This is a genomic window from Allorhodopirellula heiligendammensis (genome assembly GCF_007860105.1).
GTDB lineage: Bacteria > Planctomycetota > Planctomycetia > Pirellulales > Pirellulaceae > Rhodopirellula > Rhodopirellula heiligendammensis.
Genome location: NZ_SJPU01000002.1, coordinates 1,205,641 through 1,263,311, shown reverse-complemented (window position 1 = coordinate 1,263,311; position 57,671 = coordinate 1,205,641). Strand labels below are relative to the sequence as shown.

Sequence of the window (57,671 nt, the reverse complement as noted above, 5' to 3'; positions counted from 1 at the left end):
CAGCCGGGGTGCGTGATCCCGTCTGGCATCAGCGCATGTGGGAGTCGAGAACTTGCCTGGACGCCGATGCGGCGGCCGCAGAACTCGTCACGGCAGTCTGCCGGCGACTGCGTCAAGATGGACACGTCGCCGGAATGCCCGACGCGGCCGAGTCGCTACGAATGATGCGAGACCTAGCGAGGTTGAGAGGGTTGCGTGTTGCCGGTCGAGGTGAGCTAGTCGAAGCGATTCAGACGTGTTTGGTTCAAGGAGATCTGATGGGTCGGGGCCGAGCTGTCGCCAAGGCAGCGGGCGAGATCTTGATTGGTGATCGGATCGGCACAGTTACGCCCGCCGCTCCCCGCTGTGGATTGGCCGTTGATATCGATCGGCAACTTGATGCATTGAAACTGCCTGGTCGCGACTCGTTCGGAGGGCAGTCGCGATCCACCCGGCGTGCAGCGAGCGGCGCGCCCGCCCGCGTCGATGAAGATGCCAAGGAGATCCAGCTCGACGTGCTGCGGCGGCCTCGCGATCGCGCACGCGCCGTCGTCTTACGTCAACTCAATGCGGCAGGAATACCATACGCCGAGCGCATCGATGAAGTCGAGCGGGGACATCGCGAGAACTTGATCGAGCGTTGGCGAGTTGGCTGGCAACAGGGCACCGCCGCGACCATTGAATCGGTTTCACGCTACGGTGTCTCCCTGCGTCAAGTGGTTGAGGGCCTAGTGCGCACGGCGGGGCGAATCCCTGGTCAGGATTTCAGTGACACCGATGACTTACCTGCTACCATTTTGGGTCGGCTGCGAATTGCCACCGAGTGTGGTTTGGTAGGATTGACACGGCGGACGCTGACGCAAATCAGCGATTCGTTTCGAGCAGCCGCTGGATTATCCGAGCTCGTGACAGCCGTGACCATCATCACTCGCATTCGTGCGGGGCACCTACCCGGCTTACCACCGGACATCGCCGCCGCTTATCCCCCTTGGGTGGAAGTGTTCATTTGGCCTCACTCGGTCGATACCATCACTGCATGTTTGGAAGCTGGATTGGAGCGTCTGGCGGGCATGAGCGGCTCACAAGCTCCGCAAGATGTCACCGCTATCGTGGACCTAATCGACTGGATGACGGGTGATTTGCAGGCCGCGGTGATGTCGGATCTTAGCGAGCCGGCCTCTGAGTCCGGCCGAGTTCGGCTGACGCAGTGGTGTCGTCAGACGATGCGTAGCGGCAGCGACCGCATGCGAGGTGCCGGCGCAGCAGCATTATGCATGTTAGATGAACAGAGTGACGCTGCGTTCGTGGCGCTCACGCGAGGTTGGCTAGACTCGGCTACAGATCGCGAAGGCCGAACACGTCTCAAGGACTCGCTCGCCGGAGCGACTCAAGTCCTGCTTCCGCGGATGCAGAGCGACCCTCTGTGGTTGGGTGGCATTGGCGACGGCATCGAGCACATGTCCGACGAGGTATTTTTGTCACGGCTGCCTTCCCTGCGAGGCGCATTCGCTGAGTTTTCACCTGCGGATCGACAGCGATTGTTGAGCGTCTGTTTGTCCGAACTAGACGAACGCGACACCCAATTGAACGCCAGCGGCTCGACACTACCGTTCGACCAACAGGGTGATCCCGCTACGATTGCAGACGAATTAGTGCTGCTACGGCAAGCAGATCTGGCAGGACGGGATGCGATAGAGAAACGCTACCCCGCAATAGACCAATGGCTAGCGAAGGCCTCGACCTCCAACAGTAAAACACCACACACTGCACAGGAGCCAGCGAGTGATGACACCAAAGCTAGGTCAACTCAAAGAGCTGCCAGCGACTTTACGACAGCGGATCGATGGCGATTGGTGTTTGGTTTGCCGCCGGATTCCAATTCCGCTACGGTCTCACGCTGCGCCACGTCCCTCGACCAACTCTACGGGCGTGGCCGCGGTGAAGGGGCACGGGCGGGATTGTCCGGTAGACCGCCTGGTAGGGGTGGCGGGAGCGAGGCTCCTCAACCGACGACGGCGCAGTGGGCGGATGATTTAGAGGCATTATTCGGTAGTGATTTGTGCCAAGAAGTACTCGGCGCGGCAGCGGGTGCGGGCCGATTGGCCGCTATCGAGTTGCTCGATCCCGAAACCGTGACGCCTTCGATTGAGTTGCTCGAACAAGTCTTGTCGCTTGCCGGAGCGATGCCGGAATCGAAAATTGCGACGTTGCGACGATTGGCCCGCCGCATCACCGAGGACTTGGCCATGCAGTTGGCGGTGCGACTCCAGCCGGCACTGCATGGACTGTCATCGCCTCGGCCGACCCGGCGAAAAAACCGCAATCTCAATCTAGCTCGCACGATCCGCGATAATTTAGCGAATTGTCATCGTCGGCCCGATGGCCGAGCCACCATTGTCGCTGAGCGATTGATGTTTCGTTCGCCCGCGAAGCGGCAGATGGATTGGCACGTGACGTTTGTCGTGGACGTCTCTGGATCAATGTCGGCGTCGGTGATTTACAGCGCTCTGGTCGCCGCCGTGCTCGATGCCTTGCCCGCTCTGTCAGTGAAGTTCTTAGCATTCAGCACGGAAGTGCTCGACTTCAGCGAACAGGTCACCGATCCCCTGTCGCTGCTCATGGAAGTTCAAGTCGGCGGCGGAACCAACATTGGGCTGGGGTTGCGAGCGGCGCGGGCGGGCATTTCGGTTCCCGCGCGCAGCATCGTGATTCTCGTTTCAGACTTTGAAGAAGGTGTTTCGGTCGGAAGTATGATTGCGGAGGTTCGGGCCTTAGTCGATTCCGGAGTGGCCTGCCTGGGCTTGGCTGCTCTGGATGATCTCGGTGTAGCGAGATACCACCAAGGTTTTGCTGCCATGATGGCGGGAGCTGGCATGCCAGTTGCCGCAGTCAGTCCCGAAAATCTGGCACGCTGGGTGGGAGATCAGATTCGCAGAGCACAGACGACGTCATGACGACTCCGCGCCCTACCATCACCGCAGAAATGCTCGCCGCCATTATCGATGCGGCCCCAAGTCGCGTACGAAAACGTTTGGATCGCGAGCCGAATGCCGCCAGCACCTGGCAGTGGAATCGCGACGGACTCTGCTGGGTGATTTCCGCTGGCGAAGAGACGGTTCGCTTGACAGGAAACAGTAACCACGAAATCACGCAACCGAAGGACATCACGTGTTCTTGCCTTCTGACGCCGAAATGTTTCCATGTGCTCGCATGTGTCACGCTGCTGCCGCTGGCCAGTGGCAATGACAGCTCACCGTCGAATGACGAAGACCAAACCGCAGGCGAAACAGCCTTGCCGGACGAGCAAATCGAGATTACCGCCGCGATGCGACAAACCGCTATCGAGAGCATGCACGCCATCGATGGTGTGATGGTCAGCGGTGCGCGGGCCAGTGGCGTCATCATCCAGTCATCGCTGCTGCGTGCCGCGCACCAAGCTCGCGCCGAAGGACTCATTCATTTGTCGGCTGCGTTGATTCGCATCGCGGAAGGCATCCAGCGGCTTCGCCGTTCTGACGACCACACCGATTGCGAACTCCTACGTAGCGATACCGTTACAGCGATTGACGCAGCGAACGAGTTATTGGGTGAACAAACAATCTTGTCCGCGAAGCTCGGTTTCTTACGCCGCCAATTTTCACCGACAGGCGTGAAAAGATTGGCGGGCATCCTTGCCGAACCGATCCTAACGCTCAGTGGATTCGCTGGTGTAGTGACGCACTTGACCGGTGACGATGGACAAATCTATCAAGTTGTAGAAACACGCCCGGGCGATGTTGCTCTGATCGGCCAAGCGTACCGAGGCGGAATCGAACTGGGTGGAACAACGGCTTCGGCGCAAATCCTCAGTCGATCCCATATGGATGTGCAGAACATGAGCTGTTCACCCGATGGTCGGTTAGGAAAAGGCAGCAAGACACGTTGGGTGATCGAGCCGTCGCGTGGGTCTGCTGCACCTAGAAACCCACCGCTATCAGCGCGTTGGACGGCACCACTGCGTGACCAGGTCGCCGCGGTATTCGATCTCGCCCACGAGCCTGATTGGAAACGCAGAGGCGGTTGGGACTTGGTTTGCATCCAAGGCAAAATCCTCGGTGCCCATGGTTTGGGAGTTGCCTTTGAACTCGATGAAAGTGATATCCGATTGACCTTGGGGATCTCGATCGATCATGCCGCCCTACCGTTTCGAGAGAACCTGCAGATGCTCGCGAGATGCCCTGGGCTGAAGGTAGAAATGTTGGGTCGTGTGCGGCTCGAACGGGCCGGGTGGATCGATGGACTGAGTCTCCGTACATTCTCAGACGATCTCGTGCTCCCGGATTCCTGGGCGGGACGTTGTCACTTGGGACTCGATCGACTTCAACGCCAGTATTTTCGACATGCCACGAGGTTTGCGAGCGAGGTCGACGACGCCCATCAGCAGGCGCCGTCTGCGACAATCGCTGGCGCAGCATCTCAGGTTAATTTGTTTCCAGGTCTGGATCGTCGCTGCACTTCTTTGGTGATCGGTGGTCGTGGCTCTATCGGACCTATCGCATCGACGACCCATCGCCGCGACCATGCCCGATTAATTTCACGAGGACAAATCGCCGCCGCTGATATACTCGACGCTGTGGCGATGGCCTGTTCCGAAGCGCCAGCGGTGCGGCGGCGCGAGGGCGAGATCCAATACACCGATCAATTTCGTCGGCCGCTCGTGTTGGCCGCCGCTGAGCAGTATCTTCGCGCAGCACGCGGGTTCTACGAGCGAGAAAAGTGGATGCGTGTCGTCGGCTGAGGACTTTGCAGTGGGCTCCGCCCCGGATCGATTGGGGGCCTAGTTGAGCTACGCGTTAACAATGCCACTGATATCGATTTGGTACATCTGGCGGCCACCGGAATGCGCTGAGTCGATCACCACGGATCGACCATCGTTGCTACTTCGGGGATGCGTATCACAACGCCACTCCCCAGTGAACTGAGGTGGTGCTGGGAATTTACCCAACGACACTCTGCGGTTAGTTGGAACGTGATAGAGATAGGGATTCTGCTCGCGGTTTTTACCGAGCGGATACGTGTCATTGAGAATCCATTCGTTGTCGGTATGGGGCACGTAGGTGTTATGACCGTTGGTGGCCATCACACCTTCGCCCACAACCTGGATGTCCTGCGTCTGATCTTTCAAAAGATAGAACGCCGCCGGCTTTCCCACCGGCTTCGTCCACGCGCATACGTGCTTGGGATCGCGCCAGATAAAGTGCGACGTATGTCCTGAGGGGTCGAGGATGTATCGTTCCGAACCGTCCATGTTGACAGTGAACATTCTCGTCGAAAACCCACCCACCGGACGCGCGTTGTCACCCTCGCCCTCGTTGTTTCGCCAGCGATGCAAGACGATAAAACGGGTGCCGTCTGGGCTGACCAGCAGGTGATTGAAGTAATTCCATTTGTCCGCCAATGACTGACCGTTGTAGTCGATTTTTGCGGCGTCAGCGAGCGAGAAGATCAACTCCGTTTTGCCCGTTTCAATCTCCATTCTCCAGACGCCTGATTCTTCAGGAGCCCGTTGGCGAGCACTCGGATCAGGCAAGCCAACGTAGCCGTAGCCGGGTCGCATGCGTTGGATTCGAGCGAAATCCGCAGTAATTGCGTACTTGCCATCCGGACTGAGGGCATAGATGGGGCGCGGCAGAGTACGTAGTTTTTTGGTTTTCACATCCAGCAGTCGGCACACATGCTGGTTCTCCTGCCGATCGTTCCACATAACTTCCGAGGCGGATCCCGGACGCCACTGCAGCATGCAGCCTTGCTGCCAGCCCCAAGCATGACTGCTGCCTAGCGGTATCCACCGCTCGTCGGCCTGCGTGTCGACCATGCCCACACCGATCACGTCATCCGCGGTAGGGGTGCGTCCAGAAAAGTTCACTTCATTCGCCAGGACGAAGCGGTCGGCGGGGTCAAATTCGAGCTTGTCGTAGTACCCGAACCAGTGGTCCGGCCCACCATGGGTCAATTGTTTAGTGGGTGGCAATTCGAGCAACGAATCGGCCCCACCCACCGATCCGAAGGCGGCTAGGGACGCGGCAGCGGACAGCCCACTCATTGCTTGACGGCGGGTCAGTTTGGATGCCGCTGAAATCGGCATGTCGAATGAGTGGGATGTGATGACGTCACCTGGAAAAACATGATGGAAAGAACGGTGTTTGATAATGGCGAGGATGGTTAGAATACCATACGGCAGCGCCGCTCGTGTCTCGACCTCACTCCCTTCTAAGCATCCCGTATGGCCGTCCGTCTCAGTGTTCTCGTGCTCCGTCCTCCCGGCGGTGGATCGACGTGGCATGCCCACAGCGACGATTTACTCGGTCATCTACTCGGTCGGCCAGGGCTTGACGTGACTCTGCTCGAACGCCTGCCCGACGCCGCGGAGGATTCCACCGAGTCGCTCGCGTTGGAATCGATCGGAGGGCATATCGCGTGCCTCGCATGGCAGGATCCGGCCGAGGTGATGGCGGACTTGGACCGTGCCGGTCGGCCCATGCTTCGTCGCCCACATGCAGGTGATCCTCAGGATGAGGTCTCCGCGAAGCCACCATCGGTATCGGCAACTTCGCAGGAGTCGATACGGCAGGGGCGGATGTATTTCTTCGACATGCGTCGCCAGGACGGAGTGCCAGCAGTCCTCGGTGCATTGCAAGGGCTGTTGCGGACCCTCCAGGTGCCCACATTTCAAATCGGCTCGCCATCCGAATCGGCGCCGCCCCGACTCAACTCCTCCGCCACCCTTGATCCTGCGCCACGTCCCGCTCCACCCGCGCCTGTCTCTCCCCCAACTCTAAAATCTCGCCCCGAAACACGTGTAGCCCCATCCCAATCCGACGCACTTGATCGCCTCGTTGACGAACTCGACGCATTCGACAGCTAGGCCCCCCAGTCACAGCCCCGGTGGTGCGAGCTGAACTTGGTCAACAGATGTTGTTTTCGCCGCCTGCGGTAACACCAGGCTGAGCCGAGTGCCGTGACGCACCGAGCAACGTCGCAAGCCCGGTCGCTTACGTGTCTCGGCACACGAATTCAACAGCACGTCCAGAGTTGCAGATTGCTCGGAACACATAACCTGCGGGGAAAACACCACGAACGTCTTACCGACTTCCGCTACTCCGCAGCCTGGATTTGGTATGTCGTAAGAACCGAGCAATCATCATCATGACGCGCGTTACTCCCGCACGCCGGTCAATCACTTGTAAAAGTTCATTGGTCTGCCACCTGAACGCTTTTGTTTTCCATTCTCGAAATTTTGTAGTGCTCGCACCGTGAACCAACCCCACGACACTGACGACGTCGCAAACACGTCGCAATCGCCGGACAGTGAAACCCTTGCTGTTGATGCCAACGATGGGGCTGACGTCAACGGCGGCAATGCTCCAACCGACGAAGGGCCGGGTTGTCTGCCGGCGATTGTCGCGGGCACGTTATTACTCGGCATCGCTGCTGCGGTGATCTGTGGGGTGACGACCTGGATCCTGTTTCAAAAGCGTTCTGAAATTGCTGTGCGCACGCTGCAGGGTTTTGTCCCTATGATTGAGCAGAGCTTGCTTGAACCCCACGACAAGGCCAAGGTGATCGAACAATTTGAAGGACTGATCAAAGAGATCGGTGCCCCCGATTACCCACCCACTCAAGCCGCAGCGATCATGCAACGGGTCGTGCGGTTGCCAATCACGCACTGGGGCGAACTCGATGCGATCGAAATGTACATCCAAGAGAACTTCGAAGATCCTGACAAGCAGCAAGCAATCACGGAACTGTCGCGCGTTCGCAGTGCAATTCAAACCAATCAGGCGACGGTGTTTGATATCATCGACGTGGTGGAGCCTGTTGTCATTGTCGACGAGAAAACAGGCACCCGCACGCTGAAATCCAAAATAGTGCCACAGGATGTTCGCGGGGTTATCTTGCGAGCGAAAATACTGGCGGATCGTGCTAAAATCGAAGACAAACGATTCCCTCGTATCGAAATGTCCACAATTCTGCGTCAGGAAATCAAAACTGCCAAAACCGAGGGCGGGTTCTAGCGGCCTGTTGAGTTCGTTGCATTCACTGTCCGAGTGCACAAATACCAACCCGAAACGCAAGCGAGGTACGTGCTGAACTGCCTCACCGGCGCGCCGGGTTTGTAAACCACCAGGCAGCTAGGCACTCATTTGCCCCCAGCCCCGTTTTGGAGCCCCGCTCACGTGGAGGTCGCTGTGAATACTTTTCCGCAATATGGTCTGATGCCTCGTTGGCCCGAGAATGGCGAAGGCTTCATCCACCCTGAAGACATTTCCATTGTCAGTCGGCTAATCCCGAGCGAACGTGTCTTGCGGCGTGAGTCGTTTGATGGTCAGTACTATCACTACCACTACGGCGAATTCAGATTTCGGTTGCTGCCATGCATGTGGCTGCCCATCGCCGGCGAAGGGCTCGATATCGGCGACGATGTCGAAGCCATCGGCGTGGGAATGGAGCGGGACCTGTTTGTGGGTGTGATCACCGGCATGTATTACGTTCGCCGCAAGGGGCGTATTTTGTATCGACTGCGGCGTGGAGCACAAATGCAGAAACGGCTCTACCTGCATGAGCATCTACGCCTACTGTCCACCAAACAACACGTTCGGCCCGGTGAGATCGAGCACCCCACCCCGACCTGGAACGGCGCCGGCGAGCGAATCACAGACTGGTAGCCAGAGTTTCCCGATCGCAGCGACCTGGCAAACTGGGGACTCTGTACGCCGCCCTGTTTTTTTATGAATGTTTATCCCAGCGACCTGCCGATACCACTTCATGCAGCATCGGATGTGCCGCATGGAATATTAACGGCAACCGCGTCGACACTCGGCGCCGTCGCACTCAGGCCAGGGAAACGGCCTCTTTCCGTTCCCTTGGTGCCACGATACATTTCGTATCCGAGCGAGATAGTGGCACCTCAATCTCTATGCCTGAGGTCGCTGACTATGAATGTTGAAGCACTACACACCGCGTTTGGAATTGCCTTTACCTTCGTGTGGTTGATCGTTGGTCAGATCATCGTGGATGGGAATTGATTTCCTCGCCCGCGATTGCACCACACCGCCTCCGACTAATCCGAGTAGGATGACGCGTGACGAAATCCCCTCCCGAGTCGTCCCCGCCCGAGTCGCTATCGTCACAAACCGGGCTCCAACTCGTGTTAATGCGGCACGCTAAGAGTGATTGGGCGGACGAAGATCTGTCGGATCATGATCGCCCATTGAACAAGCGAGGTTTGCGAGACGCTCCAAGGATGGCACGTTGGATTGCCGAGTCGGGACTGCTGCCCACTCACATCCTCTGTTCCTCGGCAACTCGCACCCAGCAAACAGCGATGTTGATGCAGTCGTACTGGGACAATACGAAGCTCGAGACCGCCCACCTCCACGTGATTCCCGAATTGTATCTGGCCCCTGGTGATGCCATCCTTGAGATCGTCTGTAACGATTTCGCCAACTCGATCGAGAATTCGGGGAACCAGCCAAGAACAGTGTTGGTGCTAGCACACAACCCGGGCATCAGTTACGCCGCATCGGCGTTGCTAGAACATGCGATCGGGCTGAGCACCGCTGCGATGGTCGCGTTTCGGTGCGACATTCCACGCTGGTCGGTACCGCTGACTGCAGAAAACACACGATATTTGGCCGAAATGAAGCCCAAGGGGCTCGATCGCGATGCCCGGCCCCAAACATGAATTTGGTGTGGGTTTGTTTGGCGCTGATCGCACACTTTGGTTTGCGGCTGTCGGCGTATAACCGCCTGAATTCGCTGGGGTGGCCTCGGAGGGCGATCAAACGCATTGAAAAGCTCATGTTTCTCGAAACATGGGTTACGCCTGCGGTGATAGGAATTGTGTGGGCCCGGTCGTTTCGTTCAATGGCGGAGGGCAGCTTTGTTTGGGACGACCTACCATTGGCGGTGCTTGCCTATGGCGTACTGTGTTTAATATTGGGGGGAATGCTGTTCGTACTGTGGCTCCTGTGGCGCCCGATTTTTGGCGTTCAGCACGCAATGGTCACTCGCGTAAACCGCGTCGAGCGAGCCTCACGCGAGGATATCGAGCAATTTGCCAGAACACCCAAATGCCGCCGGGCCGCGCGTATTCCCGGTAATCAGTTTCTCGATCTTGCCATCGAAAACATCGACATTCCGCTCGCTCGGCTGCCACGTGAACTGGATGGTTACCGAATCGCCCATCTGTCGGACATTCACCTCACCGGCGATCTCGATCCCGCCTACATGGCGAGGGTGATCAATCGAGCGTTGGAGTTTCGACCAGAGATGTTCGCATTGACCGGCGATATCGTCGATGCACAGGAATGTGTGGCGTGGCTGGCTGAGATGTTTTCAGCGGCGAGGGCCAATGATGGCAGCTTTTTTATCTTGGGAAACCACGACACACGCGTTGCAGAACCCTCGGAAGTGCGACGGCAGATGGCAGCAGGTGGCTGGACGGATGTAGGTGGTTGCTGCCGAAGGACTCGGCTACGCGGCATCGACGTCACCCTCTGCGGAAATGAATGGCCGTGGTTTGAGCGCCCGTCGCCCACCGAGATCATCGCCATCGAGGAGGCGATGGATGCGCAGCTGAAAATCTGTTTGAGCCACAGCCCTGATCAATATGACTGGGCACGGCGGCATCAATTCGACCTGCTGCTGTGTGGCCACACCCATGGTGGACAGGGTCGGCTGCCGCTGGCCGGACCGATCCTCAGCCCGAGTTGGCATGGTACGCGATGGGCCTCCGGTGATTTCTACCGTGCACCGACGACAATGCACGTCTCACGTGGTCTCGGAGGGGTGCATTTATTGCGCATTCACTGCCGCCCAGAATTGTCGCTGTTGACGCTCAGGGCGACCTGAACGAATGCCTTCCATGCTCGATGGCCCCGCGCCCATCGTCCCGGGAGCTCATCGCTCCATTAGCCCGTCGTCCCGTGAGCCCAACCCCCGAACACCGGCATCCTGGACGACATGCCCGCTCCCACGGATGCGCAGCGGTCGGTAACTTACTCAGCGATTCTGCCCGCTTTCAAACTCTGCGCAATGGCGGTCGTGAGGTCCGCGAAGGTTTCTGCAGTAAAGTTCTGTTGCCCGGCGGTGCGCTGCATCGCCTCGTTCATCTCAAAGGTAACGCCCGGCGGCAACCTCACTGAGGCAAAGGCATCCTTGGCAGGAATGCCAAAGACGCTGAATTTGTCAGCATCGACGTCCATCACGCGGTCTTCGTGCATATTTGGTGGCAATAGCTCCATCTTTCGATCAACAATGTGCAGCTGCGAGGGTCGCGGCGCACTACGAGGTGACGGATCGAGCAGCCAAACGAGCGTTCCCACATTGCCGTTTTCAGGGAAGACCCAGATGTAGTGCCGCACCACCATCTCACGATGTTCCCCGTCACGAAGGAACACAGCGGGAGCGTCAATAAGAATGCTATTGTCCGTCCTCGCCACCTGCTCCACGCGAGCGAGAGAGGCGACATTACTATCCAAAACGCCGCGCCCGATGAGAGAGAGCCCCCCACCAAGATCGCTTTGGGTGTCCGACGTGACCACGGTGTTCTTACCATCGATGAGCATTGAAAAACCAATCGCGACTCGATCGAGTTCAAATTCGCCTGCTGCATTTTGGTTGGTATTCGCCAACATGACGAGGTTGAAGAGCTCGGCGTAATGGCGAACGGTCTCCGACACGGCAGTCGCATCGCCACTGGTAAGCTGGACTTCAACGAAGGACAGCAGGTTGGACCATCCCGTCGGCGGCCCCTCCACAAACCTGGCTCCTGCCGGGATCAGGTCCAGCGGCTTGCGCTGAAAGTTGACGCGCCGCTCTCCCGGCGTCTCCAGCTGCTCGGCGGGTGCCGCTCCAGTAAATCCAGGCAGGCAAATCGCTTGGAGCAAGATCACCAACGCGAGGGACCGGGGAACGATCCGCGACAAGAACCCGTGTGTACCAACGATGGCAGTCAATCGCATGGGGCAGAGTCAAGAACAGAGGAAGAGATCGGTGACTGAAAAACGTGTTGTACCAAACCGAGATAAAACGACTCGATAGATTAGTACCACTGCATCGCGTAGTCTTCAAACCGCTTAATCGCGAGCTCGCCTGCGGCGGGATCACGCACGTAACGTGTCCACTTGGATTGTTTGGCAGCGAGTTTTCGATATAGCAGCGTCTTGGCGTACTGGTAACGGTGCCAGCTCCACGGGGTGTCGCGCGCATACGATTCGATTTCCCGCTGCCGGTTCGCCAGCATCGCACGCACGCCCTCTCGGATCGTCTCGTCAGAATGATCGACCAAATCAAAAAGCGGAAAAATACCTTCATCATCTATCGGCTTGACGGCGATCATGACAGACGGTTTCAGATAGCCCCCCGCGACCCGATTGGTGTTATAGCGGTGGGCAACGTAATCGACCGGAAACAGGCAATACAGCACGACGGCCAATGAAAGGGCAATCAGTTGGGACTGGATCAGCCACCGCACCGAGTGTCGCCGCAAAATTTTGACAATCACCAGTGCAAATCCCACCAGTACGAGTGTAATGCCGAAAAAACCAATCGTCCGCATCCGGGTCATCCCGTTGTAGCCAACGTAAATTGATAAGCGGTTATAAACCGCGACGGCGAGCAACAAGTTCGTTCCCGACCAAATCCAGGCGAGTAATCTCAACCGCTCAATGCGAGGATCACGAAACATCGCGTCATGAAAGATCATCGACAGCGTGACGGTGGCCAATGCGAGCGCGACCGTTAACCATGCAGCCCCCTGGTGCGCGTAACCGGCGTAGTAGAACCCTGCCGGAAACTCACGTCGCCATAACGTCGTGAACTCAAAGGCAAGATAAATGACAAACAATCCTATTAAGGCGACCAACATATTGCGAAAAGGCGCATACATCGAATTCGCCTCCCCAGCGTCCGCTGGTTGGGGCAGCGTGACAAACTCGTCCGTGCTGGCGTCACCGAGCAAGCGTTGGATCAGGTCGCCCTGCCCGGGCGTGAGCGGGCGCAGCAACCCCATCCCGACAAAGAACGCAAGTACGCAGAACGGAAGTTCCCAGAGAGAGACTTCCGAGAAAAAGTCCATCACCCGCGTGAAAGTCGTATAAAGCGAGTTGGAAACCCGTTCTACCAAATCGGGATTCGCCAAGATAAAGATGCCGCCGAACAAGCCGACTGCGAGCACTGGAAATAGCACGGACAGCCACACCGACCGCGAGGGCGTGAGCCGAGCGGAAAGCGAGACGCTCTGCAACTGAGGCAGACGCTGGGCGCCCAAGAACGGTGCAAACATGGTCGTCGTGATGAGCCGCAACAGGGTCGGTAACCATCCTGAGAGTGCAAGCACGAGCGCCACCAAGGCAAAAACTGCGGACAACGTGAGCTCAGCGGATCCTTCCCAGCCCAACCGAATCACCGCCAGCAACAACAATGTTCCGGCAACGCCCACCCCACTCCAGAACGGCGTTGGCGTCAGCTCGCTTGCCGGCCGCCAGCGCAACAGATGCGCGACGGCGACAGCGACCAGAGCCACCGCAAAGAACGCGGCGACGGCGAAGAAACCGCGACCTCGAAAAATCAATAGGTCAGCGGCGACAGTCCACACGACCACCATGGATACTTCGGCCGCGAGTGCCCACAGACGATCGATGCCAGCGGGCACCGCCTCCGGGGTGGGATTGGTGAACTCGCCGGCCTCGGAAACGTTCGCATCGTGAGACATTGATAGGGGTCACCAAAAGACGAGAAGATACCACACAAGGATGCTTCTTATCCTACACCGAACCGGCGGGCGAAAATGGGCGGGCCAGCCCGTGAGTCCGGGCGTGCTGGCGGCTGAGCTAGCCTGGCGGCCCGTACCCAGCCGGCACTCAGCTTGTCAAGCTCCACTTAATTGACAGCCCCACAGGAACTTTCAGGGATGTTTCGACCTGGGGGGCGACGGCTGGGCTTGTGGCGATTTTTGGGCTTCCATATCATGCCGCATTGACTTTCCCGCCTGTTGTTGTGGTTTTTGCCCCAACCGCGACCCATTTTTGCGTCTCACCGGTGCCCGGATCCCCTGCTTTGTTACCACCCTTGGACACCCTTTCTATCGAAAACTCCAACGAATTCCTACTCGGCACGCCCGTGGGAATGGTCTCGGAGTGGATCGCGATGCTGCCATCGTGGAACACGGTAATTGCGCAGACGATCCTGCTCGCTCAGGACGCCGCATCAGGTGGGGCGAAGACTCCAGGGCCGCAAAATATTTGGGAAGCGTTTTTTTCCTCGCCACTTCCACTGATCGCTGGGCTGGCGATGATCTGGTATGTGACGTGGTTTCTACCGGAAAAGCGAAAACGTCAAAACGAAGCCAGTCTGCTGGCGTCACTGACGAAGAATGATCGTGTCGTCACCATTGGCGGACTGCACGGGACCGTCGTCTCTGCGGTCGCAGATAGTGATGTGATCACACTGAAAATCGACGAGGCGGGAACGACCCGCGTCAAAGTCAACCGATCGGCCATCGCGGCGATCACCGAACACGCCAAAGGCAAACCGCTCGGAAAAGACGGCCAGCCCGGCACCGAAAATAAGCCCGGTAAAGACTCCCGTGGCGAATCCCCGTCTAAAAACGCGTCCGGCGAGGAGTCGTCGGACTAACCGTTTTCTCGTTCTCAATCACCGTCTTTCGAAAAATCACGATGGATCTTCTTTCCTCTCGCCTCGACTGTGTCGTTTCCTCCGCAATTGCTTGCGCGCGGGATTGCTCGGCCAGCCTCACGGCAATGTTCGCACAAACGGATTCCGCTGTGGCGGGCGAATTCTCCCAAGGCATGAATACCGAAAGGTGGGTGGCATTGCTCGTCGCGGCGGCTGTTCTCATCCTGCCCTTTGTCGTGGGCGGTCGCCTGGCCAAGTCGCTCAAAATGCCAGGCTACGGCACGCGATTTGGTTTCATCTTGGTTGCCATCCTCGGCAGCGGCGTGACGCTGTGGAACCGCATGCCCGGACTCGGTGTTGACCTCCAAGGCGGTACGATTCTGGTCTACGAGATCGACCCGCAAAAGCAGGCCGAACTGAAGGAAAACAACTCACCCATCACCAGCCAAGACCTGGTTGAGCCGCTCACGCAGCGAATCAATCCGTCGGGCACGCAAGAAATCGTCATTCGCCCCTACGGTGAATCGCAAATCGAAATCATCGTCCCCGCTGTCGACGATCGCGAAGTTGCCCGGATCAAAAAGCTGATCGAGGAAGCGGGGGTACTGCGGTTCGCAATTTTGGCCAACGACCTCGACCATGCGGCCATCATTTCCCAAGCGATTGAGCAATCCGAACTGGACGACCCCGTCGCCGCCACCGCCGTTCAAGTCGGCGATATTGACGATGGCCTCTACGGACGCTGGGTCAAACTGGGGCGTGAATCGAAAACGATCGATGGCGTCCGCGCGATGCGAATGTCCACTCGCGGCATGACCATTCGCAATCCGAATACGGGCGAAATGCTCCAAATCCCTAGCAATTTGCCAGGCGCAGACAACGAGCCCGAAGAGGTCAGGATCGCGAAATGGCTCCAGACTCAGCCTTTTTCTGAAATCGAAGTGCTGATGATCATCAACCCGTTGCTGGACATCCAAGGCGGCGACCTGTCGTATTCGGCAAGTACGTTTGATGAGCACGGTGGCCCGGCGGTCGCATTCAACTTGACGGACCTGGGCTCGGGTCGATTCCGCGCCCTGACGCAGAACAACTCGCCCGAAGGCACGCACAAGCGACAACTGGGCATTATTCTCGACGACACGCTGTTGTCCGCCCCCAACATTTTGCAGGCGATTTCGAAGGAAGGCCGGATCACCGGTAACTTCACTCGCGAAGAAGTTGATGGACTCGTGCAGATCCTGAAGGCCGGTCAACTGCCGACCACTGTGACCAAACAACCTATCGCCGAAAACCAAATTGATGCCACCCTCGGTGCTGATACCATCGAAAAAGGCGTGTTTGCCATCGAATTGTCATTCGGATTGGTGCTGATTTTCATCCTGTTCTACTACCGTTTTTCGGGCATCGTGGCGTGCATCGCATTGGTGATGAACCTGATGCTGATCCTGGCCACGATGGTCTTCATCAACCAACCCATGACGCTGCCAGGACTCGCTGGCTTGGTGCTCACCGTCGGCATGTCGGTGGACGCGAACGTGTTGATTTTTGAGCGTATTCGCGAAGAATTGAAGAAGGGCGCCAAGGACAGGATGGCCATCCGCAATGGTTTCGCGCGAGCGACAACCACCATCGTCGACGCCAACTTGACCACGCTGATCACAGCATTCGTGCTGTACGCAATCGGCACGGACCAGATTCGCGGATTCGCCGTCACGTTGATTCTCGGTATCGTGTTCTCGATGTTCACCGCGATTTATGTTTCGCGAACGATCTTCGATTTGGCCGAACGACGCGGTTGGCTGTCCCTCTCGATGTCCGACACGGTAAACTCATTACGTGCAGCGATATCGGGTGGTGGCGAAATCAATTTCATGAGCATTGGCCGCGTGATGCTGATCGTTTCTGCGATCTTCGTGACGGCCGGGTTCCTGGCTCTCTATGAACGTGGACGCGGCATTCTTGACATCGACTTCGCAGGTGGATCCTCGGTGCAATTCCGCGTGGACGCCCCGACCGAAACCGACGAGGTCCGGCAAATCATGACCGAAGCCTTTGCCGACAACGGAGACGAGCAGATTCAGTTCACCGTCAACGGTGTCAGCATGGAAGGTGCCACAGACAACACGGTCTTCAAGGTCGATTCCTCTGTCGACGATGTCGATCTACTCAAACGAGCGATCGTTGAAGGCTTTGCCAAGCATCAAACCGTGGGGCTGTCGACGTACAAAATCGATATCACCCCAGCAGACCTCGGCACAGACTCACCTAGTGAAGCAGATCAACCTGCTGCCGAGAGCACCGGCGCCGCCTCGACACCCAGCGCCGCTGACCAATCGCGTTTTCAACGCGTTGACAATGGCGTCATGTTGACGGCATTCCAAGCAGACGACGAGTCGGCCGACGATACCGCAGCGACCGCACAGACTACTGCCGAGCCGGCCGAACCCGCAGCCGAAACCACTGGTGACGATACCGCCGAAGCTGCTGCCACGTCGACAGGCCCGGAAATGCGTGATGTGGAAATGCGAGGCTACGCTTACAGCACCTCCGATATTTCATTGGGTATCGAAGGCAGCTCGAAGGATGCTGGGATCAATGAGGACGGCCTGATGGAAGCGCTTAACCAAGCTGCCAAGGCTGCCAAAGTCCCGCTGAATGAACGCGGCGTGAGACTGCACCCCATCGGCGAAAACACCGAAGAATGGTCCAATGGATCGGCCTTACCCTACGCCAACTGGCGAGTCCAATTGCCCCTCTCGGGAGACAAGGCGATCGCAGTTATGAAGCAACTCGAGGAAAACCTCGGCAGTGACCCCGTCTGGATCAGCAGCAGCAGTGTTGGTGCCCGTGTCGCGGGAGACATGGTCGGTCGAGCTCTCGGAGCACTCTTCGCTTCGCTGTTGTGCATCATCGGCTACATCTGGTTCCGCTTTCAACGAGTGGTCTACGGCGTGGCCGCCGTCGTCGCCCTATTGCACGACGTGATCATCACACTCGGCGCGATTGCCGTCAGCTTCTGGCTGGCCAATTACCTTGGCTTCCTGCTCATCGATCCGTTTAAAATTTCACTAACAGTGGTCGCGGCACTGCTTACGATCGTGGGCTACTCGCTCAACGATACGATTGTCGTGTTTGACCGCATTCGTGAAACGAAGGGCAAAGCACCACGGCTGACCAAGGAGATGGTCAACTCCAGCATCAATGACACCCTCAGCCGCACGTTGCTGACCTCGTTGACAACGCTGATCGTGGTCGTCTTGCTCTACGCGATGGGCGGGGAAGGCATTCATGCGTTTGCGTTCGCCCTCGTCGTCGGTGTGCTCGTCGGTACCTATAGCTCCATCTTTATCGCCAGCCCTGTGCTGCTGTACCTGGTCAATCGCCAGGACAAAAAGGAAGCGATTGCGAAGACATGAGCTATCCACGCGTAGCCAGCCTTAAGAGTAGCGAGGCTTTCCGACGCCATTTATCAGAATCCGCCATCGAAATACCGTTCGCCGACGACGTCGCCGACGGTCCTGATTCACCGCTAGCCCAACCTTTGCAGGTCCACGGGCAGCGAATCGGAAATCGATTTTGTATCCTGCCGATGGAGGGCTGGGACGGGACGAAGGATGGCAAGCCGACTGAATTAACACGTCGGCGCTGGCAAAACTTCGGCCTCAGCGGAGCCAAGCTGATCTGGGGTGGTGAAGCGGTTGCTGTGAGGCGGGACGGACGAGCCAATCCGAATCAACTGATGATCAACGAGGCCAACCTCGGCGAGATCGCAGACCTGAGAAAATTGCTCGTTGACACTCACGCGGAACAATTTGAGTCCACCGATGACTTGATGGTGGGAATTCAACTCACACATTCAGGGCGTTACGCACGTCCCAATGAGAAAACGAAGCCAGAACCCCGAGTCCCCCAGCGCAATCGCGTGCTCGATCGCCGCGTGGGTGTCACCGACGACTCTGCAATTCTTTCCGATGACGAACTCAGCCGCTTGGTCGATGATTTTATTGTTGCCGCAGTAGCAGCCGAACGGGCGGGATTCACGTTTGTCGATGTCAAGCACTGCCATGGATATCTCGGCCACGAACTACTGGCGGCCGTTCAACGACCAGGTAAGTACGGCGGCAGTTTTGACAATCGCACGCGGTTTTTGCGTGACGTTGTCGCTGGTATCGATGCTGCCACCACGAATATGCACATCGGAGTACGGCTGAGCGTTTTCGATTTCATGCCGTACTGCCCAGGCGATGATCGAGTCGGCATCCCAGAACCGGAGAGCGAGACCACCAAAATCTTTGGTGCCACCCCCGACGGGACGGCCATCGATTTGGCGGAGCCCTCCCAGCTGATCAAGCTGATGCAGGAGATCGGCATTCGCATGGTGTGCACGACCGCCGGCAGCCCCTATTACAATCCGCACATCCAACGTCCCGCATTTTTTCCGCCGAGCGATGGCTATCAACCGCCCGAAGATCCACTGGCGGGTGTCGCCAGGCAGATCGCAGCGGTTGCCGAGCTCAAGCGACAACACCCTGAAATGATCTTCATCGGATCGGGCTACACCTATTTGCAAGACTACCTACCACAGGTAGCCCAAGCGGTTATCGAGCAAAAGATGGCTGATTCCATCGGGCTCGGCCGGATGGTGCTGTCGTACCCCGAATTGCCTGCCGATGTGATTGCCGGTGAGGATTGGCAGCGAAAGAAGGTCTGCCGTACCTTCAGTGACTGCACCACAGCTCCTCGCAAAGGCATCGTGAGCGGTTGCTACCCGCTCGATCCGTTCTACAAGAAACGCCCCGAACGAGAACTGCTCAAAGCAGCCAAGGCGAAACTTAATTCTTAGCGACGGCAGAGCGATTGGACCGCTGCCTGATGAGCAAGCCCCGGTCGCGGTCACTCACCGTGAGGTATCGCCCGCTTGGCTGGCAAACAAAAAATTCCTCCTGGACAACCAGGAGGAATTTTCGCTTGCCGAATTTACTACCAGCAATCGCTTGCTGACGATCTTTGGACGCTTACGGAACTGAGACGGTTTCTCCGCAGTCGATCGTTCCCATTGCGCCCCACACGCCATAGGGACTTTCAATCCCTGCAGCTAAGAAAGGTGCACCATTCATCGACGCGGGCAGTGAGTTACTGTCACCGGTATCAATCGACTCAGTAATGAACTTCACGGCACCATCACCCATCAAGGCATGTGCTCCACCGCTGTGATAGCTGGTCACAGTCATCATCCCATCGTAGGAATCGTTCATACGCAGGCACGAAGTCGTGTTGGGTGGCCCGGCGGTACCAACGGCTGTTTCGTGAAAGTGACCATCCGCCCAACGCTGACCGCGGGGCCAAAGCGCCGCTGCAGTCGTGTAGAATTGCGGTCGCTCAGGATCGATGTGATTCCCAGCCTTGCAAGTCGCTGGTGTCGTCGCCCTGTGCGCCCAATCTCCTTCTGGCAAACGTACAATTCCGCTCAAAACACTGCGTTTTCCGTTATACGTACACATCTCACCCATGATCACGGTGTTGCTCAGACCGTCCAGCACATCGCGAAAGCCATTTTGGCGGTAGGTACAGAACATACCCCGTTGACCACCACGGTCACCCCAACTTCCATCCTTCGGACGCCCCGTACTGCGGATTCCGTCACCGTAGGATTTACCATAGTTGGTGTATCCAGACCCTGTCACGGGGAGTTCTGGATCGCTGGGACAACGAAACATTTGCACATTCGCGCGCCACGGCGGGTACGCGGGGTTGTCCGTTCCCGGGCCAGTTCCAAATGGAGGATAGGTAACTCCATTATCGAGCAATGGATTGGCGATTTGCTGCCACAGTGCTTGCTGCTCCAGAAATGGCAGCGTTCCCACCAATACTTGGTTGACGCGGCGACCGTTCGCGCTGGTGCCGTCCCAGCCTGCGGGCAGGGTGTTGTAACTGGAATGATAGTTATGGAGACCTAGCCCCAATTGCTTGAAATTATTGCTACAGCTCATTCGCCGAGCTGCCTCTCGAGCCGCCTGGACCGCTGGCAACAGCAATCCCACCAACACGCCGATGATCGCAATCACCACCAGCAACTCAACGAGCGTGAAACCACGATCACGCTTCTTCCTCGGATACCAAGTCATAAGGCCACCAAAATACAGTGTAAAACAGAATAGAAAGATCAGAAATTAGAAAAGAATTGATCGGCAATTCACTTCGCCGTCTTCTTCTCCGGAGCGTTTGGATCCGCATTCGCTTCATCGGAGTAGAAGGACGGATCTAGGCTTGCGTCCTGCGGCCGTTCGCCCTCATCATTAATCGTGGCTGGCGAATTGGACGCCCCACAACCTGTTGAAAGAGAAACAAAACCAAGTAGCAAACATACTAGTAAGCAGGTTGATCGCATGAACACGAACCAATAGATGGGGGGGGATAAGTAGGCAAGAAAAATGCCATAGTAGTCGTCATAAGGTGAAGTTAAGGGATTCTACTGGAGCCGTCAATTAATTTTTCTTGAAATTTCGAGTCTTAACGCTGAAATGCACCGATGCCGGAGGGGGACGCCGCCCGCAAACTCCTGCTCCCCGCTTGCCTGCGGAGAACCTCCGCATTTGCACTCGGGCTGCGCTGTGGGAATGCCACTCGGCGACACCGATGGTGTGCTCAGCGAAGCCGACACCGTACTAGCCTGTTGAAATCGCTGCCTTCGCTGCCCGAATGCACAAACGACTAACCTGAAATAGAAGCCAGGGACGAACGGGATTGCCTCGCTGACGCGCCGGGTTAGCAATAGGCAGCTGGGCGCAAATACCACTGCTAAACTGCCCACATTGCCACAACTGTCGATGGCATTTTCACCACCCGGACCGAAAGACCCCACGAGACACACGCGAAAGAATCGCGACGCCGAGGAAACATTCCCGCCCGAGCGCTCAAGCCAGAAGCAGCAGAAATGCCTGGCGCGCAGTTATCGATCCGATAGAAACGCCCGACGTAACGCCGAGCGACTAACTCGAAATCCTACCCTCGTGGCGGTGAACGCAGGACGGCGATCTAGAATCCTGCGGTGGGATGGAGCGTGATTCCTAGAAGCCTGCGAGACGGAGCTCTCAACAGGCCCAGACGCGGCTCTGGACGTGCGTCACAAAACCCTCCTCGATCGAGGCCGAAACATCGGCCTCGATTTCCCCGCTGCCTGGCGATGTCACCGGCACTCGGGCGCAGTCAGTCAATGCAGACTGAACTGGGACGCTCGAAATACCTTAGGACACCTTGGCTTTGGTACGGGCCTCTCGCAGCCCACGGCTGAGGATATCACGCAGCATCGGCGAGTAGTCTTCGTACTTGTTCTGATCGGGAGCACCGTTACTGAACTGGTAGATCGCGTCGCGGGGCTTGACGCCCAACGCAATCAACGTGCTGCATACGGTGGCATAGTCGCCATTACGTACGATCATACTCGGCCGACCTGGGCCGACTGGCGCCCGGGCAAATACCTTACTGGCCACCGCCAAAAACTTGACCGGCGAATCGAGTGTTTGCAACGTCAGCAGGCGTCGAGCGAGTTGCACTCGCGGATCATCGGGGTCGTTCAGGTTGCGGGCACCGATGATGTTCAGTCCTTCCTGCAACTCAACGACCTCTTGTCGCTCGTCAGCATGGATCGCATAACCAGCCTTGGCGTCCGCAATGATAATATTGCAGCCTTCATAGCGGTTTTTTGCAAACTCGGCATGGGCCTTTTCAAGTGCCTTGCGAGAGGAAGTGCACCGCAGCAGGTCCATCGCAAGTTGGCCACGCGAACGCTGCCCAAACAAGGGGGTCGCGGTCGCACGGTTGGTCAAGCCGACGAACAGGCCATTTTGATTGACACCCAACCAGGTGCCGCCGCCTTTTTGATCGATTCCACAGAGCACACGCGGTTTACCCGACTGAATCGACGGAGTTTGACTCGGTCGATCAACATACTCCTCGCGATTGGCCGCGACGAGAATTGGACTTTCGGGGACCAAACGGTACTGAACAGCTAGTAAGCACATCAGGGAGACATCCAACTTTCAAAGATCAGTGATTTCCAGTCTCACGCACGCGATCACCCTCGCTCGGAAGATCGATATCCTGCGAAAGAGAGCCTGGTGTGATTCACGTGCGACACAATGTAACTACGCGCCAATCGGCGACACACCCCACTATTGGGTGGTTTGCGAGTGTTTTATTGTGGGAAATGGAAGAGTTTGCCGATTGGGGGCTCGAATCTCATTCATTTCCCACTCCAGGCGTGGCCGTGATTACCTTGACGCTCCCCTGGCGAGGTTTCTATACTCTCGCCCGCACCGCAGCGCTATGAGGGCGCATGCATCAATGGAATCTTTCTCTAACGGCTTGGACCGACCCCCCATGAATAGCGAGCGACGCCATGAACTTCAGGAGAATGAATTAGCCTCGGCCATTGATCGCATTAACACGAAGATCGAACCGTATTCCAAACCCATTGCCGTCGGCGTTGCCGTGGCGTTCGTGGGACTGCTTGGTTGGGGTTTTTACTCGAGCCTGCAAGCGGAGCACCGCAGCGATGCCACCTACCAACTGATCGAGGGCTCGGTTCGGGGTGACAGCGAAACGCTGGCCACCGTGGCAGCCACCTATCCTAAGACGCCCATGGCGGCCTGGGCGCGACTGTACCAAGGCAGCCAAAAGATGGGAGCGGGCATCAACGCCCTCTTTACCAGCCGTGATGAAGCCGAGGAACTGCTCAATGAAGCCAGCTCCGCCTACGAGGAAGCTCTTGCGCTCAGCGAAGAAACGCTTATCCAGTCTCGTGCCAACTACGGCCTAGCACGGATCGCTGAATCGCTCGGCAAGACCGATGACGCCATCGCTCACTACGAAGCCACGATGGAGGCGGGTGAGTCCGCCGAAATGATCACTGAAGCTCAGCAGCGAATCAAATTGCTCTCCAAGCCCGCCGCCAAGTCCTTCATGACATGGTTTGACGCACAAGATTTCACGCCAGCTGACCCGAGCCTGCCCCCCGCCCTGCCATCGGACCAGATGCTCCCGGACCTGCCTGATTTGGATTTCCCCGAAATTGAAACCTCGAGCCAACCCGGTCCAGAAGAGGCTGCCGAAGAGGCCATGGATGAGGCGGCGGCTGTCCAAACCGAGAGTGCCGCGCAAGTAGAAAGCGAAAAAGCTGAGGCACCGGAACAAGACGCCAACGCAGCTGAGCCGGCTGACGAACCCGCTGAGGAAGAAGCGGCCAGCGAGCAGCCTGCGGAGGAACAGCCCACCCTGGAGGCACCCGCCGGTAACGAGTCCGGCGACACGCCTGCTGCGGAGCCCATGGCCGACGAAACCAGCACCCCCGCTGCGGATGACTCTCCCGCAGACGAGCCCGCTACCGACGAGCCCCCGGCAGACCCCGCCGACAAACCCGCCGCTGCCGACGATTCGGCTGCAGCCGATGAAACCGGCTCAGCAGAGGAAGAAGCAGACGAGGCGGTCGACCTGGTAGCACCGCAGAACTCTTGAGCGAGCCCTCTGGCCCCGAGCAGGCATCCTCCGGCGGCGACCCCACGTCGCCGCACGGTCGCATGCCCGATCAGCCCTTGGCGACGGACAACCATGTCGTGCGGGAATTTGTCGTCCCTGATTCTGCCGACGGATTGCGCATCGACCTCTTTTTGACGCAGGTTTGCGACGGGTTTAGCCGTTCTCAGATCCGCCTGGCTGTGCAAGATGACGGTGGCGAGATCAACGGCCGAGTCGTGCGACCGAGCTTCAAAGTCCGCAGTGGACAGCGGGTCCGCTTCCGACTCCCCGAGCCAGCCAGCGACGATACGGTTCCCGAGAATATCCCGCTGGACATTCTTTACGAGGACGACGGCTTAGTCGTGATTAACAAGCCCGCGGGAATGGTGGTCCATCCCGCCCGCGGGAACTGGACCGGCACGCTCACCAGCGCCTTGGCATTCCGGTTTCAATCGCTTTCGGATGTCGGCGGGCCCACCCGTCCCGGAATTGTGCATCGGCTCGATCGCGACACCAGCGGCGTCATTGCGGTGGCAAAAAACAACGCCGTCCACCTGCATTTGGCGGCGCAGTGGCACGACCGCAAGGTCACCAAAACCTATTTCGCCATCACCGCCGGTCGGCTCGATCGGGATCGTGACTGGATCCATGCGCCGATTGGCCGACACCCCTATCAGCGGGACAAGCAGGCGATTCGCGAGAATCATGAGTCCAGCAAGCCCGCGTCCACGTTCTATGAAGTAATGACTCGACACGGGCGCGTCACGCAGGTCAAGGTGTCACCCAAAACGGGCCGGACACACCAAATTCGCGTGCACTTAGCTCATATTGGCTGCCCGATTCTCTGCGATCGGCTGTATGCCGGTCACGCGGTGCTGACCCGCTCAGCCTTGGCACGCGCCGCAGGACAGCCACTGGCCGCCGATCAGCCACCAGACGCGTTGGAGGGCTCCACTACCGCCGATCCAGACGAGATCATCCTCGACCGTCAAGCGTTGCACGCTCATCAACTCACTCTATTCAACCCACAGACGCAATCCGAGATGACCTTCACTGCCCCCCTCCCAGCTGATTTACGGCGAGTAATCGAGTTACTCAGCTGAACCTCCGTTCGTACTGACGAGCGAGTTGGACTATACTTCACTGCGAAAACAGAAAGACCATGGCGGATTGCGAACCCTTTCGACGCATTTGCATCTGTATCTCTTTCTAGGGAATAGCGAATCAAGGTGACAAGGAAGCCGCCACAATCGGCCCATAGCCATGCCAGCGACCACGCGTTTCGAACCCACGCCCACGATCACCTATCTCGGCGCTCAATCTCAGACGAGCGACCCGAAGCTGGTCAATCGCTATGACGAACTCACTCGCGATCGCAAAGTTTCGTGGACGGGGCACTATCGCTTGCTGCGGATGCTCGGTCGCGGCGGCCAGGGAGAAGTCTATCTAACAGAGTATCGCGGTACGGATGGTTTCACCGTCCCTGTGGCGATGAAAATCTTTTCCCCCGAACGCTTCCAGGACGCTCGCGCCTACGATGAAGCGATGCAGCGTGTGGCATCGATCGCCGCTCGGGTGGCAATGATTCAGCACGATAATTTGCTCGATGTGCAAAACTTTTTCGAGCGAGACCGCATCCGTGTCATGCTGATGGAATGGATCGATGGCTACGACTTGCGACAATTGGTGATGCCTCCCTGCCTCGAGCTGCTTCGTGACTACGTCCACCCCAAACGCTGGCGATACATAAACGACGTGATCATGACCGAGGGTGTCGAGCAATCGCGATTCAAGGCAGGTGTCGCGGTAGCGATTGTCCGTGAGTGTTTGGCAGCGTTGGCCGCACTGCACCGGGAAGGTATTGTTCATGGGGACGTCAAACCCGCCAATATCATGCTCAAACGTAGCGGGCATGCGAAATTAATCGACATGGGATCCTCGATCGATTACCGCAACCCTCCCAATGACCGGGAATGCACACCCATCTATGCCGCCCCAGAAGTGCTTGAGAATCGGCCGGCAACCCCTCGCAGTGACTTAGCGAGCCTGGGCTATGTCCTGATCGAGCTGCTCGCTGGGGTCAACCCATGCTCGGGCATGACCAGCTTGGCTGAATTCCTGAAAGCGAAATGGGAGCTGCCCAAGAATCTCGATCGCATCCTTCCCGAGGAAGTCCTCCGCAATCAGTTGCTGATGAATTTCCTGCGTGGCCTGATTGCTCCTGACCCCAGCCTGAGGTTTCTCAGTGCCGAGGTGGCCGAGCATGTCGAGCAGGGTGGTGCTGCGGCGTTCCATCGCCAGTTGATCCTCAGTAACATGTCGACTGAGTACGACAACGACATCCGTCTTTGGCTCGAAGAACTACGGCATCTCGAAAACGACTGATTTTCATGGATAACGATCACCTGCACGTCGCACTCGCCGCCGCCCGTGCTGCTGCAGAGGAGCTGATGTCGCGATACCAGAATCGCGTGGTGAGCGAGAAGGCACCCAAAGATCTCGTCACCGATGCTGATCTAGCTGCGCAAAACGCAATTCGGGCGATCCTGGAGAGCTCTTACCCGAGCTATTCGTTTGTCGGCGAGGAGGAAGGTGAAAATGAGCCACCTGCCGACACCCGGGCTGGCGACCTCGACGCGGCTCCCTGCTGGGTCGTCGACCCCCTCGATGGCACAGTCAACTATGTTCATGGCTTACAGGGATTCGCCGTATCGATCGGCCTCTACGCGCGTGGGAAAATGAGACTGGGTGTGATCTACGATCCCATCAGCCAGGATTGCTTCACCGCGATCGATGGCCAGGGCGCCCGCTGTAACGATCGGTTGATGAAAACCAGCGATACCTCGACGCTTGATCAGAGTCTGGTGGCATGCAGTTTTCGCGCCGGAGTAACACGCGATTCACCGGAGATTGACCGGTTTCTGCGGGTGCTCGAACGCTGCCAGTCGCTCCGCCGCCTAGGGTCCTGCGCCTTGAACATGTGTTATGTCGCCGACGGTAGGCTCGACGCCTATTGGGCCACCAATGTCTCTGCTTGGGACTCCGCCGCCGGGACGGTGATTGCCCGCGAGGCGGGTGCCGTGCTGACTGGTTACGATGGCGGGGCGTTCGATGACTGGGCGCCGAAATTCGCCGTCTCCGCCAATCCCGCACTCCACACTGCACTCACCGAACAACTTCGCTGAGCACCACAGGACGAGTAGCCAACGCGGCTGCGCGGGCCGTTTACCGGAAACCATTTGCAGTAATGCTGCAAGTTTCTTCATGGCACGCGGTTGCTCCCGCCCTCCCTGCCGGATTATTCCGAGCATCTCTGGCATGAGGCCCACCTTCACACGGGACCAGAAGACTCCCGTGGAACCCTACTAGGGAACCGCAACCCACCGCAGAGGAGGCCGCGTCGCAATGCCCTTGGCTGGTGACGCCCGCCCACCAGCTCGTCGGATGGAAATGGCACCGTAATCGCTTCGTGCTGGGGCAAGCAAGCACGCACGCCACGCGCGGGGAAGCTTGGATTTCGATCTGACATCCCAACCCGCGCTGTGACCCTGCATGCCCGACGGACCGCAACGCGACCCACGACTGCTTCGATGATAGCGGTTCGTCAACGCCCAACGATATCTCACTTCCCACACGGAGCCAGGCATCCGCATGAGTGCAATGACGAATCCCCGATCCCGCCCGTCGGCCCCGGCAGCACCGCTGCTGGAGAATGTGACAGCGTCCTCGTTCCCCACCCGCCATCCTTCATGGCTCCGTTGCGACGAACTCGCCCAGCCCCTGGCCGAGATCCGACACCAACTTCAGCAGACGGAATCCCTCGACATTGAGCAAGTGCGTGCACGCACCAAGTGGCGGTTGCGGCATGAGATTAACTTCATGGGCAGCGAACGCTTCCGTTCGCTGCGCGAAGGGAAGCGAATCTTCGCTCTGCCCCTCGGCCTCGCCGATCGACATTCGGCACCCGGGAGTGCTCAAGGTCGCCCCACCGGCAGCGAACTACCAATCCACCTGGGGCGCCTTTGCGAAGCCGCGTTACTAGAACCGGACCAAGAGGAGCAGCTGTTTGAAAGGATGAACTACCTGCGTCAGCAGGCAGCGATACACCGCACCATCCTCAATCCGGAACGTCCCTCGCGGTCGCGTCTTGAATTGATCGACCTCTACTTGGCACTCGCTCAGTGGCACCGCGATCGGATTCTCGAGGCCAATCTGCGTCTGGTCTTTTCCATTGTCAAGAAGTTTGTCACCCCGAACCATTCGTTCGATGAGCTATTGAGCGATGGGATCATCGCGCTGATTCGCAGCGTCGAAAAGTTTGACTTCGAACGTGGATTCCGATTCAGCACCTATGCGACTCAGGTCGTGCGTCGAAATGCGTACCGCACCGTCGTGCTGCTGCAGCAGGAACGCGAGCGGATGATCGGCGGCGCGCAGGACATGGAACTGAACATCAGCAATGAAGACCGATGTTCGGCCATCAGCGAAAAGCGGTGGCATGAACTGCGCAGTCGGCTCGGCGGGATGCTGGGCAACCTGGATCGCCGTGAAAAATTTATCATTCGCTCACGGTTCTCGCTTGGTTCCCATCGCCGGGTGCATACCTTGCAATCTCTCGCCAATCGGCTGGGGGTATCCAAAGAACGCGTCCGTCAACTCGAGCGACGGGCGATGGACAAATTGAGGTTGATGGCACGCACCAATGATCTCGCCGAACTGGAACGCTAGTGCGAATCCAGATAATTCCTCGCTTGCCCCGGGCGGCTACACTCCGCAAGCGCACGCTGGCAACCACCCTCGTTGTCCCCTTTGATACCTGCATCACCAGGCATCCGAATCGTGGTTGCGACGAAAACGATGCCAAAATGCCGGGATGGTTCGCGCGTTGATTGGTGTATAACCTGAGGGACACCATCCACCTCCAAACTCTCCAGTCCCCGCGACCTCCACCGCATGTCTGCAAAACTGCCTAAAAAAGCGATCTGCAAGTGGGACCGGAACACGCTCGAAAACGCTCTTCCGCTGTTGGCCGAGCAGGTCGCTCACGCCACTTTGATCTGCCGCAAGTGCGGTCGCGCCGCACATGAAAAGCGGCTACTGTGCAAACCGGTTCGGTTGGAATCGCTGCGGATGGGAAAGGATGGCGACGACTCATGACGCTATCACTTCGGAGCATGCCGCAATTATGCTTGCTCCCGATCGCACTGGCCCTGTGCGTCGTGGCAGGGTGTCGACCGACGGAAGTCACATCGCCCTCGGACACCGCCGTGCCACCGCCCAATGTCGATGCGGAAATCCGGCTGCGAGATGTCTTTCGCCGCTATCAGGTGGCGTCGTACTACGACGACAATGGCAAGGTGATTCTGCAGGCTCCGGGGGCAAACGCCTTCCAGTCCAATGAAGTCGAGACCGCACCGCTGAGTGTTCATTTCGACCCGCATGAACTTGCCGTCGAGGCGTACACGGCGAGGATCCGCGTGTTGGCCCATCCCGACCGCACCGATCATGATGTCGAACATATTGATATGACCGCGTGGTTCGATGAACCTCAGAGTTCGCACTTCGACGGGCAGGTCCTCCAGCACGCGTGGCGATCGCCGGTAACCGATCGATTGCCTCTACCTCGGGTACTCGACGATGAGGTGCTCCGCGCTCGCCTGTCCGCCGGCCTTGCGGGCCCGCCCCCACAGTTGGAATGGCTGCTCGCCGATCATCCCATGCAAAAGCTCTTCACTGCCGAAACGGAGTTTGAGTGGCTTCGTCCAGCTTCCATTGATAATACTGAGTTACAGCGGATTTCGGTCACGTCTCGGTCCGAGCGATTCGTCTTTTGGATCGATGCCAATACAAGTCTGATTCGCCGCGTCGAACTGCCTCTCCCAGATTTCGGGGTGAGCGGCGCAGGAATCGATCGCAGCCATTGGACCCTCCGCCTCGAGTTGCAATCGGCTACCTTCCAGCCCCCGTCAGCGGCCCCAGCATCAACGTTCCCGCTTCCGCCCCGCCAACCGAAACTCGTTCGGGCATTCGTCCCGCTGCCACCACCGCCACCTTCGGAGCTGATTGGGCGGAGCGTATCGCTGCGGCCACTGGCGACGGCCATTTCACGCCAGCAGGGAGCACTCTGGCAGGGGAACGATTACCTGCTCGTGGCCGCTCCACCGGACAATCCGCCCGATCGCGCGGCTTGGCTGCAGTCCTGGATGCAAGCCATACCGGTTTTAGCTTCGCCACAGTTCCGCCATACTCGCGTATTCTTCGTCTCATCCCAGCGGGACGTTCATGATGCGCTGCGTGGGCTGCCCGCCTCAGCGGCAAGCCTTGTCGCCCCAAGTCTCGTCGACAAGCTCGTTCGACAACTTCGTCTCGACGCAGGCGCCATGGCTCTCTTACAAGCCGACACCGGTCGGGGTGAAAACGGGCAAGTCTTGCTGAGCGAAACGGCCACGAACGCAAGCACTCTGTCCAATGTGTTCGCGGTCATTCGGGACGCCCAAGCTGGAATTGACGTTGCCGACCGCATTCAGCAAAACTACGACGCCATTGTTCGTGACTATGATGAGCAACTTCGCAAACAACAACTGAACTAACCCGGCGAGATGCGTTTGACCACGTGGCTGCGTTTGCCCTGCACGCGGATCCCTCCCCAGACGCCTGTTGTTGACAAATCCGCCCGATATACTATTTCGCTCCAATCAATCCCCTTTTCAATTGCACCGCACCATGTCCACCTATCTTGTCACCGGTTGCGCTGGATTTATCGCCAATGAAGTGGCCTCGCAGCTCATTGCGGGGGGACACCAAGTTGTCGGCATCGATAATGTCAACGATTACTACGATGTACGATTGAAGGAACATCGGCTGGAACGGTTGCAGAGCCACGGCCCCGAGCAATTCGAATTCATCCGCGGGGACATCGAAGATAACTCGACGCTGCAGGGTATCTTTGAGCGGCACCAATTCGACGGAGTATTGAATCTCGCGGCCCGCGCGGGGGTGCGGTACAGCATGGAGAACCCCCATGTCTACATGACGACCAACGCGATGGGTAGCCTGAATCTCCTTGATCAGATGCAGCGACACGGGGTCAAGAAGTACGTGCTCGCCTCGACCTCGTCGCTGTACGCCGGCCAACCCATGCCGTTTGTCGAAACACTGCCCGTCAACACGCCGATTTCGCCCTACGCCGCTAGCAAAAAGGCTGCTGAGGCGATGGCTTATGCCTACCATCACCTTTACGATATCGACGTTTCGGTCTGTCGTTACTTCACCGTTTACGGTCCTGCTGGGCGACCCGACATGTGTATTTTCCGGTTCATCAAGTGGATCGACGAAGGCACTCCGATTGAGTTGTTTGGTGACGGTGAGCAATCACGCGATTTCACGTACGTGTCCGACATCGCGTCTGGGACGATCGCCGCCCTCCAACCTGTCGGTTATGAAGTCGTTAATCTCGGTGGAGGAGGAACCCCCGTTTCGCTCAACACCATCATCGAGATGCTCGAAGCACGATTGGGCAAAAAAGCGAAGATTGAGAATAAGACCTTCCACAAGGCCGACATCAAAATCACGTCCGCCGATATCAGCAAGGCCCGCGATCTACTCGGCTGGACACCTAAGGTTGAACTCGCCGAAGGTATCGATGCCTCCGTCGCTTGGTATCGCGACAACCACCCCTGGTCCAGTCAACTACTTCTCCCCTAATCAGTAGCCGAGTCTCTCCGAGACTCGGTTCACCCGTTATTTGTTTGATTGTCTGACCCGACGGCGTGCGAGACTCCGGTGCGTGCCTCGGAGAGACACGCCTACTCACCAAGCATCAGCAGAACCACGCCGGCTAAGATCCCGAGCACGCATACGATTTTACGCCGCAGGTTCAGCTCCCCACGCATGCGACTGCCCGCGATCAGTGTCACGATCACACTGCCACGCCGTAGCGGCGAGATTACCGACAGGAGTGCGTGGGGGTCGGACAAGGCCGTGAAGTAAGCCAAGTCGGCCGCTAACAGCAGAGGGCTGATCAATAAAATTGATGGCCGAAACTGAAACCTGACCTTCGCCTTCGGGCCGCCACTGTCTCGTTCGCGATACCAACGGATTGCCATGGGCAGCATCACGGGTACGAGATAGATGGTGAACCACGCCTGTACCGTTGCCGGAGAATACGCAAACTCCTGTAACAGGATTTTGTCGTACACCGAACTGAACGCGCCCAAAATCGTGGCTGCGATCATCCACCACACGGCGCGATCACTGCGAAAGCGAATCCCCTCCTGCGCGCCCACGACGGACAGAGCCCAAAATGATCCGAGCACCATCGCGATGCCCAGCCACTGCATCGGCGCCGGTCGTTCGCCGAGAAAGGTGATCGCGATGAACAATGTCCATAGCGGGCTCGTCGATCGAATCGGCGCGGCAATCGAGAGCGGGAGTTCTTTCAAGGCGTGAAACGCGAGCGTCCACGAGGCACCGACGAGTACCGATTTCGCCGCGAGAGCCACGTGTCCCCAACCGTCAATCGTGTCGACACGCAGCCAACTCGGCCAGTCCGCCTGGGGCACCATCCATTGCAGGCTCAGCAGGGCCGACCAGATCGCTGCACCGACGCATACACTCAACAGTAATACGATCGGCACCGCGTTGCCGCGGACGGCAACCTTCTTGGCGACGTCGTAGAACCCCAGCAGCGACGCAGAAATCAGCGTCAACCCCATCCATGTCATGGCTGCGGACTATTCAATTCTGACAACGCTCGGCGGGTGTGCGTAGTTGGGAGGAGTGGCCCAGCCGAGCAAGCGGATCTCGGACGGGGCAGCTGCCCCAATCCTACGCCGCGGCAACTAAATCGCAATCACTCCGATTCCTGCAATTGCGAGATCGAGGCTAAATCTTCCAGTGTCGACGTATCGCCGACCAATTCACGGCCCGCAGCGACATCACGGAGCAGACGACGCATGATCTTGCCGCTACGAGTTTTTGGCAGCGCGGCGGTCACACGGATATCATCTGGCTGCGCCAAAGCACCGATCTGTTTACGCACGTGCATTTTGAGTTCCTTCAAGAACTCGTCGTCGGTATCGCGTCCCGTCGTGGTGATAAAGGCAGCGATCGCTTGGCCCTTGAGGTCATCAGGCCGGCCTACCACAGCGGCCTCGCACACATGGGGGTGCGACACCAATGCACTCTCGACTTCGATCGTGCTCAGGCGATGGCCGGAAACGTTGATCACATCATCGATCCGGCCCATGATCCAGTAATAACCGTCGCGGTCGCAGCGTGCATTATCGCCCGTCAGATACTGACCGGGCACGTCACTGAAGTACTGCTCGACAAATCGTTCAGGATCTCCCCAGATACCACGGAGCATGCCGGGCCAGGGCTCGGAAATACAGAGCTTCCCGCCATGCTCACTATCGACTTCGTTCCCGAGCTCGTCCACGATATTCGGAATCACGCCCGGCAGTGGCTTCGTGCATGACCCGGGTTTGGTCGGGGTGATGCCCGGCAGTGGGCTCATCATGATGCCGCCCGTTTCGGTCTGCCACCATGTGTCGACAATGGGACACCGCCCTCCACCGATCTTGCTGTGGTACCACATCCAAGCTTCGGGATTGATGCCCTCGCCGACGCTCCCCAACAGCCGCAGGCTCGACAAATCGTGTTTATCGACATGCTCGTCGCCCCATTTGATGAAGGCGCGGACCGCGGTGGGAGCTGTGTACAGAACGGTGACCTTGTGCCGCTCGACAAGATCCCAAAACCGATCTTCGGCCGGATGGTTGGGGGCGCCTTCATACATCATGCAGGTCGCGCCCGCGGTCATCGGCCCGTACACAATGTAAGAGTGCCCCGTGATCCAGCCACAATCCGCCGTGCACCAATAGATGTCGTCGTCGCGGTAGTCAAACACCCACTCGAACGTCCGCCGGGCCCACAGATTGTAGCCCGCCGTGGTATGCAGAATCCCCTTGGGTTTGCCTGTACTGCCGGAGGTGTACAGAATGAACAGCGGTGTTTCGCTATCGAGCGGCACGGCGGCGAGTTCGCCGGGCTGCGTGTCGACAACATCATGCCACCACACGTCACGCCCCTCGGTCATCGGCACCTCACCGCCGGTACGGCGGAGCACCAAGCACTTCTCCACGCTCGTCGACTTGGCGAGGGCTTCGTCTACGGTCTCTTTCAGTGGCAGAACCTTGCCGCGTCGATACAGCCCATCAGAAGTGATCATCAATTTCGCGGACGCGTCATTGTTTCGATCGGCGATCGACTCGGCACTGAAGCCAGCGAAGATGACCGAGTGAATCGCACCGATCCGGGCACAGGCGAGCATCGCGATGGCCAACTCCGGAGTCATCGGCATGTAGATGCTGACGACGTCACCCTGGCCTACGCCGAGTTGCGCGAACGCCTCGGCGCACTTAGCCACTTCGATCTGGAGATCGCGGTACGTAAGCTTCCGCTGATCGCCGGGTTCGCCCTCCCAGATGATCGCGAGCTTGTCACCGCGACCGGCCGCGACGTGGGCATCTACACAGTTGTAGCACGCGTTGGTTTTACCACCGACAAACCACTTCGCGTGGGGCGCCTCCCATTGGCAAACGTCACCAAACGGCTCGAACCAATGCAGGTGCTCCAGCGCCTCTTTCCGCCAAAAATCATCCCGCGTATCCCGCGCCGCGGCGACCATGTCTTCGTACTGCTGCACACTTGAGATTCGGGCGTTTTTCGTGAACTCGGCAGATGGCGGAAATAGACGGCGTTCGTGAAGAACGTGATCGATCGAGCCGCTTTGAGAAGTGTCGGCAGAATGGGAAGTCATCGGCAGGCAGGTAGGCTGAGGGGAGGAAAACATGTGGGGGCGCGTAGTTTAACACAGCCAGCCGATAGCGTGCGAGAGCAGCCCAATTTACGCCACTAGGGACGTGGGACAGGTTTCCCGCACGACAGGGATGTGGCAGGGAAATCGTGAATCTCAATAAGTGGACGCGACACAAAAAAAGTGATTGACCGTGCCGCAGATCGGGTGTACCATACCAGCAACACACCACTTATGGGGGTTTTGCAAGCGATGTTTTTTTCCATTGACAGTGCCAACGGGGTCCCGATCTACGAGCAGCTGATCCGCCAGGTCAAACTGGCGGTTGCCGATGGCGTGCTCAACGGCGGCCAGATGGTGCCGAGCGTGCGGCACTTGGCCAGTGAGTTGGCGATCAACCCCAACACGATCCAGCGTGCCTATCAGCAATTGCAAGCCGACCAGGTGCTCGAGGTCGTCCGTGGACGAGGGTTGGCGGTGCGGCGAGATGCACTCGATCGCTGCACGAAAGCACGCAACACGTTGGTGGCCGGTGCGTTGGAGCGACTGCTCACCGACGCGCTCTCCGGCGGAATGTCGCCCGATGAGTTGCGGACACTCTTTGAACAGGAACTGCAGCGGCAGTCCCAAGCCGAACAGGCCTCTAGCCTGTCGCCCCCGAATTAACTTGCTGGAATCCTGCCTTACTCAGTTCACCTTCTCATCACCAACACAGGGATCGCCATCATGAACACGTTCTCCCCGGAATCGGCTCTCTCGTTGAAGAGTGTCCACAAGCGTTTCAAACAGACCGTGGCTCTACACGACGTCAGTCTCCATGTCCCGAAGGGTGTCGTCTTTGCGCTGCTGGGCGAGAACGGTGCGGGCAAATCAACATTAATTAAAATCCTCACGGGCTTCGTATCAGCGGACTATGGTCACGCCTCGGTACTCGGTCACGACTGTGAAATCGAATCGATGAAGATTCGCCGCTCGATCGGATACGTGTCCGATACGCCAGCACTCTACGACTGGATGACGCCCTCTGAGATTGGCTGGTTCACCTCCGCCTTCTACGCCGACGGATTTTTAACTCGCTACCAAACGCTGCTAACGGAGTTGAACGTCCCTGCGGCTACCAAGATCAAAGATCTGAGTAAAGGCCAGCGGGCGAAGGTGGCATTGGCGTTGGCGATCGGACACGATCCCGAGCTTCTGATCCTCGATGAACCCACCAGTGGCCTGGACCCGATGGTGCGGCGTCAGTTTCTGGAATCAATGGTCGATCGAGCCGCCGTGGGCAGGACCGTCCTGCTGTCGAGTCATCAGATCAATGAAGTCGAGCGGGTCGCTGACTGGGTCGCGATTCTCCATCACGGCCAGCTAAAAGTCGTCGCGCCGCTGGAGGAACTGAAAACCAACGTGCGGATCGTTACGGCGACCGTGGATTCGGTCGGTAGTGTCGTGCCCGTTCCGCGTGGCGACGTGCTGACGGAGACGCAGACGGGTCGCCAGATTCGCTGGATCGTCAGAGGCTTGCCTGATGACTGGCAGGACGACTACCCACCGTCCAGCGGTGCGACCAAGTTGTCCGCTGAGCGTGCCACGTTGGAAGAGATTTTCATAGCGGTCTGCGACGATCGAGCGACGCGACCCGTGATCGCAAACGATCACGCCGAGACCGGCTCAATGGAGGCGGCATCATGAACGTGGCACTGCGTCACTTGGTGTGGAAAGACGCGCGGTCGATCGCGTCGTTGGTAGCCGTCATTTTGGCAGGAACGCTAACGTTCCAACTACTTCTGTGGGCCTTGATCCTGATGTTTGGCGAACAGTCCAACGTCAATCTAGCCGTGCCACTCTGGATCCTGATGCCGAATCTGATGGCCATTGGCGCCCCGCCGATGCTCGTCGGTAGCGAAGAGGAATCTGGGACGCTGGGCTGGCTCCGAACGCTACCGTTACCGTGGCCGCTCATAGTGGTCTCGAAGAGCCTCGTCGCGGTTGCAGCAGTGATCCTCTCGTGGCTATTGAGCTCGTTGCTGCTATGGATGACCGTCTCGATGTGGGACGCGCAACTGCCGATCACTGTCGAGCCGATGCTAACGGGTGATGGAATACTCGCTCTCGCCTTCTTCAGCTTCCAGCTGTTGTTTGCAGGCTTTTTCCTGGCATACTCGTGCCAGTCTCCGATCCTCAGTCTGATCCTCGTGCTTCCGACGATGATCGGTTTGATGACTGCAGTCGACGCCATGGGCAGGCTGCTGAGCGTCTATCCCGACCCCAGTGGTCTGTGGGGAGCGATGCGTATCATGACGATCGTGGCGTACGTGGTCGCCCTCGTGGCAGCCCAGTTTCTACCAGCGTGCTGGCGTCTGGCTTTTCACCGATCAACCAGGGACTTGAATCCGCCATCGAGGCGCCCTTCGCGGCGAACTCAACCGTACACGTCCACGGTGCTGCTCAGTGCAGCTTCGCGACCGGGAACGTGGCGAGCATTGCTATGGCAGGCATGGCGACAACAATCACGACCGCTGATGGGATTGTCGATCATTGCTGGCTTCTGCATCCTTCGGATTTCGACCCAGACTTGGAACTCGCCATCGGTATCGGATAGTTTTGCGAACTTCGCCACCGCAGCGATGCTGACGCTGACATGCACGTGGATGGGATGTCTGGGCTTCTACTCCGACTCCATCTCGCGACGACATTTTTTCTTTGCTGACCGCGGCTTTCCGACGCGTGAAGTGTGGTGCTCACGATTGGTGTTACCGATCCTGGCCGTGACGTTAGCCACCTTTGGCGTGTTCATGGTGACGAATGAGGATCGATCGATTTCAGGCTTCTGCATCCTGGGATTTGCGTGTGGGGTGTTATCGTCAATGTGGATGACTCGCAGTGCCTTGGCGTTTCTGATCAGCCCGGCGTTGCTGGTCGGAATTCTCTTAGCGACCACGGCTCTCTTCGAGCCGTACGGGCAATACTTCGGCTATGTCGCGGTCGCTGCCTTACCACTGCTAATCGCATCGTGGCGACTGATGGACGTTTGGTTAAAGCACACCCAAGGCTGGATGACTCAGCTCCGGGTTGCCGGTTTTGTGTTGCTCGGAATCCTGCTGGTCCCCGTGACCTTTTTCACAGCTCGGTACAGCATGATGCCGGAGCCCTTGCCTCAGTGGCGTACCACGATGCTCGCTCAACCCATGCCGAAAGCATTTGGCGAGATTAGTCCCAATCGTGAACCAACCGTCGCACAGTATCTAAAACCTTGGTTGGCAACTCACCCGTTGCCGATCAAAGTGGAGGGCGGGTTGGTTGACCGAGCAAATCTGCTTCGGCAACAAACCGAACGAGCGTTAGTTTCACATCGCTACGATACGCAGGGCATGGTTGATGCGGCTCGATCGGCGCAGCGGATGCTGGAGTGGGCGAAAGCAGCGCGGCTCGCGTTGCTCAAGGGCGAAATGAATCCGGCGAATTTACTGAAGTATGCAGGAAGCGACGAACAGGTCGCCATCAGCCAGTTGTATAACCTTGTAATGAGCGATGTTCATCCGGTCCCCTCAGAAGCAGCAGCACCCATTCGTGACGCACTCAACGCGATGGCGTCGGAAGATCTCCGCGAGGAATCCTGGCGTGTTGCCCTAGCGATGGAGTGGCGTCTGTACCAATCCCGCCGGGGTTCCAAATGGTTGGCAGGCGAGTCGGTCGATGTCGGATACTGGTTCCCTCGCCTCGAAAAAATACGTGCCGATCGCAACGTCGACTGGGCGGTTCACTCCTTGCTGGATACGCCAATGCCAGAGGTTTCTGATCCCCACACTTGGTCCGCCGATCCGCGGCTCTACAGTCACTCCAACACGCCCATCGACTTCGACGTTGGCTACGGCCCCAAATACAAATCCGATATTGAGGAAGAACTCAAACGACGCGGTTTCTGATCGTGTCGCCCGTTAAAACTGGGCGGATGCGCTCACCGGGCCGCCTCGATCGCCTCGTCAAAGTTGAGCTCGAGCTCGAGCTGGGTGTCCCGATCGTCGTAGCCCAACTCGCGGTGCAACAGGCTGGGCTGGATATCGGTGCTGTTTTGATACTTATCGTGCTCGCACGCTTCGAATTGACCGGAGAGCTCTTGATATGAAATCTGACAGACCTGCATCCCTGGATAGATTCGCACCGGTTGAATGCAGTGCAACTCCAGGGTCCAGGTTCCGCAGTAGCCCGCCTGGCCCAATGAACCGCCGGGATTGAGAATCAATCCCAACCGGCCCAGCGACGAGCGGGAGTGTAGCATGGGTACCAGGTTATACGTCTGTGTGTGCTCAATGGTACGACCGAGATAGAGGACACCGGGATGCAAATTCAATCCCTCCGCTGGAATCTCGATGCGGCGGAATCGGTTCGGGCTGGCCGCATCGAGCACCACTTCTTCATACACGAGTAATTCGTGATAGAGCGAAAGGTTGTAACTATTGGCGTTGAGCCGCTCAGGGTCGAAGGGGGCGATGGATAGATCCTTGCCCATCCGAGCAACGATTTCTTGGCTGGATAAAATCATGCGTGGGGTTTACTGGCAGCAGGTGATTGGCTGAAATCGGCGCACAACATGTAATTTAACCCGTTTGCATGTGGCCGTCGGGGCCGCACCGAGCAGAATTCGTTATATTTGGTGGATGCAGATCACCTCAATAAGAGATTGCATGTTCGGTTTTCTTCAAAATACGGCTCGGGTGAGGGCTGGCTCGAATGGGAATTCGCCGTGAATCCGTTTTCTGATGCGACCGAGCTACCGGACGATTTTGATGGCGACGTGCGTCTATTTCCGCTACCGGGCTTGGTGATGTTCCCCCACGCGATGCAGCCACTGCACGTCTTCGAGCCACGCTATGTTGAGATGCTGCGGGAGTCACTGGCGACCGACCAGCTGATCACCATGGCGACACTGATTGACCAGCACACGACTCCGGCGGAATCTCCCCCGCGCGTCTCACCGATCGTTTGTGTTGGAAAAATCGTGTCGCATGCGGAACTCGACGATGATCGGCACAATGTCCTGCTGGTCGGCGTACGTCGGGCGAGGATTCGTCGGGAAATGGAAACGACTCAGTCGTTTCGGACGGCGCAGGTGGACCTGATCGATGACTTTTACATGCCTGCGGCGACGAGCAAACGCAGTGAATTGAAACGACGACTGTTGACCGCGTTTGGCAAGATCATTCCACCCAAGGTCGGTTCACACCAGATGTTGCACGATCTGATGGCGGGACAGATGGGTGTGGGTCCGATCACTGATATCATTGCCTACATGATGCCGTTTCCACTCGCAGACAAACTCCAGTTGCTGGAGATGAGTGACGTCGATGGTCGAGCCGAATATTTGATCGAACTGCTCAACCACAGCGACATTGACCTGCAGTCGGTCAGCGTGAGTGAACAGAAGATCGACCTTCAGGAAGAATCCTCCCACCGCCCCGATCGCAATTCTTTCCCACCTCCCTTCAGCGCCAATTGAGGCCGTCGTCCCTCACCAAATCGGGCGGATCAACCGTCGGGCCAGCCAGCCCGGCCGGAGCCCCGGTAACACCAGCGACGCGAGAGGGGAAGTATCCCGCTGCCGCGAAAGAATCGATTCAGCAGCCAGCCGGCCGCTGATCACCGCCCCCTCCATCGTCGCCGGCCAGCCCGTTTGGACGTAGTCACCCGCCAAGTGCAACCACTTCAGGGGCGTCGACGCGGGCGGACGGCGGGCATCCAATTCGGGGCTGAGGCGATACACCGCGGCCGGGTCGGTCACGATCCGGCTATGCAACAACCGGGCGTCGCTCGCCGCCGGAAATGCCGCTCGCAGTTCACCGGCAACCTGCTCAACCAACCCGTTCCTGGGTGCATGGCTCCATGCATGCTGGCCACTGATCACCACTTGGTAGTAGCAACCGGCGACCTGATCGGCGCGTTCTCTCACGGGATCACGGAACAACCACTGAGCGGTCGTGCCGACCATCACGACATGGGGGTGCGACGTGATTTCACGGTCAAACCACAGGTGCAGCCCAGTGATTGGGGACAGCTCGATCGACGACAAGGTCGCAACCAACCCGCGAGACCACGACTCCAACACGGGTGACGATCCTTGGCCACCGAGCGACGACAGCAGCCTGGACGCCGATCGCCAGTTCGTCGCTATGACGATGTGATCGGCAGGCACCGTCTCGCCGTCGCCGAGCACCACACCAGCGACCTGGGCGTAGCCGCCCGCATCGGGTCTGCGAATATCGCGGACGGTGGCCCCGGTGCGCACGAGGACACCGCGGTCGCGCAAACGCTGAGTCATCCCCACACCAAAGATCTCGGATAACTCACGGTTGGGGACCCACACATCACTGGCACCTCGCGCCGCGGCAAATCCGTCGATGATGACTTTGCGGGCCGCCGCCATCGAAACTCTCTCGGGGATATCGCCGAGCGCGCTCACCAAAATCACGTCCCAAAATTTTGTCCTCACTTCGTCATCTTGACCGTTCTCCGCCAACCAGGTCGCAGCATCGATCTTCGCGATCACGGCCGGGGTGGCCCGCATCAGTCTCCAGATCCCGAGACGAATTTGACGCTGCTGTTTACCCGAGAGATAGTTCAGGCCTGCCAATGCGGGCTGCAAATGTAAGGGAGCGGGTAACCAGCGACTTGCCCGAAAAGGCGAGATTCCACTACCGGGATGGTAAAAATGAAGGTCATCATATCGAGTGAAATGCTCAATCAATTCGGTTTCATGGAGCACATCGAGCAGATTCGTACAACAGCCCATGGCGACATGCTGACAGTAGTCCACCGTTTCACCGGAGATGGGCTCGGCGAATGAACCAGCCCGACCCCCGGGCCGCGAGCGTGATTCGATCAGCGTGACGTGGCAATCGGTTGAGTGCTCGCCTCGCAGGGGCGGACTCGACAACGCCAGCGCGGCGGACAAACCAGCGATCCCGCCACCAATGATGACGATGCGCGGCCGGGTCGCAGGCTCCGCCACTGCCGACTCAGTCACGAATGCGCCTGCAGGGGCGGCGTGCGGGGATCGCGTCCCACCTCCGCTGGCGGCACGGGCAACCGGCGATAGAGCGGTCCGACAAAATGACTCGAAACGATCCCCAATCGCGTCTTCATTCCGAGCGACACCCGGCGGCTGAGAATTGCATCGGGATCTTCCGCAATCCGCTGCAGCAGTGCCCGGTACGTCCGCCACATCATGCTGAACATCGGGCGGCCAGGCTCTTCGAGCGAATCCCACACCCGCCAGCCCGAATCGAATAACTCCGATGCTCGACGCGTTTCGTCCAGAATCAGGCACCGCAGCCGCGCATCGCGGCGCGGGTGTAGCAGATCGTCTTCATCCAGACCGTGCTGCTCAAAGTGTTGCCGCGGCAGATAAATTCGGCCTCGAGCCGCATCTTCGGAAACGTCTCGCAAAATGTTCGTCAGCTGAAATGCCAGTCCACAATCGATAGCCGCTTGCATAGGCAGCGGTTCCCGAAATCCCCAAATGTGTAAACAGGCGATGCCGACCGCCGAAGCGACGAGATAGCAGTAGTGTTCGAGTTGCTCGAAGGTATCGAAGCGACTCTTTTGCTGGTCAGCCAAAACACCATCAATGATCTCCAGCAGGTACCTCGATGGGATCGAAAAATGATCCGACGCATGCCGCAGGGCGGGCATGATTTCGCCGGCACGGGCTCTCAACCTGGCAGCCACCGCCGGGGAGAACTCGTCGACTTCCTCCGCCAACCGAATCGTGGCAGACGCGTCACCAATTAAATTCATGGCCGTCGTCTGTCGCCACCAATTCAGAGCATGGCGTCGCAGCATGACTGGCTCGTTGGAATCCCCAAGGTCGTCGGTGATCCTCGCAAACGCGTAGAGCGCTGACATCGCATCGCGTTGCAGCCGCGGCAACAGCCAAAATGACCGGTAGAAATTACTGCCGCTCTGCCGGGAAATCCGACGCACTGCCGCGTAGCTGGAGGCAACTCGAGCATTGTCGCTGGACGTCATCACTGGTGACTCCCGCCGGTGACGGGTGCGATCGCTTCGTCACCAGTGCCGTTGCCGTGGGGGCGCCCCATGACGCCGCGAACGAAGGTGCTTGCGACCAACCAAGCCTGCTTGCGTTTACTTACTTTCGGTCGATATCGCAGGACGTCATATTGGATCCTCGCGATCGCATCGAGCGTCGCCAGTCCTCCCCGCACGAACAACTCAACGTCAGCCGCCAACCACCGGGGCACAGTCGCGACCAGTGTGCGACCTCGACGCAAACGCCCCCGGGCTCGGTCACACTGTTCGGTAATGGCATCCCGAACACACGCGGGAGTTGGACGAGAGTGCGTGATCGTCTCTGCTAATACAGCGGCATCAAAACCGTGTCGCTGCATGACCGACTCCGGCAAGTAAACTCGTCCAATTGCAAAGTCACGCGTGACGTCTTGCCAAAAGTTCGCGAGCTGCAGGCCGGTGCAAACGTCATCGCTGAGCCGAAAGTGCGACTCGGTATCGCACCCTCCCAGCGCCAGGACGATCCGCCCAACTGGGTTGGCCGACCGGCAACAGTAGTCCAGCAGCATCGATTCGTCGCGATACCGATGCACGGTCTGGTCCTGGACAAAGGCATCGAGCAAATCATCAAATGGTTTTCGCGGCAGGTGGAATCGCCGCACCGTCTCGGCCAAAGCGACGAACGGCCCCGTAACCTCTCCGCCACTGTAGATATTCGCGATGGAAATGCGAAAACTCGCCAGCGCCTCGTTCGCCGCTGCGGTGGACGCGGATTCATCGGCCGCATCGTCGGCGGCCCGACAAAACGCATACACATCGTAGAATGGCTGACGCATCCGCCGCGGCAACAGCACGCTGGCGACGACAAAATTCTCGTAGTGTGAGCGAGCGATGTCGCGGCATTGTTTGCGCGAAGCGGCTAGCTCGCGATCGGGAACGGGGGTGGAGACAGAAACGGTCGAGCTCACGGGGAGGAGAGATGGGGGTGAAAGTAGCGGGGGTCCGTTGGACGTGGTGGCGGGTCAGCGGTTATTCTACCGGTTCGACGACGATTGACATTCCTTGGCGAGGAGTTTTTTCGCTCGGCGGGCAGGTAACCAAGCTCGCCCGATCGTGGCTCCCCTGCTCGAGCGACCCCAACCACCGTGGATGCGATGCGTTCCGCCGTCGCTTGTGTTCCTATTTGCCCTGTTGTTTAGACCACCATGAAGATTCTCTTAGCCGCCCCGCGTGGATTCTGTGCAGGCGTACACATGGCGATTGACTCTCTTGATCTGACGCTGAAAAAGTTCGGACCTCCCGTCTACGTCTATCATGAAATCGTCCACAATCAACATGTGGTGACGGCGTTCGAGGGCAAAGGAGCTGTCTTTGTCACGACGATCGACGAGGTTCCTCGCGGCAGCGTGCTACTGTTCTCTGCCCACGGGGTGTCACCAGCGATTCGTGAGGCCGCCCGGAATCGCGAATTGTTCGCCATCGATGCGACGTGTCCCTTAGTGACGAAGGTTCATCTGGAGGCGATTAAGTATGCCAAAGCGGGTTATACGATTATTTTGATCGGTCACGAGGGCCACGATGAGGTCCTGGGCACGATGGGTGAGGCCCCCGAAGCGATCGTCTTGGTGGAGGATGAGGCCGATGTTGACGCGCTCGAGTTCCCCGCTGGTACCGAGCTTGCCTACCTGACTCAAACAACCTTGAGCGTCGATGATGCCAATCGTGTCATCCGCAGGCTCCGCGAGCGATTTCCTGAGATTCACAGCCCACCCAAGGACGACATCTGCTACGCCACCCAGAATCGTCAAGAAGCGGTGCGGCGACTCAGCGATGAGGCCGACGTGGTCGTCGTCCTCGGCAGCCAGAACAGTAGTAACAGCCAACGACTGCGAGAACTTGCTGCCGAGAAAGGCCAGCGAGCTTATCTCATCGACGGACCGCAGGATCTTGACACCGATCAGTTCGAACACACCGACACCGTGTTGATTACGGCGGGGGCAAGCGCCCCCGAGACAGTGGTCCAAGCCACCATCGACTGGCTGGTGTCAATTTACGATGCGACGCTCGAACAGCGCGAGATTCGCAAGGAAGATGTGAAATTCCCGCTTCCCAAGCCCCTGCGTGCCTACGCGAAAGAGTTGACGGTAAATCCCTAGGACTGGTTTCTCGCCTGTCGCCGCATACCTCGCAGGCCGGAAGCCTGCCCTACGTCGTTTCCCCCCTGAAAGAATTAATTGATGGCTGCCCCCCTCCCACTGCCCAACCCGACGATCACCGCCTTGAGCGAACTGCCCGCCACGCCCGGGGTGCTGGCGATTTTTGTCTCACAAAGCGAAACGGGTAGTAACGGTACACCTGGGAGTGCCACCGTCGACTCCCGCGTTCGTGCTGGGCTGGGCGACCACCTGTGCGAAACCATCGATCGATTGATCGAGACAGGCGAAATCGAGGGAAAATGCGGGGAACTTCTGTGCATCGCCACCTCGGCCGAATCCACCCCACTGCTCCTCGTAGCAGGTCTGGGCAAACCCGCTGACGTCTCTCGCGGCAGCACCTTCGACGCCGCCGCCGCTGTCATTCGGCGGCTCGCCGATAAACCTCGGTCGCAGATCACATTTCTCATCGGCGAGACCATCGCCAGCGAGAATCATGACGCTGTCGTAGCGGGCGCGGTAAACGCCTGCGAGGGACAACATCTCTACCAAAGCCAACCGGCCACGCACGTCCCGTCGGCGATCAGCTTTGTCGGCATCTCACAGGCCGCCGCCCTGGCGGGTGAAAAACTGGGGGCGTCGATCAACCTGACACGTCGGTTGGTCAACGAACCTCCGACCATCATGAACCCCGCCGAGTTTGCCGACCGAGCCGCTGCGATGGCCGCAACCGAGGGGCTGCAGTGCGAGATCTGGGATGAACAGCGACTGGAAGCCGAAGGCTGTCGGGCGATTTTGGCCGTGGGACGTGCTTCGACGAGCCCACCCCGACTGGTGATCTTGAGACACGATGGCGGCGGGAGCGAACCGCCACTGGCCATCGTCGGCAAGGGCGTCACGTTCGATTCCGGGGGGCTGTCAATCAAGCCCAGCGAAGGGATGGTGGACATGAAATGTGACATGGCGGGCGCCGCGACAGTGGTCGGTGTGATGCAGGCGATCGCACGTCTGGGCATTCGCCGGAATGTCATTGGATTATGTGGGCTGGCCGAAAACATGATCAGCGGCGACGCCTACAAACTCGGCGACGTGATCGAAACACGCTCCGGAAAAACGATTGAGATTCGCAACACCGACGCGGAGGGCCGCGTCGTTCTCGCCGACACCCTCGACGTGGCTGTCGAGCAGGCGCCCTCGGCCATCGTCGATCTGGCGACCCTCACTGGCGCGTGCATGGTTGCCTTGGGCAACGAGGTGGCGGGGCTGATGACGAACAATCCTGGTCTCTGCGAGCAGGTCACCACTGCCGCCGGCCAAGAAGACGAGCCTGTTTGGCAGCTGCCCATGTTTTCTCTCTACGATGAGAAAGTCAAAAGCAAAATTGCCGATATCAAGAACGTGGGCGAGGGCCGCTGGGGAGGCGCGATCACCGCCGCCAAATTCCTGGAACCCTTCGTCCAGGACACACCATGGCTGCACATCGATATCGCTGGGCCCGCATTTGCGGATACCCCCAAACCGAGCCGCGATGCGGGGGCTACCGGCGTGATGGTCCGAACGCTCGTACGCTGGATCGGTAACTCGGTCGAGGACTGAACACCGACGGCAGATTTTCGCGATGAACCGCGTGGGCCACGCCCTGCGGTTCTGATAGGCACTGCCTCCTGGGCACGCCAATCAACGGCCTTTTAAGTCCAATCCAGATCAAACGGCAGTTCATTGAGATTTTCGGGACCATTCTCAGTGACGACGAGCATGTCCTCGAGCCGCACTCCGCCCGTGCGACGGCCGTAGAGCCCTGGCTCGACCGTGAAAACTTCTCCAGCGAGCAGTTCGCCGCCGCCCTCATCGAGTAGAATCGGCTCGTGCACATCCAATCCAATACCGTGCCCCGTGCCATGCTGGATCGATGGCTCGTCGGTCAACTCGCCGCGATGCGATTCGTATCCAGCCGCCTCGAGCGAGCGAATCACTGCGCGGTGCACAGCGTCCCCGCTTCCACCAGGGACTAACTCGGCCTCCCCAGCAGCCTTGGATGCGACCACAGCAGCGTGCATGCGGGCAATTTCATCGCTCACGGTGCCGTGCACGACCGTCCGGGTACAGTCCCCGTTGTAACGCGTCGACTCATCGCGTGGAAACAAATCGACGATGATCGGTACGCCCGTCGACAGCGGTCCCGTGCCCGCATGATGGCAATCAGCGGAATGGGGAGCCGACGCGACAATGGCACCATGACTCATCGTGAATCCACGATCCATGAAGAGTCGCGACGCGAAAGCGCGGATCCGCTCACTCGTTAACAGGTACGCCTCATCGATCAAATGCCCGTCGTCATCGACCGACGCCGTCGCAATTCGGCGACAAATCTGCAACATGACCTGTTCAGTCACATGCTGAGCCTGCCGCAGCGAGGTGATTTCTGATTCCGTTTTCACCCGTCGATCGACCACCCCGAGCTCGTCGTCGTAGTCCAATTCAATCCCAGCAGCGGCCACATGGTAGGCATAGATCATTGGCAGGGTGCGGTCACAGCGTACGCGGGTGATGCCCTCTCGGAGCAAGCACTCGGTGACCGCCTGGGCCGTTGCAGTCTCACGATCAGCACTGAGTTTGCCTTCGGCCGGAGCGAAATCCGCTGGGCAGAACACCGTGCCGAGTTCAATCGCGACACTATCGTCGCCCGAATCGGCCCCCACCGCCTGCACGCGGTCCATTTCCAAGTCGCGAACAATGCGAATTTTGTTGCCCGAGGGCAACCCGATGCTCGCCGAGGGATCCCCCAGAGGCAACCCAATGCGACGGAATAGGGTGGGATTTCGGTCGGCCAAGCCGGCAAGGAGCGTCGCCGATGTTGCAGCGCTCGGTGACATGTCCCGCGCCGCGTGAATCATTGTTTGGTGAATCATAAGGGCTAGTTTACTGCACCGAGTCAAGCCTGCCGAGTGGCCGCAATCCACACTCACAGCTGCTACTAGCGATGGCCCGCTGTTTGCTTCACAATGGGTCGTTCGATGATTGCTAAACGTCTCCCATCCAAAGGCACGAGAATGTTCAAGGTATCGGTTCCAGCCGTGGCGGCAGGTTTATTTCTGAGCACGTGGATCGCCGCCCAGTCCGGTGTTGCCGACGATTCCTCCCAAGCTGGAAACTCAGCCTCGTGGCCACAATGGCGAGGCCCTTCGCAACAGGGTGTCACCGACCAGCCCAGCCTACCGACGTCCTGGGATGAGGCTGCGGCCAAACGTGTCGCGATTCCTGGAGACGGTGGCAGCACGCCCGTCATCGCTGGCCAGACCGCGTATCTGACCAGTGGCGTCGATGGCAAAAACACCCTGATCGCGATCGATATTAATCCCGATCTTGCCGAGCCCACCATTCGCTGGCAGGTGCCACTGGGCGAGGACCGCGGGAACAAGCACCGCAAGGGCAGCGGCAGCAATCCGTCGGCGATCACCGACGGCAAACATGTTGTCGCCTATTTCCGCAGTGGCGACTTGGCCTGCGTCAACACCGACGGCAAGCTCGTTTGGCAAGTCAACATTCAGGAAAAATTCGGCGAGGATTCCCTGTGGTGGGACTTGGGCTCGTCACCGGTCAAAGTCGGCTCGATGGTCGTGGTCGCCGTCATGCAAACCGGTCCGAGCTATTTGGCGGCCTTCGACATTGCCACCGGTGAACTGAAATGGAAAACCGATCGGCTCACCGATGCCCCCAAAGAAGCCGCCCAGAGCTATTCCACGCCGCTGGAAGTTGAGATCAACGGAGAATCGGCAATCGCCACGCTGGGGGCGGACCATTTAACGATCCACCGCTCCGCCGACGGCAAAGAGCTCGGCCGACTCGGCGGCTTCAACCCTGGTGGCGAAGAGTTCTTCCGCTCCATCGCCTCCCCCGTCGCTGAGGGCAATTTGATCATCTGCCCGTACTCTCGCGGAGCCACGCTGACGGCTGTCGATATGCAGAAAGTGGTCGCTGGCGAAGGCCAAGACGCGATTCTCTGGTTCCGCGACGATATCGGTAGCGATGTGCCGACACCGGCCTTGCGTGACGGGGTGGTCTACATGGTTTCCGACGTCAAGCATGACAAGGGAACTGCCTACGCCTTGTCCGCGGATACCGGTGAGACCCAGTGGACCGTTGATTTGCCGCGGACACGACGAAGCTACAGCAGCTCTCCGCTGGTCGCCGGTAATCGGATGTACGTGACGAGCGAAGACGCAATCACCCAGGTCGTCGAGCCCCTCGGTGCCGACGCCAAAGTCATTCGGACCAACGAAGTTGCCGACGACGAAGAATACACCGTAGCCAGCCTCGTGCCGATCAACGGACGACTGGGCCTAAGGACCAAGAACTATTTCTACCTGATCGGTAACTGAGTTACTCGGTTAGTCGCGAGTCCGATTTCGCGGTACACTCCCTCAATACCTCTCTTAAAAACTTAATCGCAGGGTGGCTGGACCGCCAAGCCGGTCATTACCCAGCGACACGATAGGAAAACGATATGGCCAAGGACTCCCCGTCCCCCTCGAAAGAACCGACAGAGCAAGACGGTGGTCGCCGGAGCGGCAATCCGGTCATGATTGCGCTGGTGATTGCTGCCCTGGCAGCACTCCTGTTCCTCAACCGCGGGGAAGAACGAGACAGTATCACGGCGAAATTTTTCCAGGACCAACTCGCTAAAAAGAACGTGCAATCCGTCCAAATTGGCGACCTGGAAGTCACCGGCGAATTCAAATTGGCCCCGGAAAAGCCGTTTCCCGAAGGCAAGAATATCGACGAGGATACCAAACCGGAAAAGTACGACAAAAAGTTTGTGTTCACCCGTCCGGCGGGTTCGGAATACGCTATCAATCTGGCGAAAGAACTAGAGGCCAAAGGGGCCGACGTCGAAAGCTATGAGTTCAAGAAGCCGGATTCGACTGCTGCGATCATGCAGGTCCTGCTGATGCTGATCTTGCCGCTGGGCATCCTGTTTCTAATCTTCACGATGATCCGCCGCAGTCGCAACGAAATGATGGGCGGTGGCGGGTTTCTCTCAGGGTTCAGCAAAAGCCCCGCGAAACGATTCGAAGCCACCGATAAAGTCATCACCTTTGACGATGTCGCTGGCCTGCAGGGCGTCAAAGCCGACTTGCAGGAAATCGTCGAGTACCTCAAAACCCCCGACAAGTTCTCCCGATTGGGCGGCCAAGTTCCCAAGGGCGTGCTCCTCAATGGCCCCCCCGGGACGGGAAAAACACTGCTCGCCCGAGCGGTCGCTGGTGAGGCCGAAGTGCCCTTCTACAGCGTCAACGGCAGCGAATTCATTCAAATGTTCGTCGGTGTCGGTGCCAGCCGGGTACGCGATCTGTTTAAAACGGCCAAAGAGCATTCGCCGTCGATCATCTTCATTGACGAAATCGATGCGGTCGGTCGCCAACGCGGTGCCGGACTGGGGGGCGGGCATGACGAACGCGAGCAAACCCTCAATCAAATCCTCGGCGAGATGGATGGCTTCAGCGGCACCCACGCCGTCATCGTCATCGCAGCGACGAACCGGCCCGACGTGCTCGACCCCGCCCTGCTGCGCCCAGGCCGCTTCGACCGGCATGTCACCGTCGGCCGGCCCACGATGAAGGGCCGTGAGGAAATCTTCAAGGTCCACGTGCGAGATGTACCGCTCGCCGAAGACGTGGACCTCCGCCGGCTCGCCGCCGGCACCGTTGGCTTGACCGGTGCCGATATCCGTAACATGGTCAACGAAGCCGCACTCTGGGCGGCCCGGCAAGACAAGAAGGTCGTCGAGATGACAGACTTCGATTTTGCCCGCGACAAAATCCTGATGGGTGCCAAACGCGAGGAGGTTCTTCAGGAAGACGAGAAAGAAAAAACCGCCTACCACGAAGCCGGACACACGCTCACCGCGTGGCACCTCGAGGGTTCGCACATCGTCCACAAGGTCACCATCATCCCCCGCGGTCGCGCCCTCGGCGTGACCCAGTATGTGCCGAATGAAGACCGGCTCAGTATGAGCAAGAAGGAGCTGCTGCATCAGCTGATCGTCCTGCTGGGCGGGCGAGCCGCTGAAAAAATCATCTACAGCGAAACCTGTGTCGGCGCAGAAAATGACTTGGAACGGGCCACCAGTATCGCGCGGCGGATGGTCACCCACTGGGGTATGAGCCCCAAAATCGGTCCGGTCAGCTACAAAACCAGCGATGAGGATCCATTCCTCGGCCGTGAAATTCATCAGCAACGCCAGTTCAGCGAGCACACCCAAGAACTGATCGATGAGGAAGTCGCCCGATTGCTGCTCGAAGCAGATCAAAAGGCCGAACAGTTGCTTCGCGAACACCGCGGTGAACTGGAAACAATCACCCGCGGATTGCTCGAACGTGAGGAACTCAACGAAGCGGAGCTCACCGAACTGATCGGCCCATCGATTCACAAACGCAAAGGTGACCGCGAGGGCAAAGTCGAGCAAATCATGGCGCCCGAAGGCGCCGCCGAACGCAGCTCGGGTGCCACCGTTCCCCACGAAGAATGACACGTTGGCCAAGAAAAAAGAGGGCAAGTCGAAGGGAAAATTGCGGGCTGAGTTCCGCAAGAAGCATCAGGGTCGCGTCCGCACAAGCGACCTGACGCGTGAATTCCAACAGGACGTGTCATCACGCCTCGATGATGCCGCCCACGGTGAACGCCTCAGCGGCAAAGGCGAACTCACTCGCCGAAAAACGATCGCGGGTGCCGACAATGCACCGCGGGGCAGCGACGGACTCCAAGTTGAAGTCCGCGTCAACGAGGCCCAGCTAACCCATGGCCGCGTGCTCAGTGTTCATGGTCGCCAGAGCAAGGTGCAGGCCGACGATGGCCGGCTCTACGCCTGTGCGGTGCGCCAAGTCCTCAAATCACTCGCCACCGATCAACGAGGCGTCGTCGTCGCTGGTGACCGAGTTTGGTTTCGCATCGAAGGTCGCGAGGGGGACGATGGCCAATCCGGACGCCGCGCCGATGAAGTCGTCACCGGCGATGGGATGATCGAACGTGTCGAACCTCGACACGGTATCATCTGCCGCACCAGTCGCAATAAACAACACGTGATCGCCGCTAACGTCGACGCGCTCTTGATCATTGCCAGCGCCGCCGAACCCGGGATCAAACCCACGCTCATCGATCGCATGTTGCTGACCGCCTCGCAGCACGATATTGAGCCAGTCATCGTGATCAACAAAATCGATCTCATCGATCCGCTGCGGTTGCAGGCACTCGTCGGCGTGTACGCTTCGCTCGGCTATCGCGTCTTGACAACGTCCGCGAACACCGGCCAGAACCTCGAATACCTGCACGCGTTCTTGCAAAACCGACAGACGGCACTCGCCGGACAGAGCGGTGTGGGCAAGAGCAGCTTGCTCAATTCAATCGAACCTGGATTGGCACTCGCGGTCTCGACCGTCAGTGTGGAAAACCAAAAGGGGCGACATACCACCACCGCATCAAAACTTATCCCGCTCGCCCGCGGCGGCGCCGTCTTCGACACACCAGGCATCCGCCAGTTTCAATTATGGGATATCGAAGCGACCGAGGTGGCGGGATTGATGCCCGACCTCCGGCCCTACGTCAGCGGCTGCCGTTACCCTGATTGCCTACACCTACACGAAGACGACTGCATGGTGAAAGACGCCGTCGCCGACGGCCGCATTGATGCCCGCCGCTACGACGCCTATTGCCACCTGCTCGAAGACGATTTGTTATCTGAATAGGCCCATCGCCTGGCCCCCTCGTCCGAACGCACTCGCCGAGTATCGCCCGTTCGGGCAAACCACAGCGGTAATCGAACCATGCGGACTCTCACCGCTCTCTTTGGCGGGGGCAACATCTCGCTACCGCAATGCGGCCACGCGGGCGAGCATTTCATCGCTACCCGCTACCATCAGCGTATCGCTGTCTTTTAACTGAGTGTCGGGGTCTGGGGTGGCTGCAATCGTATCGCGCAGAATGTCGTGGAGCGCCACCACCGTGATTTCGTATTTCTGCCGCAACTTCAATTCTCGCAAGGAAAATCCTTGCCATATTTCGGGTACCGCCATCTCTTGAATGCTAAATCCTGTCGCCAAGCGAACATGATTGAGCACCGCTTTACCGCACATTCGCTTTCCCAAACTAATTGCGGATTCACGTTCCGGAAAGACAATCTCGGTCACACCGATCCGTTCCATGACTCGCGCATGATCGCGAGAATTGACTTTGACGTACACCTGGCTGACACGCAGATCACGCAATGCCATCGACGTCAAAATACTCGCGGTAATATCGTCACCGGTAGAGATCACGGCCCCATCGACCCCGCGAACGCCAAGACGCTCGAGCGTGGCGAGGTCGGTGCCATTTCCCACGGCAGCTTTCGCAACGAATACCGCGTTCCTGTCGACTGCATCGCCGTCCATATCAACTGCGATCACCTCCGCCCCGTTGGCCGAGAGCGCCTCGGCAACACTCGCTCCAAAATTTCCCAGCCCGATGACAACGTACCGTTTCAATGCAGCGTCTCCTGTGTTGAATTTCTACTGGGACTAGCCAATTGCGACATCCTCATAAGCATACCGAAAATGCCCTCGGTGACCCCGACCGATCACCAGTGCCGAAGCCAACATCAACGGCCCCACTCGACCGACAAACATCAACACGATCGTGACCAGACGCCCGCAGTACGACAACTCCGGTGTTAAGTTCATCGACAACCCAACCGTATTGAAAGCGCTAACGGCTTCAAACATCCGCGTCAAAAAATGCCCTCGTTGACCAGCGACCTCGTCCGTGATGGCCAACGCAAAGACTGCAATTGCCATCAACGACACCGCTACCACCGTCAACCCGATTGCTCGTTGGATCGTGTCGCTAGGAATCGAACGGTTCGCGAAAAGCGTCGTTTCATGGCCGCGAATTCGCGACCAAGCCATCAATACGACCAGTGCGAACGTGGTTGTCTTCATACCACCCGCAGTCGATCCAGGAGATCCACCTACGGTCATTAGAAGTATTGTCAGAAAGTTAGTACTATCCGACGCAGCTGCATAATCGATCGTGTTGAACCCAGCGGTCCGTGGCGTCACGCTCAAAAACATCGAATTGAAAAACTTATCGACCAGCGACATTTCATTGAGCGTGCCATACCACTCAAAAGCAGCAAACATTGGCCATGGCACGATCAGGAGGATGGCTGTCACACACAGCACCAATCGCGAATGCAAAGACAATCGATGAGGCCGAGTCCGTTTACGAGTCCGCAGCGACAACCACAACTCCTCCATCGTCACGAAGCTAATTCCGCCCGCGATGATCAACGCCGAGACGATCATGATGGTCATTGGTGAAGATTGAAATCCCATCAGTGAGTCGCTGTGCGTTGAAAATCCAGCGTTGCAGAACGCACTGACCGCATGGAACACCGATGGCCACCACGCTTGATCGATCCCATCTCGCGGTCCCCAAGCGATCATCAACGCAATCGCCCCAATCACCTCGATCATGAACGTGTACAACACAACATCCCGCGTCAGATGTCGTACATTCACGGTGGGTGCCCCCCGTTGCGCTTCATAGGTCAACGATTCGGCCCCGAGTGACAAGCGAAAGCCGAGTACCTGAATCAGCAAACTGGTGAACGCCAACATCCCGAGCCCACCCAGCTGAACGAGCACCAGCATGAACACTTGACCGCCAAGACTGAACTCCGTCGCCAGATCGGAAACTGACAACCCCGTGACACACACCGCACTCGTGGTCATGAACAGCGAATCGGTGAAGCTGAGCGCCTCGGCGGTACGCAGCCCCGGTAAAAACTTGAGCCCCAACGTGCCGAGCGTGATCAAGAGAAGAAAGGAGCCCACGAACATTTGCGGCGGAGAGACCTTACGCCAAAACGCCTGGTTTCCCTCCAGCGACGTATCCCAGCGAACTTCCGCCCGTCGGGGTCTCTGCGCTCGACGCGCCCGTGCTCCTCCAACTTGGGTTGCGGATCGCTTTGAGGATACACGGGAGGGCTTCGGCTTCGTCAATGTCGTTCCGTTTCGCTAACTGCGATTCCGCTCCGCGATCAAACTGATTGGTCAATCCAACCCAATTTGCTGGCCGGACACAAGCCGATCATCGAACATCATCCAACTCGTGCCTCGCCAGCGACGAAGATTATAAGCGATTCGCACTCGCCGGGCAGTAACCCCGTCCTGGATTGAGAGATCCAGAGGAGGGTTTGAGCCCCAGAAGGTACGATTGTAAAAATCAAAAGCAGCCCTGGATTTCACTAGCAGCCTGGGGACACTAGCAGCCTGGGACATAGCAGCCTGGGGACACAGCATCTTGTCAGGCTAGCCGCTGTTCCCCCGCATGAGCCCGATCGCAATTCGAGCTGACTTCTCTGGTATTTGGGCCGGCCAGTGTCAGGTTGAGCCTGAGCGTTGACGCGGCAATGGAGCAGCCTGGGGACACAGCATCTTGTCAGGCTAGCCGCCGTTCCCCCGTATGAGCCCGATCGCAATTTGAGCTGACTTCCCTGGTATTGGGGCCGGCCAGTGTCAGGCTAAGCCTGGGCGTTGACGCGGCAAAACAATGTCGGTGCGTACTCCATCTTCATCGGTTCCTAGAACCAGTTTGGAGCAGCCTGGGGATGAGCAGCCTGGGGACACAGCATCTTGTCAGGCTAGCCGCTGTTCCCCCGCATGAGCCCGATCGCAATTTGAGCTGACTTCTCTGGTATTGGGGCCGGCCAGTGTCAGGTTGAGCCTGAGCGTTGACGCGGCAAAATGACGTCGGTGCGTACCCCATCTTCATCGGTTCCTAGAACCGGTTTGGTGCACACGAAAATCAGCGAGATTCGCTACCCGCTTGTCGTCAGCAGCTCGCGAGCCCGGCGGCGGAGATGGTAGCGGCGGTGGGTTCGGTGGCAGCGCATCGAGTCCACACACTCAGGACGACCCGCCACGCTACAGAACAAGCGGCCAAAGTCCTTGACCAGTTCACACCAAGTCACCCTGTCCAGGCCAAGCCGCACCAGAATGGGCGGCACACCCGCAGCGGTGCGATGCTTACCAGGGACGGTTTGCCGAGCCGTCCAGTCTAGTAGCTCCAAGTAATCCGCTGCCCGCATGGCCAAGAAACCCTTGTCGCTACAGCGTTTTCCCGATGCATTTTCACACGGGCCCACCGGATCGGACTGCTCGTCAATCGATACCGGCGAGAGAAACCCGTCGCCACAAGTTGTCGACCGGCGGCTCCGCGCGTCATCAGCCTCTCCGCCGTTTGCGCCACTGCAAGGCTCCCTAGCAACAGCGGCTTCCGCTACCAACGCTTCGATCCTGCGTTGTACCGAGGTGTGATCGCTCTGCTCTAGCGTTTCCGCAATCGCTGCTCGGATTGGATTGAGATCCACGTACGCCGCACAGGCCAGCAGCGAGGCTTCATCGGCCAATCGTGTAGCGTGGTATCGATCCTGGAAAAATCGGCCGGTCTGCTCGTCCTCGCGATTTGCCCGCGTCGCCACCCGTTGGCACAGCAACCGCATCCACCAACTGAAACTACTCAGACGCTGGCGGATTTCCGCGCGTTTGATAGGACACCCGGCGATGGACTTGATCTCGGGATTAGTCGGTGTCATCGGTGAACCATCAGCTGTGCGGCGGTGGGGGCACAGCATCAACCACCGCCGTGCCACTTCCTCATCACTCCACGTTGCGACGACGTCGGGGCGCGAGCGCAAGATAAGATGAAAATGGTCTGACAAAATCGAAAAGCCAAGCAAATCAATCCCGAAAAAGGCAGCGAATTGCTGCAAATGCTCCTCGATCGAGACCTTTCTGTGGTCGAAGTTCTTACCGGAGAACGGATCGTCTCCCAACAGAAAGCACCTCCGGCACACGCGAGTGTACACATGGGCGATGGCCACCTCATCGGGATCAAAGATTTCACAGCGTGCCATTCGGGACATCACCCACCTCGCATTCTCAAGAACTTTGCCGCCAGCCTCTCCAGTCACCCTATGCCTCTGCATGGATGAAGTCAAACTATCCGCGAGAGTGCTATGTCCCTCACTTGTTTGTGGGGGCACAGCATCAACCACCGCCGCGCCACGTCCTCATCACTCCACGTTGCGACGATGTCGGGGCGCGAGCGCAAGATGAGATGAAAATGGTCTGACAAAATCGAAAAGCCAAGCAAATCAATCCCGAAAAAGGCAGCGAATTGCTGCAAATGCTCCTCGATCCAGACCTTTCTGTGGTCGAAGTTCTTACCGGAGAACGGATCGTCTCCCAACAGAAAGCACCTCCGGCACACGCGAGTGTACACATGGGCGATGGCCACCTCATCGGGATCAAAGATTTCACAGCGTGCCATTCGGGACATCATTCGCCTCGCAGTTTCAGGAACTTTGCCGACAGCCTCTAAAGTCACCCTATCCCCCTGCATGAATGGAGTCAAACTATCCCCGAGAGTGCTGTGTCCCTCACTTGTTTCCTCACTTGTTTCCTCACTTG

43 protein-coding genes (1 of these 43 running past the window's edge) are annotated in these 57,671 nt (G+C 58.2%); 27 read left to right on the top strand and 16 right to left on the bottom strand.

Going from position 1 to position 57,671, the window contains the following annotated elements; genetic code table 11:
* Positions 1-2,933 carry the 3' portion of a DUF5682 family protein gene (locus Poly21_RS15115; protein ID WP_146408722.1) on the top strand. It extends 781 nt beyond the left edge of the window, so the window shows 2,933 of its 3,714 coding nt (coding positions 782-3,714); its start codon lies off the left edge, out of view; its stop codon occupies positions 2,931-2,933.
* Positions 2,930-4,756 carry a hypothetical protein gene (locus tag Poly21_RS15110; protein ID WP_302119022.1) on the top strand — a complete coding sequence of 609 codons (1,827 nt, stop codon included), beginning with the start codon at positions 2,930-2,932 and terminating at the stop codon, positions 4,754-4,756. The genes Poly21_RS15115 and Poly21_RS15110 overlap by 4 nt, the downstream gene beginning before the upstream one ends.
* Before the next feature lie 48 nt (positions 4,757-4,804).
* Here the strand turns inward: Poly21_RS15110 and Poly21_RS15105 are convergent, their stop codons facing one another.
* Complete coding sequence (locus Poly21_RS15105) at positions 4,805-6,103, bottom strand: hypothetical protein (RefSeq protein WP_146407781.1); 1,299 nt, start codon at positions 6,101-6,103, stop codon at positions 4,805-4,807.
* 138 nt (positions 6,104-6,241) lie between these two features.
* Between Poly21_RS15105 and Poly21_RS15100 the strand changes: the two genes are divergently transcribed.
* From Poly21_RS15100 to Poly21_RS15080, 5 genes are all read left to right on the top strand, one after another.
* Positions 6,242-6,883: a hypothetical protein gene (locus tag Poly21_RS15100; protein WP_146407780.1), complete on the top strand. Its 642-nt coding sequence runs from the start codon at positions 6,242-6,244 to the stop codon at positions 6,881-6,883.
* A 388-nt stretch (positions 6,884-7,271) separates the two neighbouring features.
* On the top strand, positions 7,272-8,033 hold the full coding sequence (locus Poly21_RS15095) for a hypothetical protein (protein ID WP_302119019.1): 762 nt from the start codon (positions 7,272-7,274) through the stop codon (positions 8,031-8,033).
* Between the two features lie 174 nt (positions 8,034-8,207).
* Positions 8,208-8,684, top strand: coding sequence for a DUF6960 family protein (locus tag Poly21_RS15090; RefSeq protein WP_146407779.1), 477 nt, complete (start codon positions 8,208-8,210; stop codon positions 8,682-8,684).
* A 416-nt stretch (positions 8,685-9,100) separates the two neighbouring features.
* Positions 9,101-9,703, top strand: a complete 603-nt coding sequence (locus Poly21_RS15085) for a SixA phosphatase family protein (RefSeq protein ID WP_302119017.1) — start codon at positions 9,101-9,103, stop codon at positions 9,701-9,703.
* Positions 9,700-10,872 carry a metallophosphoesterase gene (locus Poly21_RS15080; RefSeq protein ID WP_146407778.1) on the top strand — a complete coding sequence of 391 codons (1,173 nt, stop codon included), beginning with the start codon at positions 9,700-9,702 and terminating at the stop codon, positions 10,870-10,872. Before Poly21_RS15085 ends, Poly21_RS15080 begins: the two co-directional genes overlap by 4 nt.
* 146 nt (positions 10,873-11,018) lie before the next feature.
* On the opposite strand, the gene Poly21_RS15075 is transcribed toward Poly21_RS15080, so the two are convergent.
* Together Poly21_RS15075 and Poly21_RS15070 are read right to left on the bottom strand one after the other, a co-directional pair.
* The gene (locus Poly21_RS15075; RefSeq protein ID WP_146407777.1) at positions 11,019-11,984 is read right to left on the bottom strand and encodes a pyruvate kinase; all 966 of its coding nucleotides are present in this window, start codon (positions 11,982-11,984) and stop codon (positions 11,019-11,021) included.
* An 80-nt stretch (positions 11,985-12,064) separates the two neighbouring features.
* Positions 12,065-13,735, bottom strand: a complete 1,671-nt coding sequence (locus tag Poly21_RS15070; RefSeq protein ID WP_146407776.1) for a DUF4153 domain-containing protein — start codon at positions 13,733-13,735, stop codon at positions 12,065-12,067.
* 326 nt (positions 13,736-14,061) lie between these two features.
* On the opposite strand from Poly21_RS15070, the gene yajC reads away from it, so the two are divergent.
* The 3 genes from yajC to Poly21_RS15055 all read left to right on the top strand — a co-directional run bounded on the left by yajC (position 14,062) and on the right by Poly21_RS15055 (position 19,501).
* Entirely contained in the window at positions 14,062-14,658 is a 597-nt protein-coding gene (gene yajC, locus Poly21_RS15065; protein ID WP_302119014.1) for a preprotein translocase subunit YajC, read from the top strand.
* A 125-nt stretch (positions 14,659-14,783) separates the two neighbouring features.
* Positions 14,784-18,074, top strand: coding sequence for a protein translocase subunit SecD (gene secD, locus Poly21_RS15060; RefSeq protein ID WP_302119781.1), 3,291 nt, complete (start codon positions 14,784-14,786; stop codon positions 18,072-18,074).
* Positions 18,071-19,501 (top strand): oxidoreductase, encoded by a 1,431-nt coding sequence (locus Poly21_RS15055; RefSeq protein ID WP_146407774.1) that lies wholly within the window; start codon positions 18,071-18,073, stop codon positions 19,499-19,501. The genes secD and Poly21_RS15055 overlap by 4 nt, the downstream gene beginning before the upstream one ends.
* 172 nt (positions 19,502-19,673) lie before the next feature.
* Here the strand turns inward: Poly21_RS15055 and Poly21_RS15050 are convergent, their stop codons facing one another.
* On the bottom strand, positions 19,674-20,783 hold the full coding sequence (locus Poly21_RS15050; protein WP_146407773.1) for a DUF1559 domain-containing protein: 1,110 nt from the start codon (positions 20,781-20,783) through the stop codon (positions 19,674-19,676).
* Positions 20,784-21,902: 1,119 nt separating this feature from the next.
* Positions 21,903-22,679, bottom strand: coding sequence for an NRDE family protein (locus tag Poly21_RS15045; RefSeq protein WP_146407772.1), 777 nt, complete (start codon positions 22,677-22,679; stop codon positions 21,903-21,905).
* 358 nt (positions 22,680-23,037) lie between these two features.
* Between Poly21_RS15045 and Poly21_RS15040 the strand changes: the two genes are divergently transcribed.
* The 8 genes from Poly21_RS15040 (at position 23,038) to Poly21_RS15005 (ending at position 31,875) form a co-directional block, all read left to right on the top strand.
* Positions 23,038-24,171 (top strand): tetratricopeptide repeat protein, encoded by a 1,134-nt coding sequence (locus Poly21_RS15040; RefSeq protein ID WP_146407771.1) that lies wholly within the window; start codon positions 23,038-23,040, stop codon positions 24,169-24,171.
* Between the two features lie 62 nt (positions 24,172-24,233).
* The gene (locus Poly21_RS15035; protein ID WP_367302562.1) at positions 24,234-25,274 is read left to right on the top strand and encodes an RluA family pseudouridine synthase; all 1,041 of its coding nucleotides are present in this window, start codon (positions 24,234-24,236) and stop codon (positions 25,272-25,274) included.
* A 160-nt stretch (positions 25,275-25,434) separates the two neighbouring features.
* A complete protein-coding gene (locus Poly21_RS15030) occupies positions 25,435-26,556 on the top strand; it encodes a serine/threonine-protein kinase (RefSeq protein ID WP_146407770.1) in 1,122 nt (373 codons plus the stop codon).
* A 5-nt stretch (positions 26,557-26,561) separates the two neighbouring features.
* Positions 26,562-27,356: an inositol monophosphatase family protein gene (locus Poly21_RS15025; RefSeq protein ID WP_146407769.1), complete on the top strand. Its 795-nt coding sequence runs from the start codon at positions 26,562-26,564 to the stop codon at positions 27,354-27,356.
* Between the two features lie 466 nt (positions 27,357-27,822).
* Positions 27,823-28,899, top strand: a complete 1,077-nt coding sequence (locus Poly21_RS15020; RefSeq protein ID WP_146407768.1) for a sigma-70 family RNA polymerase sigma factor — start codon at positions 27,823-27,825, stop codon at positions 28,897-28,899.
* A 225-nt stretch (positions 28,900-29,124) separates the two neighbouring features.
* Positions 29,125-29,328 carry a hypothetical protein gene (locus Poly21_RS15015; RefSeq protein ID WP_146407767.1) on the top strand — a complete coding sequence of 68 codons (204 nt, stop codon included), beginning with the start codon at positions 29,125-29,127 and terminating at the stop codon, positions 29,326-29,328.
* The gene (locus Poly21_RS15010; protein ID WP_146407766.1) at positions 29,325-30,761 is read left to right on the top strand and encodes a hypothetical protein; all 1,437 of its coding nucleotides are present in this window, start codon (positions 29,325-29,327) and stop codon (positions 30,759-30,761) included. The genes Poly21_RS15015 and Poly21_RS15010 overlap by 4 nt, the downstream gene beginning before the upstream one ends.
* A gap of 133 nt (positions 30,762-30,894) precedes the next feature.
* Positions 30,895-31,875: an SDR family NAD(P)-dependent oxidoreductase gene (locus tag Poly21_RS15005; protein WP_146407765.1), complete on the top strand. Its 981-nt coding sequence runs from the start codon at positions 30,895-30,897 to the stop codon at positions 31,873-31,875.
* Between the two features lie 101 nt (positions 31,876-31,976).
* Here Poly21_RS15005 and Poly21_RS15000 read toward each other — a convergent pair whose 3' ends face one another.
* The gene (locus Poly21_RS15000; protein WP_146407764.1) at positions 31,977-32,894 is read right to left on the bottom strand and encodes an EamA family transporter; all 918 of its coding nucleotides are present in this window, start codon (positions 32,892-32,894) and stop codon (positions 31,977-31,979) included.
* 128 nt (positions 32,895-33,022) lie between these two features.
* Positions 33,023-34,993: an acetate--CoA ligase gene (gene acs, locus Poly21_RS14995; RefSeq protein WP_146408717.1), complete on the bottom strand. Its 1,971-nt coding sequence runs from the start codon at positions 34,991-34,993 to the stop codon at positions 33,023-33,025.
* A 249-nt stretch (positions 34,994-35,242) separates the two neighbouring features.
* Here acs and Poly21_RS14990 point away from each other — a divergent pair, with 249 nt between their 5' ends.
* Genes Poly21_RS14990 through Poly21_RS14980 form a run of 3 tightly spaced genes read left to right on the top strand, consistent with a single transcriptional unit; the run spans position 35,243 to position 38,910 of the window.
* Positions 35,243-35,656 (top strand): GntR family transcriptional regulator, encoded by a 414-nt coding sequence (locus Poly21_RS14990; RefSeq protein WP_146407763.1) that lies wholly within the window; start codon positions 35,243-35,245, stop codon positions 35,654-35,656.
* A 60-nt stretch (positions 35,657-35,716) separates the two neighbouring features.
* Positions 35,717-36,676 (top strand): ABC transporter ATP-binding protein, encoded by a 960-nt coding sequence (locus Poly21_RS14985; protein WP_146407762.1) that lies wholly within the window; start codon positions 35,717-35,719, stop codon positions 36,674-36,676.
* Positions 36,673-38,910, top strand: coding sequence for a hypothetical protein (locus Poly21_RS14980; RefSeq protein ID WP_146407761.1), 2,238 nt, complete (start codon positions 36,673-36,675; stop codon positions 38,908-38,910). Before Poly21_RS14985 ends, Poly21_RS14980 begins: the two co-directional genes overlap by 4 nt.
* A gap of 32 nt (positions 38,911-38,942) precedes the next feature.
* On the opposite strand, the gene Poly21_RS14975 is transcribed toward Poly21_RS14980, so the two are convergent.
* Positions 38,943-39,527, bottom strand: a complete 585-nt coding sequence (locus Poly21_RS14975) for a dCTP deaminase (protein ID WP_146407760.1) — start codon at positions 39,525-39,527, stop codon at positions 38,943-38,945.
* Between the two features lie 201 nt (positions 39,528-39,728).
* Here Poly21_RS14975 and Poly21_RS14970 point away from each other — a divergent pair, with 201 nt between their 5' ends.
* A complete protein-coding gene (locus Poly21_RS14970) occupies positions 39,729-40,481 on the top strand; it encodes an LON peptidase substrate-binding domain-containing protein (RefSeq protein WP_302119007.1) in 753 nt (250 codons plus the stop codon).
* Between the two features lie 12 nt (positions 40,482-40,493).
* Here Poly21_RS14970 and hpnE read toward each other — a convergent pair whose 3' ends face one another.
* Genes hpnE through hpnC form a run of 3 tightly spaced genes read right to left on the bottom strand, consistent with a single transcriptional unit; the run spans position 40,494 to position 43,977 of the window.
* Positions 40,494-42,005, bottom strand: coding sequence for a hydroxysqualene dehydroxylase HpnE (gene hpnE, locus Poly21_RS14965; protein WP_302119006.1), 1,512 nt, complete (start codon positions 42,003-42,005; stop codon positions 40,494-40,496).
* On the bottom strand, positions 42,002-43,009 hold the full coding sequence (locus Poly21_RS14960) for a phytoene/squalene synthase family protein (protein ID WP_146408714.1): 1,008 nt from the start codon (positions 43,007-43,009) through the stop codon (positions 42,002-42,004). The genes hpnE and Poly21_RS14960 overlap by 4 nt, the downstream gene beginning before the upstream one ends.
* Positions 43,009-43,977 (bottom strand): squalene synthase HpnC, encoded by a 969-nt coding sequence (hpnC, locus tag Poly21_RS14955; protein WP_146407759.1) that lies wholly within the window; start codon positions 43,975-43,977, stop codon positions 43,009-43,011. The genes Poly21_RS14960 and hpnC overlap by 1 nt, the downstream gene beginning before the upstream one ends.
* A 237-nt stretch (positions 43,978-44,214) precedes the next feature.
* Between hpnC and ispH the strand changes: the two genes are divergently transcribed.
* Together ispH and Poly21_RS14945 are read left to right on the top strand one after the other, a co-directional pair.
* A complete protein-coding gene (ispH, locus tag Poly21_RS14950) occupies positions 44,215-45,165 on the top strand; it encodes a 4-hydroxy-3-methylbut-2-enyl diphosphate reductase (protein ID WP_146407758.1) in 951 nt (316 codons plus the stop codon).
* Positions 45,166-45,246: 81 nt separating this feature from the next.
* Positions 45,247-46,758 (top strand): leucyl aminopeptidase, encoded by a 1,512-nt coding sequence (locus Poly21_RS14945; protein ID WP_146407757.1) that lies wholly within the window; start codon positions 45,247-45,249, stop codon positions 46,756-46,758.
* A gap of 92 nt (positions 46,759-46,850) precedes the next feature.
* Here Poly21_RS14945 and Poly21_RS14940 read toward each other — a convergent pair whose 3' ends face one another.
* Positions 46,851-48,071 carry a M24 family metallopeptidase gene (locus Poly21_RS14940; protein WP_146407756.1) on the bottom strand — a complete coding sequence of 407 codons (1,221 nt, stop codon included), beginning with the start codon at positions 48,069-48,071 and terminating at the stop codon, positions 46,851-46,853.
* A 105-nt stretch (positions 48,072-48,176) separates the two neighbouring features.
* On the opposite strand from Poly21_RS14940, the gene Poly21_RS14935 reads away from it, so the two are divergent.
* The 3 genes from Poly21_RS14935 to rsgA all read left to right on the top strand — a co-directional run bounded on the left by Poly21_RS14935 (position 48,177) and on the right by rsgA (position 52,904).
* A complete protein-coding gene (locus Poly21_RS14935; RefSeq protein ID WP_302119003.1) occupies positions 48,177-49,541 on the top strand; it encodes an outer membrane protein assembly factor BamB family protein in 1,365 nt (454 codons plus the stop codon).
* A gap of 125 nt (positions 49,542-49,666) precedes the next feature.
* Positions 49,667-51,691, top strand: a complete 2,025-nt coding sequence (gene ftsH, locus Poly21_RS14930; RefSeq protein WP_146407755.1) for an ATP-dependent zinc metalloprotease FtsH — start codon at positions 49,667-49,669, stop codon at positions 51,689-51,691.
* Positions 51,692-51,695: 4 nt separating this feature from the next.
* On the top strand, positions 51,696-52,904 hold the full coding sequence (rsgA, locus tag Poly21_RS14925) for a ribosome small subunit-dependent GTPase A (RefSeq protein WP_146407754.1): 1,209 nt from the start codon (positions 51,696-51,698) through the stop codon (positions 52,902-52,904).
* Positions 52,905-53,024: 120 nt separating this feature from the next.
* Here the strand turns inward: rsgA and Poly21_RS14920 are convergent, their stop codons facing one another.
* The 4 genes from Poly21_RS14920 to Poly21_RS14905 all read right to left on the bottom strand — a co-directional run bounded on the left by Poly21_RS14920 (position 53,025) and on the right by Poly21_RS14905 (position 57,531).
* The gene (locus Poly21_RS14920) at positions 53,025-53,681 is read right to left on the bottom strand and encodes a potassium channel family protein (protein ID WP_146407753.1); all 657 of its coding nucleotides are present in this window, start codon (positions 53,679-53,681) and stop codon (positions 53,025-53,027) included.
* 33 nt (positions 53,682-53,714) lie between these two features.
* Positions 53,715-55,031 (bottom strand): TrkH family potassium uptake protein, encoded by a 1,317-nt coding sequence (locus Poly21_RS14915; RefSeq protein WP_302118998.1) that lies wholly within the window; start codon positions 55,029-55,031, stop codon positions 53,715-53,717.
* A gap of 986 nt (positions 55,032-56,017) precedes the next feature.
* The gene (locus tag Poly21_RS14910; protein WP_146407751.1) at positions 56,018-57,124 is read right to left on the bottom strand and encodes a hypothetical protein; all 1,107 of its coding nucleotides are present in this window, start codon (positions 57,122-57,124) and stop codon (positions 56,018-56,020) included.
* A 71-nt stretch (positions 57,125-57,195) separates the two neighbouring features.
* Positions 57,196-57,531 (bottom strand): hypothetical protein, encoded by a 336-nt coding sequence (locus Poly21_RS14905; protein ID WP_302118996.1) that lies wholly within the window; start codon positions 57,529-57,531, stop codon positions 57,196-57,198.
* Between the last annotated feature and the right edge of the window lie 140 nt (positions 57,532-57,671).

Excerpts from the sequence above, each read along its gene's own strand:
- Poly21_RS15035 (WP_367302562.1), top strand. The coding sequence starts at position 24,234 with ATGCCCGATCAGCCCTTGGCGACGGACAACCATGTCGTGCGGGAATTT.
- ftsH (WP_146407755.1), top strand. The coding sequence starts at position 49,667 with ATGGCCAAGGACTCCCCGTCCCCCTCGAAAGAACCGACAGAGCAAGAC.
- Poly21_RS14985 (WP_146407762.1), top strand. The coding sequence starts at position 35,717 with ATGAACACGTTCTCCCCGGAATCGGCTCTCTCGTTGAAGAGTGTCCAC.
- Poly21_RS15100 (WP_146407780.1), top strand. The coding sequence starts at position 6,242 with ATGGCCGTCCGTCTCAGTGTTCTCGTGCTCCGTCCTCCCGGCGGTGGA.
- Poly21_RS14960 (WP_146408714.1), bottom strand. The coding sequence starts at position 43,009 with ATGACGTCCAGCGACAATGCTCGAGTTGCCTCCAGCTACGCGGCAGTG.
- acs (WP_146408717.1), bottom strand. The coding sequence starts at position 34,993 with ATGACTTCCCATTCTGCCGACACTTCTCAAAGCGGCTCGATCGATCAC.
- Poly21_RS15020 (WP_146407768.1), top strand. The coding sequence starts at position 27,823 with ATGAGTGCAATGACGAATCCCCGATCCCGCCCGTCGGCCCCGGCAGCA.
- Poly21_RS14980 (WP_146407761.1), top strand. The coding sequence starts at position 36,673 with ATGAACGTGGCACTGCGTCACTTGGTGTGGAAAGACGCGCGGTCGATC.
- Poly21_RS15080 (WP_146407778.1), top strand. The coding sequence starts at position 9,700 with ATGAATTTGGTGTGGGTTTGTTTGGCGCTGATCGCACACTTTGGTTTG.
- Poly21_RS14945 (WP_146407757.1), top strand. The coding sequence starts at position 45,247 with ATGGCTGCCCCCCTCCCACTGCCCAACCCGACGATCACCGCCTTGAGC.
- Poly21_RS15110 (WP_302119022.1), top strand. The coding sequence starts at position 2,930 with ATGACGACTCCGCGCCCTACCATCACCGCAGAAATGCTCGCCGCCATT.
- Poly21_RS14940 (WP_146407756.1), bottom strand. The coding sequence starts at position 48,071 with ATGATTCACCAAACAATGATTCACGCGGCGCGGGACATGTCACCGAGC.
- Poly21_RS14975 (WP_146407760.1), bottom strand. The coding sequence starts at position 39,527 with ATGATTTTATCCAGCCAAGAAATCGTTGCTCGGATGGGCAAGGATCTA.
- Poly21_RS14935 (WP_302119003.1), top strand. The coding sequence starts at position 48,177 with ATGATTGCTAAACGTCTCCCATCCAAAGGCACGAGAATGTTCAAGGTA.
- Poly21_RS14910 (WP_146407751.1), bottom strand. The coding sequence starts at position 57,124 with ATGTCCCGAATGGCACGCTGTGAAATCTTTGATCCCGATGAGGTGGCC.
- Poly21_RS15000 (WP_146407764.1), bottom strand. The coding sequence starts at position 32,894 with ATGACATGGATGGGGTTGACGCTGATTTCTGCGTCGCTGCTGGGGTTC.
- ispH (WP_146407758.1), top strand. The coding sequence starts at position 44,215 with ATGAAGATTCTCTTAGCCGCCCCGCGTGGATTCTGTGCAGGCGTACAC.
- Poly21_RS15070 (WP_146407776.1), bottom strand. The coding sequence starts at position 13,735 with ATGTCTCACGATGCGAACGTTTCCGAGGCCGGCGAGTTCACCAATCCC.
- Poly21_RS15040 (WP_146407771.1), top strand. The coding sequence starts at position 23,038 with ATGAATAGCGAGCGACGCCATGAACTTCAGGAGAATGAATTAGCCTCG.
- Poly21_RS15055 (WP_146407774.1), top strand. The coding sequence starts at position 18,071 with ATGAGCTATCCACGCGTAGCCAGCCTTAAGAGTAGCGAGGCTTTCCGA.
- secD (WP_302119781.1), top strand. The coding sequence starts at position 14,784 with ATGTTCGCACAAACGGATTCCGCTGTGGCGGGCGAATTCTCCCAAGGC.
- Poly21_RS15105 (WP_146407781.1), bottom strand. The coding sequence starts at position 6,103 with ATGCCGATTTCAGCGGCATCCAAACTGACCCGCCGTCAAGCAATGAGT.
- Poly21_RS15075 (WP_146407777.1), bottom strand. The coding sequence starts at position 11,984 with ATGCGATTGACTGCCATCGTTGGTACACACGGGTTCTTGTCGCGGATC.
- Poly21_RS15015 (WP_146407767.1), top strand. The coding sequence starts at position 29,125 with ATGTCTGCAAAACTGCCTAAAAAAGCGATCTGCAAGTGGGACCGGAAC.
- Poly21_RS14905 (WP_302118996.1), bottom strand. The coding sequence starts at position 57,531 with ATGGCACGCTGTGAAATCTTTGATCCCGATGAGGTGGCCATCGCCCAT.
- Poly21_RS15025 (WP_146407769.1), top strand. The coding sequence starts at position 26,562 with ATGGATAACGATCACCTGCACGTCGCACTCGCCGCCGCCCGTGCTGCT.
- Poly21_RS15050 (WP_146407773.1), bottom strand. The coding sequence starts at position 20,783 with ATGACTTGGTATCCGAGGAAGAAGCGTGATCGTGGTTTCACGCTCGTT.
- Poly21_RS15010 (WP_146407766.1), top strand. The coding sequence starts at position 29,325 with ATGACGCTATCACTTCGGAGCATGCCGCAATTATGCTTGCTCCCGATC.
- Poly21_RS15030 (WP_146407770.1), top strand. The coding sequence starts at position 25,435 with ATGCCAGCGACCACGCGTTTCGAACCCACGCCCACGATCACCTATCTC.
- Poly21_RS15005 (WP_146407765.1), top strand. The coding sequence starts at position 30,895 with ATGTCCACCTATCTTGTCACCGGTTGCGCTGGATTTATCGCCAATGAA.
- Poly21_RS15045 (WP_146407772.1), bottom strand. The coding sequence starts at position 22,679 with ATGTGCTTACTAGCTGTTCAGTACCGTTTGGTCCCCGAAAGTCCAATT.
- Poly21_RS14990 (WP_146407763.1), top strand. The coding sequence starts at position 35,243 with ATGTTTTTTTCCATTGACAGTGCCAACGGGGTCCCGATCTACGAGCAG.